Source organism: Bacillus silvicola (assembly GCF_050524305.1).
GTDB classification, from domain to species: Bacteria; Bacillota; Bacilli; order Bacillales; family Bacillaceae_G; genus Bacillus_A; species Bacillus_A cereus_AT.
The window spans coordinates 284,507-341,729 of record NZ_JBNGVC010000013.1 but is presented as its reverse complement, the minus strand read 5'-3'; the positions used below and the strand labels follow the sequence as shown (position 1 = coordinate 341,729).

Here is a 57,223-nt window from a genome sequence, read left to right as displayed (position 1 = left end):
TGATTGCGTATTTCTTTCTTCAATCTGTGAATCTATTTGGAAGTGGAGAGGAAACAACAACTTTTTTTGAAAGGGCTTCGTTTCAAGTTGTATTACTTGTAATGCTTGTGATGCCAGTTATTGCACTGTATGTTGCGAAGGAAGTTCGTAAATTACAGACGGAAGAATTTATTGATGCTGCCCGCATATTAGGCGGATCAAGAAGACACATAGTTATAAAACATATTTTTCCGCATCTCTATATGACGTTTATACTCGTATTTCTTCAACAATTTACTCAAACTCTTACAATTTTACTTCATTTAGGGCTACTTGAGGTGTTTTTTGGTGGGACGGTCCAGTTTGGTGGACCGATAGGGATAAAAGAAATAGATTCTTACACGCATGAATGGTCCGGTTTAATAGGAGTGTACTTTAGATCCTTAACAGTGCATCCATGGATTCCTCTTGTTCCAATTACATTTTTCGGACTTACCATTTTTTCAGGGAATATGATTGTGAAAAGTATAGAAGAAGCGATGATGAAAGTAAGGTTAGGTGGAGAGATCAAGAAGACAAATGTAGAAGAGGAACAATTTGCTGTGCAGTCAAAAGAAGAGTTGTTTACGTTTAAACATACGATGTGAAAATAGAAAAGAAGCAAGCATAATCAATGCTTGCTTCTTCTTTATTTTGTAGAAACTTCACCTTCAGTTTCTGTTTGCGGAATAAAGTATCCGACTATACCACCAATTATTGCTGGAACAATCCAACCAATACCTAATTCATAAAAAGGAATTGCGTGTACGATATTAGCGATAAAACGTGGTATCATTCCCACATTATCAAGTGCATGAATACAGCTAATAAGGAATGCCGCAATCATCGCTCCGATATAGACAGAAGGTTTACGTTTCGTATATTTATCAATAAAGGATACGAAAATTAAAATGATTGTAATTGGATATAAAATAATTAATACGGGTAATGTAATTTTGATTAATAAACTTAATCCTAAGTTTGAAATAACGAAGCTAAATAAACAAACATATAAAACAAGTTTTTTGTACGATACATTTGTTAGGACTGTTGTGAAATAGTTTGCGAATGCACTTACAACACCGATTGCTGTTGTTAAACAAGCAGCTATAATCGCGATGCTTAATAAAATGTTACCGCTTGTCCCAAAGAATTGATACATAACAGTAGCTAATAGCTGACCACCGTTTTCGAATTGTCCTAAGTTTCCGTTTGAAGCACCGATATAACCGAGTAAGAAGTAAACGATCGTTAAGAATAGGGCTGCAATGCTTCCGCAAATAATTGTATATTTCGCAATCGATTTTTTCTCTTGTATACCGTTTTGGCGAATTGCATTTACAACAATTGTTGATAATACGAGAGCTCCGATTGCATCTAATGTTAAAAAGCCTTCAAGAAATCCTTTGAAAAATGGAATTTCTTTATAGTCACCGATAGGTTCTGTGAATGATCCTGGTGAAAGAATTGCTTTTGTTGCCATAATTGCAATAATTCCAAGTAAAATTGGCGTTAATATTTTTCCGATATGATCTACTAATTTGGATGGATTTAATGATAAGAAGTAGACGACTGTAAAGAAAATAGCACTAAAGACTAACATAGAATACCATTGGTCCGGGAAGAGTGGTGCGATTCCAATTTCGTAAGATACAGTTCCAGTTCGTGGAATAACAAATAGTGGGCCGATTGAAAGATAAATAATGATAGCGAATACTGCTGCGAATTTTGGATGAACACGGCTTGCTAAAGTATTAAAACTACCACCGGCAAGGGCAACAGCGACGATAGCAAGTAAAGATAAACCGACGTCTGTAATAATAAATCCTGTAATGGAAATCCACATATTTTCTCCGGAAGAAAGACCAAGAAGGGGCGGGAAAATCATATTACCAGCACCGAAGAAAACTGCGAATAGTAATAAACTAATCGAAAGTATTTGCGCTGGTTTTAAAGTTGTACGCATATAAAGAAAATCCTCCTAATGAGTATTTTTGTCGAAAATTCAAATAATTTGTCGAGTAACTGTTATTATTTTAAAGGTCTGATGACTAGAAAGCAATAGGGAATTTTAAAAATATTAAAAAATAATGCATTAAATTGAATAAATATACTATTTATATGTTAATTAGGAAGGATTTAACTTATAACGTAAAAAAACACATATCGCTAGGATACGTGTATTAAAAATAAATCTTTCGATCGCGTTCTTCTTTTAAAATTTCAACGGCTTCGCGGAAACGTTGTGAATGGACAATTTCTCGTTCGCGTAAAAAGCGTAAGCTATCATTTATATCGGGATCGTCTGATAAATCAATTAGCCATTGATAAGTCGCTCGGGCTTTTTCTTCAGCTGCAATATCCTCATATAAATCTGCAATAGGGTCTCCTTTTGCTTGAATGTAAGTAGCAGTAAAGGGAACACCACCAGCATTATGATAAAACAACGCACTATCATGATTAGCATATTGTGCATCTAATCCAGCAGCTTTCATTTGTTCAGGTGTTGCATCTTTTGTTAATTTATAAATCATTGTAGCAATCATTTCTAAATGTGCGAACTCTTCTGTACCAATATCGGTTAGTAAGCCAACGACTTTGTCTGGAATTGTATAACGTTGATTTAAGTAACGAAGGGCAGCAGCTAGTTCGCCGTCCGCACCACCATATTGTTCAACTAATAATTTTGCAAGAGCTGGATTACAAGTACTCACTTTAACTGGATATTGTAATTTTTTTTCATAAATCCACATAGTTTCTCTCCTTTATCCCGCTATTTGCTGCCCGTAAACTCCACTTGATTAAAGTTTCATTTTATATTTGCCATGGCCACGGTCCTTGGCTCCATTGCCATGGAGCGTTAGAATAACTATTTCCGAACTGCTGAAGTGGCCCGTATTTTTCTTCAATTTTTTGTTGTAATACTCTTCGTTTATAGGAGAAATCGTTGAATTGATTTATAGCTGCAGTATCGTCGGGATGCGTATCTAAATAGAGGGTAAGTTCAACTAATACAAAGTCTAGTTCTTGTAGTTCTTCAATCCATTTGTAATATTCATCAGGCAATGTTTGTGTCACGTTTTTATTCACCGTCCTTTTTTGTAAGGATTTTCATAAAAATCATAAAAAGCAGGCCATAGAGTTCCTTTTCTTAAAGCTTCTTTTGGTGGGAATTGAGGTAAGTTAGGTGGTTGAAAGCCCATAAATAGGTGTGGGGGAGTTGAGTAATATTTCTTTTCAATTGGAGGGCAAGGATCGTTTGGGCCATGAAAAGGTATGTAGGATTTCATAAATTTATCCATGTTACACGCCTCCTTTATAAATGAAACATTCATCACTACGTATTGTATTCGTACATAATTACAAATTATGACTCATATAGAAAACTAAAAGGGGCAGGGGGAGTGCGGATGGAAAGTGTTACAACATGTATTGTATTAGAATCTAAAAACTTAAAGGAAACATTATATTTTTATGAAGGAATTCTAGGGTTTAAACCGAGCAAGGAGAGGCCACAAATACGTGTAACAGGTGTGTGGTATGATATTGGTTCCACGAGAATTTGTTTTGTTGTAAACAGGGGACTGGGAGAGTATCGAGAAACTGTTACATCATCAGTGAAGGAACTATTGTTAAAAACTACAAATATCGAGCGGTTAAAGAAAAAGTTAGCGTTTTATCAAATATCATTTATAGAAGAGCGCCGCGGTGAAGAAGTTAGAATAATATTTCATGATCCAGATGGTTATACACTCCAATTTATTTCAATAGAGAACATGGGAGAGAGACTTTTATAATGTAATAATCTGAATGGCGAATGAAAAAAATATTGACAAGCCTCTCCAAATATTTTAATGTGATTGTATAAAATTGTGTATATAAAGGGGAGTAACTTATTACAATAAAGTCGTCATTACAGGGAGAAACCCTCGGCTTTATTGGCAACGTTTCGTTGTTAGTGAGACCTTTACCAGCAATGGTAAAGGCCCCCTTCTGTCTTTTTAGGACCCTTACCATATTTGGTAGGGTCCTTTTTGTATACAAAGAGAGGAGATATAAAAATGAAAAAAATTATAAGTAGATTAAGAGTTGTATTTCATGTTCGCCGATTTGTTCCATTTTTATTTGACTTTTTCACTTCAAAAGAGGTTTCAATAAAGAAGAAAATCTTATCTATTGCTTTTTTAGTTGGTTACGTTGCTATGCCACTCGATTTAATTCCAGACTTCTTACCGTTTATCGGTATTTTAGATGATATTGGAATTGTTTTATTCATTTTGAACCGAATTGTAAAGATGGCGCCAGTACAATTGCAAGAAAAGCATAATGTAAATGTAGGATAGGAGCTAAAAGTATGGAGCAAATGATTTTAGATATAATCGAGTATTTAAAGCAGTTTTCTTATTTTGGAGTTGTGTTGGCTTTAACTTTTGAATTTATTCCAGCAGAGGTAGTTTTGCCTCTTGTTGGGTATTGGGTATACGAGGGTGATATGAATTTTTGGCTTGCTGTATTAGCTGGAACAATTGGAGGAACGACAGGACCATTAACGTTATATGCACTCGGTTATTACGGTGGTCGTCCTCTGTTAATAAAATACGGGAAATACTTCTTTATTAAGGAAGAACAAATTCAAAAAGCAGATGATTTCTTTGAGAAATATGGGCCGGTTGTAGCATTTTTAGGACGCTTCATCCCGGGAGTTCGAACACTTATTTCCGTTCCATGTGGTATGGCGAAAATGAATATATGGAAATTTAGCATATATACATTTGTAGCAATGTTCCCGTTAACGACTTTGTATATTTATTTTGGAATGAAATTAGGTCCGCATTGGGCAAAAGCAGGGGCTATTGTTGGGGAGTACATGTTACCTATATTAGTAGTTGTCCTTGTAATTGTGGCTTGTATCTTAATCTGTAAATATATGAAAAAGAGGGACAAAACGGAATCTATTTAAAGATAAAGGCGCATAATTTTTGGTGAATATAGATGAATAATACAGGCAAAGGACTCTTAAGGACATACACATATAAGGAATAAGTAAGAGAGAGGGGAAATTTCTATGGCTTGTGAATGCTCAGGGGCAGCGTTAACTTGTTGTCCAGATAAAAATTTTGTACAAGATAAAGTGTGTAGTCCATGGTCAGGAACTGTAGTTGCTACTGCAATTACAAATGTGCTGTATAACAACAATATTAATCAAAATATGATTGGAACAGGGTTTGTTAGGTATGACGTCGGGCCAGGTCCAATCACGCTGACAGTTTTGGATGCAACAGGAGCTACACTTGATACACAAACATTAAATCCTGGAACGAGTATAGCTTTTACGTACCGTCGTTTCCAGACAATTGAAGTAACTTTACCTGCTGGAACAGCTGGAACATATCAAGGAGAGTTTTGTATAACAACACGTTATCCACTTTCATAATAGAAAAGGAGAGGACTAAGATGTGCAATGCTAACTTATCATGCTGTTCCAGTAAAACACTTGTTCAAGATCAGGTGTGTATAGATTGGGCTGCTACTGGTGCGGTCACTGAAACGGTATATACGAATAATATTACGCAAGACTTGTACGCATCTGGATATGTAAAATATGATGTAGGTGTAAATCCAGTTACAGTAAACTTTCTAGTAGGAGCGACAGTAGTTAATACAATTACTGTACAACCACAAAGTAGTGGATCGTTTACAGTAAGGTATTTTACTACAATTCAAATTGTAACAACAGGGACGGCAACGAGCCAAGGGCAATTATGCCTTACAGTACGTTATCCGATTTCGTAAGGAAAAGCATACCGTAATGGTATGCTTTTTTGTATAGTTTGTAAGTTAGGGTGGTAAAGAATTTTATAAGCAAAATGAGAATTGGCAACAATATTTTCCCTCTATATATTGAGTTGGGTTATTTGGAATATTAATGATTGTAACGGACTGCAATGATTTCCCTGTGTACGACATCGTGTTGCCAGGATAAACAGTAAAGGTATTTGTAACTTGGCCGACAATTTGAACAGTGACTTCTCCTGTACTACTAGTACTATTATATATAGAAATCGTACCGGATATTTTAAGCACGCCATCATCTTCCCAAAGTGGTAATGTACGGAATGGATTTGGATTCTCTTTGGGAGGTAGTGGAATTTCATTGGTTATGAAAAAATTACCGGCAAATTCATTCATAACTAATTCACAGCCTGGTGGTTCTGGTGGATTAGGCGGATTATAGGGAGGACAGATGATAGATAAAGGGGCATAGCAGCCGATATTTTTTTTACAAGCCATTAATAGTTCCTCCCTTCATAGCTACTATTTATTACTATTAAATGTTGTAAAGCGATAGGTTGTGTTAATAAAGTGGCGAAAAATTTCACGAAACATGTTTAATAGGCTTACAGCTCGTAATAAGTTATGAGAGTCTGTAAGACAAAAGGTGGTTGTATAAGATAATACAAGTAATGTGGGATGTCACACAAAATTGACTGTATATTTACAAAAAATAAATAAATTTCATTCTTAGTTTAAACGAAGTTAATATGCGTTCGATACAATAACCATTGTAATTAATTCATTATATGAGGAGGATTCACGTGGAAAGAACTGCTTTACGAAAAGTAAAAGGCCTTATTGGATTATTGATGGTTTTTGTATTAGCTTTTGTATCATTGCCGTGGAATACACCAGTCAAAGCGGAAGAGAAAAAACAAGAAAAGGCACCAAGTGAGAAGAAAATTGTTTTCCCGGTGGTAAGTGATGTACATATTAAAGATAGTGGAACAGATGATACGTTCCGCTGGAAAAGAGCGATTGAACAATTTAATACGCTTGCACCAAAGCAAGACGCGTTTGTCATTGTAGGTGATTTTACTGATTCGGGTTCAGTAAAGCAATATGATCGTTTCATGCAAGTGTATAACGAAAATGCAAGTAAAGATGCGGTACGAATGAATTCTCTAGGTAATCATGATTATTGGAACGGCTTATCTGTAGAGGGAGCGCAGAAGCGTTTTTTAGAAAAGACAGGAATGGAATCAATTTATTATCATAATGTAGTAAAAGGGTATCACTTTATCGTAATGTCACCGGAAGATGGAACAACGCATGGCTATTATTCGGACAAGCAAATTAATTGGTTAAAAGAAGAAATGGCAAAGGCACAAAAAGATGATCCAGAAAAACCGATTTTCGTATTTTTACATCAACATATCAAAGATACAGTATACGGTAGTCAAGAGTGGGGAACGAAAGATAGTGCGAAAATTAATGAGGTATTAAAACAATACCCACAGGTTATTACGTTTTCAGGGCATTCGCATTATCCGTTAGATGATCCAAGATCGATTCACCAAAAAGACTTTACATCAGTTGGCACATCTTCAGTAAGTTATATGGAGGTTGAAGGTGGTAAAGTACAAGGAAATATCCCGCCAGGAGCTAGTACATTAAGCCAAGGTTTATTAGTAGAAGTAGATGATAAAGAAGTAACAATTAATCGCCGTGATTTCCATACAAATTCTTGGACAGGCGAGCCTTGGAAAATTAAATTACCAGCAAAGAAAGACACATTTACACATGTAGAAGATCGTGATAAAGAAAAGCCTTACTTTGCTAAGGATGCAAAGCTTGCTGTATCAAATGTAACAGAAAATGCGGCAACAGTAACATTCCCGCAAGCGTTGGACAACCTTCTTGTTCATTCTTATCGCTTGCAAGCAAAGGATAAACAAACAGGTGAGATTAAAAATAAGCTATTAGCGTTCTCTGAGTTTTATCGTGATCCAGTGCCGAAAGAGCTTACATTTACGCTTGCTGGATTAGATGGCGGGAAAACATATACACTTGAAGTAGTTGCAATTGATTCGTTTGGCAATGAAAGTGCGCAACCGTTAACTGCAGAAATCACAACGAAAAAAGATAATATTGATCCGAATGTGAAAGTACCAAAGGCAGACGTTTTTGATGTGAATTTTTTAGATGGTACATTTAAAGATAACTCACCGTTTGGAACGAAAGGTGATGTGAAAGGCGATGTATCTATTGAATATGATAAAGCTTTGAAAACAAATGCAATGAAATTAAATGGAAAAGCAAATACATTTGGGTACCTTCCATTCTCAGTAGCACAAAAAGAAAAAGTAGCAAATTCATTTACGTTAGAAACTGTATTTTCAATGAATGAAATTCGCGGACAAGGTATTTTGCAAAATACAGAGAGCGGTGGAATTGGTTTTGAGTCTACAGGAAGTGGATATGTAGAATTATGGGCTCATATTGGCGGAAGTTATAAACGTGTTGGCGTTCAATTAGAAGCGAACAAAACGTATCATTTAACAGGAACGTATAACGGAAGTGAAGTAGCAATTTATGTAGATGGTAAAAAAGTAAATAGCCAGCCAGCTCAAGGGAAAGTGTATCACCCGAACGTACCATTTGCATTTGGTGCTGATCCTGATAGCAATGGAAATGGTGGCATTCCGTTAAATGGACAAATTGCGTTAGCAAAATTATATAGTAAAGCATTAAGTTCTTCAGAAGTATTAGCAGCATATAACGAGTTTTCTAATCGTACAAAATTAGAGCAAGTAAATGCGTTATATGAAGAGAGTGGAAAAGTGAAAGAAGTGTTAGCTGGTACTTATGAATTTGGTGAAAAGCCAGGTCAGTATTCACAAGCAGCTTTTAACGAATTACAAAGAAGCTATGACAATGCAAAGAAAGTGTTTGAGAATATAGCAAGTACAGGAGAACAAATTGTTCAAACGTATAATGAATTAAAAACAGCAAACCAAACATTTGTCCAATCAAAGGTAGCAGAAGAACAGCCAAAAACACCGAAAGAAAAATTACAAGTGAATATTGAATCTGCAAAGGCTTTAGTAAAGAAAGCGCAAGATGGAAATGTAACAGACGGTTCTGTTAAATCATTAAGCCAAAAAATCACAGTTGCAGAATCTGTGTTAAAAGATAAAAATGTAAAAGATGAGTATGTGGAATCAATGAATCGTACATTAGAGCACGCTATTTCACTTGTTGAAAAAAGCATCAACAAATAAGGTATAAGAAAAAGAAGCTTATCATGATGGGCTTCTTTTTTGTTATACTAAAAGTAGTATAGAAAAGGGAGCGAATAATTTGGAAGAGAAAAAGCTAAAAAGAATTCTTGAATATGTATGGATCGCGGTTGTGCTCCTTGTAGGATATTATTTATTAAAAGATAAAAGTATTTGGGTTCTATTTTTAATGACTTTCTTATTAGCGGGTTTAGGCACGTTATTTATTAACTTTTTCTTTGATAGTGTAAACGCGTGGAGAAAGAAAAAGAAGGAGACGAAGTAAGGGGATAAGTATGCAAAGGTTGAAGCCTATGTGGGCAGCGGCATATTTTTCAATTTACAATCGTTAACGAAAAAACATAATAAAACATGAAAATAGCTCGCCGTTTTATCGGCGAGCTATTTTGTTATGCTTCTTTCGTCTCATCATTTGTTTTTTCATTAGCTAGATGACTATGTTTTCTAGAGTAGAAGAAATAGACGCATAAACCGATTATAAGCCAGACTGTAAAGCTGATCCATGTCGTTTTAGACAAATTAATCATTAAATATAAACAACAAAGAATAGCGACAACTGGTAGTACAGGTACGAGTGGTGCGCGGAATCCACGTTTTAAATCAGGATGAGTTTTCCGTAAAATAAGTACAGCAAAGCAAACGAAGGTGAAGGCTGTTAACGTACCGATGTTTACTAAATTAGCTAGTAAATGTAAGTCTAAAAGTCCTGCTAATAGAGCTGCAAATACTCCAGTAATCCATGTGTTTAATAAAGGGATTTTTACTTTTTTATTTACGCGTGATAAAGCTTTTGGGAGTAAGCCGTCTCGGCTCATTGCATAAGAAACACGAACTTGTCCATACATAACGACTAAAAGAACGGTTGTCATTCCTGTCATCGCACCAACTGCAAGTAGCCCCGCAATAGTATCTTCACCAACGAAATGTAGTGCAAATGCAACTGGATCAGAAACGTCTAATTGCGTGTAAGGAACCATGCCTGTTAAAACGAAAGATACGATCATGTATAAAACTGTACAAATAAGAAGGGAACCGATAATGCCAATTGGTAAGTCGCGCTGCGGTTTTTTCGTTTCTTCTGCCGCGGTTGCAATTGCATCAAAACCTAAAAAGGCGAAGAAGACAGTGGCAGCGCCAGTAATAATACCGTCGTACCCGAATGGAATGAACGGTGTCCAATTTTCAGGTTTTACATATTTTGCGCCTGCTACGATAAAGGCGATAATAACTGCTAATTTTATAAGGACCATAATATTATTAATGCGTGCGCTTTCGCGTATACCAAAACTTAAAAGACCAGTAATGAGAAGTAAAATACAAACAGCGGGTAAATCAATGAGACCACCTCTTCCTGTACCAGGGGCCGAGGAAATAATGGTGGGAAGGTGTATATTGAACCCTTGAAGCAATGATTGTAAGTATCCAGACCAGCCAACAGCTACCGCTGCAACAGCGAGTAAATATTCGAGCATTAAACACCAACCAACGATAAAGGCGACAACTTCTCCGACAGTCATGTATGCATAAGTGTAAACACTGCCTGAGACTGGTATAGAAGAAGCGAATTCGGCATAACAAAAGGCTACACAAGCACAAGTAAATGCAGCAATAAGGAATGATAGCATAATACCAGGGCCAGAATGTTTTGCCGCTACGATACCTGTTAATACAAAAATCCCTGTCCCAATTACGGCGCCGATTCCTAAAAACGTTAAATCGAGTGCCGTTAATGTTCGATCTAGCTGCCTTGGTGATTCAGTACTAAGTGCTTTTTTTCGTAATAATGACTTCACTTTGAACTCTCCTCCTTTAGTTTTCATCTCCATAACTGCGAATATAGTACGAGCCTATTGGAAAAGAGTATGTAAGTGAATGAAGATACAGTTATGGTATGTAGTTTTTTTAAAATTTCTGGATTAATCTTATTATAATTCAGAATATTTTGTCAAATAAAAATGTGACAAATAAAATGCGAATGAATAGGGGAAACTACTTGCAGAAATAGACGAGGGTTAACGGAGTGATAAAACCATTCATTAAAGTTTCACTTTATAAAGTAGGAGAAGATGCTATGTTATTTTATTTTGAACTTGTCGTCATTTTACTTTGTACGAAATTAGCTGGTGATATTAGTGTGAGACTCGGCCAGCCTTCTGTACTTGGTAAATTAATTGTTGGTATTATTATCGGTCCTGCTGTACTCGGTATTATTAATAGTTCAGAACTTATCGATGAGCTGAGTGAAATTGGTGTTTTACTACTTATGTTTATGGCAGGGCTTGAAACAGATTTAGAAGAGTTAAATCGGAATTTGAAATCTGCATTCGCAGTAGCGATGGGAGGAATTATTTTTCCATTCCTTGGTGGGTATTTAGCAGGACTTGCGTTTGGAATGTTACAGTCGCATGCTATCTTTTTAGGGTTATTACTTTGTGCCACTTCGGTTAGTATTTCTGTTCAAACACTAAGAGATTTAGGAAAAATGAATACGAGAGAAAGTACGACAATTTTAGGGGCAGCTGTATTTGATGATGTAATTGTTGTTATTTTATTAGCATTTGTGATGAGCTTTTTAGGTACACAAGATGTAAATGTAACGCTTGTCATTGCAAAGAAAATTATCTTTTTTGTAAGTATCGTTTTCATCTCTTGGAAAGTTGTTCCATGGATTATGAAAATGCTCGTACCACTTCGCGTAACAGAAGCATTAATTAGTGCAGCTCTTATTATTTGTTTCTCATTTTCGTATTACAGTGAAATGATGGGCATTGCAGGTATTATTGGAGCATTTGCAGCCGGAATTGCCATTTCTCAAACAGAGTATAAGCATGAAGTGGAACATAAAATTGAACCGATTGCTTATGCGATATTTGTACCGGTGTTCTTCGTAAGTATTGGAATGGAAATTACATTTCAAGGTATCGGAAGCCAGCTTTGGTTCATTATCATCATGACGCTTATTGCGATATTCACAAAGTTAATCGGATCAGGTTTAGGCGCAAGACTGACAGGATTCAATCTTCAATCTTCTATTAGTATTGGTGCGGGAATGGTTTCGCGCGGAGAAGTGGCGCTTATCATCGCAGCGAATGGACTTGCGGCGAATTTATTAGCGAAAGAAAATTTCACAGCGATTGTAATTGTTGTTATATTAACAACAATTATTACGCCGCCGCTTTTGAAGAAGTATTTTGTATAGAGAGGAAGGGCTTATCTGACGTAGGTAAGCTCTTTTTTTATTGCAAAAGGCAATGGTCATGTGGCATGAAAGGTTTGGAATTATGGTAAAATCTATGTATGTGATATGACAAGGAGGGGGAAGTGTGAAGATTACAAAGGGGAAAGTTATAGGTGTAATCATACTTATTGCACTATGTATACCATTTACTGCATGGAAAGAGTCAAAAGTGAAAGATTTTCCAGTTTCTATTTTTTCTTCCTATGTAGAAGACGAAAACTTGAAAGACTATAAGTACACTGCTTTTGTGCCTGACCTTGCAATTTGGATACATGGATGGGAAAAACAGCGATCTGAAGGTGAAATAACGTCATATAAAAAAGGGGATCGAACTGTAATCGTTCACCATCCACCTGGTAATGATGCTTTTTATCTATATGATACAAATGATATTAGAGAATATACGCAACCGTAAGAAGTGGAGGTTAAATAGTGAAAGCTTCAACATTACTATTTAAAATTGAAAGTAATATGGATCAATTTTCACCAGCTGAAAAGAAGGTTGCCATGTACATAATGGAGAATGCAGAGATTGTTCCGAACTTAACGACGAAAGAAGTGTCAACGAATGCAGGCGCAAGTGAGGCAAGTGTTGTTCGCTTTTGTAAGTCGATTGGGATTGGGAGCTTTAAAGCATTTAAAATCGCGCTCGTTCGTGAATTAACGATTGCTGATTATAATATTAATGATTTTTCAGTGATGAATACGGAAGATGGACCGTACGATTTGTTTAATAAAGTTACATATGTGAATAAAGCTGCAATTGAGGCGAGCGTTACTGCGATAGATAAAAAGGAACTTGAGAAAGCTGCAGATCGTATTGTAAATGCAGATAAAATTATATTTTACGGAGTAGGCGGATCAGCTACTCCGGCGATGGATGGGGCTTATAAATTTACAAGGCTCGGATTTACAGCGATGATGCTATCTGATTTTCATATGATGTTACCGCTTGTGACGAATTTAAAAGAAGGCGATATATTTGTTGCGATTTCAACTTCTGGGCGGACGAAAGATGTGCTCGAAATGGCACAATATGCGAAGAGACAAGGTGCAACTGTTATCGGAATTACGAAACTTGATCAATCATCACCTTTATATAAAGAAGCGGACATTCGCCTTTGTATGCCTGATGTAGAACAAGATCATCGTATTGCGAGTATTGCTTCGAGAATGACGCAATTGAATATGATTGATGCTTTATATGTGATTACTTTCAATCGAATTGGCAATAAAGTGCTGGATCAATTTATGGAGACAAGAGAAGAAGCAGTGCGATTACGGAAGTTAAAGTAGGAGAAAAGGTGAGGAGACTCATCTTTTTTTATCCCGCATTAACGGGCAGTAAGACCCCCCTCAAAATTCAGCGGAAGCAAAGAAAGTTAGGTGGGGGATCAACTGCCCGTAAACGCCCGATTGGTTCAGCTAATAATCAGTGGGGGATGAACAAAACCCCCACTGATTAAAGTTTCACTTTATTATCTTTGACACAAATATGTCATGTTGTGAAATTTTATTTCATGAAATAAGAAAGAGTTATTGATTTTTAGTTTCTTAAAGTTATAATAAAAGTGTGAAATATAATTTCAAAGAGGGTGGCAATATGTTAGAAAATTTATCGACAGAACACCGTAATGAGAAAACGACGAATCTAGATGAGATGAGTATAAAAGAAGTGTTACAAAGTATGAATGAAGAAGATCGAACGGTTGCGTTAGCAGTTGAAAAAGAGATAGAACAAATTGAAAAGGTAGTACAGACTGTTATTAAATCTTTTGAAAAAGAGGGCCGATTAATTTATATTGGGGCTGGTACGAGTGGCCGTTTAGGTATTTTAGATGCGGTTGAATGTCCACCGACATTTGGAACGGATGATAAAATGGTGCAAGGATTTATAGCAGGTGGATTGAAAGCGTTTACTAAGGCGGTAGAAGGTGCCGAAGATCGCGAAGAGTTAGCAGAAGAAGATTTGAAAAGTATTGGATTAAACGAGAAAGATACAGTGATTGGTATTGCCGCAAGTGGTAGAACCCCTTACGTAATTGGCGGATTGAAATACGCACATAGTGTGGGAGCTAGTACGGCGAGTATTTCTTGTAATAAAAATGCTGAAATAAGTAAATATGCAAAACTAAATGTGGAAGTAGAAACAGGCGCAGAAATTTTAACAGGCTCAACGCGTTTGAAGGCTGGAACAGCGCAAAAATTAGTACTTAATATGATTTCAACAGCGTCAATGATTGGTGTAGGAAAAGTATATAAAAACTTAATGGTAGATGTTCAATCTACGAATGAAAAGTTAGTAGAACGATCAAAACGAATTATTGTGGCAGCAACAGGAGTTAGTTATGAAGTAGCGGCAGAGTGTTATGAAAAAGCAGAACGTAATGTGAAAGCTGCGATTGTTATGGTGTTATTGCGGTGTGAGTATGGGGAAGCACTGGAGAAATTAAAAGAAGCGAAAGGGTTTGTGAAGAAGGCACTATAAAATAATAGGGAGGGGGATTCTATTATGAAGAAAGAAGAGAGAATGGCCAAAGAGATTTCAGAGCAACTTGGGGGAGTAAAAAATATTCGCGGTATTGCTCATTGTATGACGAGACTGCGATTAACGCTTCATGATGGAAGTAAAGTGAATATGGACCTTTTGAAAAAGGTTGAAGGGGTTATGGGCGTTATTGAAGATGAGACGCTTCAAGTTGTTGTTGGACCAGGGACAGTAAATAAAGTAGCAGCTGAAATGGAAGGGTTAACGGGACTGCGAATTGGTGAGGTGGCAGATCATCACCTTGAAGATCTTGGGCAAGAGATGAAGTCAGAAATTAAGAAGAAAAATAATACACCAGTGAAAAACTTTTTAAGAAAAATAGGAAGTATTTTCATTCCATTAATTCCGGGTCTTGTTGCGTCAGGAATTATAAACGGAGTTGCTAACTTTGCGAAAAATGCCGGTGCTGATCCGAATGCTACATGGCTACAAATGTTACTACTCATTGGCGGCGGTATCTTTACATTTTTAGGGATTTTAGTCGGCTGGAATACAGCGAAAGAATTTGGCGGGACACCAGTTCTTGGGGCAATTGCAGGTATTTTAATTTTCAACCCAGCGATGGCGAATGTGAAATTATTTGGTGAAGCAATGGTACCTGGCCGGGGCGGATTGTTTGCAGTTATTTTTGCAGCATGGCTTATGGTTGTAGTGGAAAGACAAGTTCGAAAAGCAGTGCCAAATGCAGTGGATATTATCGTAACACCACTTATTACTGTATTAGTTGTAAGCATAGTAACGATGTTAGCAATTCAGCCAGTTGCTGGTTTCTTATCTGAAGGAATTACAAGCGGAATTAATGCGATTTTAAATATTGGCGGAGCGTTTGCTGGAGCTGTGCTTGCCGGAACATTTTTACCTCTCGTTATGGTCGGATTGCATCACGGTTTAACACCGATTCATATGGAATTTATTAATCAAACGCACGTAACGCCTTTATTACCAGTATTGGCAATGGCGGGTGCTGGGCAAGTAGGAGCAGCGATTGCGATTTTTGTGAAAACAAAAAACAAACGACTTCGTAATGTAATTAAAGGTGCATTACCAGTTGGTTTTTTAGGAATTGGCGAACCATTATTATACGGGGTTACATTACCACTTGGGAAACCGTTTCTTACTGCTTGTCTAGGAGCCGCTGTTGGTGGTGCATTCCAAGCAGTCATGAAAACAGCAGCACTCGGAATCGGTGTATCAGGATTATCATTAATTCCGTTAATTGCTGATAATAAATATTTATTATATTTCCTTGGATTAGTAGTTGCATATACTTTCGGTTTCATCTTTACGTACTTCTTCGGCTTTAAAGAAGAAATGGCAGAAAATATATAGAAAAAGAGAAAGGGGATTCCTTTCTCTTTTTCTATTAATAGAGAGGGAGATTTATATGATAGGAGTTTCAATTTATCTTTCAAAAGAGAGAGTAGAGAAACAAGAAGAGTGGTTGAAAGTAGCGAAGGAAAACGGATTTTCATCTATTTTCACATCACTTCATATTCCAGAAGATGATCCAAATACGTATAAAGAGTTAATTCAAATACTTGGGAAACAAGCTCTCGAAAATGAAATGGAGTTAATGGTTGATGTCTCTCCGAAATCGTTACATCATTTAGGAATATCGTATGAAAATGTGGAAGAGTTAGTAGAGTGGGGTATTACTGGTTTACGAATGGATTATGGCATCACGCCGAAAGAAATTGCACGCGTATCCCATAAGATGAAAGTAGCTTTAAATGCGAGTACGATTACAGAATCATTTTGGAAAGAGTTACTTACGGAAAATATACGAGTAGATCGTGTAGAAGCGTGGCATAATTTTTATCCGCGTCCAGAAACAGGACTAGCAAAGTCATTTTTACAAAAACAAAATAAGTATTTACATGAGTGCGGAATAAAAACGATGGCATTTATTCCGGGAGATGGTGAAAAACGTGGTCCGTTATATGAAGGGTTACCGACGTTAGAAAAACACCGCTATATGCGGCCGCTTGAAGCGTATTTAGAACTTGTGCAAGAGTGTGACGTCGATAAAGTGCTAATTGGGGATATAAGCGGGAGCATAGAAAGTGTACAAGAAATCGCAATTGCGAGTAATGGGATTATTCCAGTGCGATATCAATCATTTATAAATGATAGCGACACTATACAACTGTTAGAACGAGTGCATACGAACCGGCTTGATCCAGCTCGTGATGTCATTCGCTCTGTAGAATCGCGTGAAGAAAATAAAGTTGTATTACAACCGATGAATACAATGTCAAGAAAGAAAGGCAGCATTACAATTGATAATGAATTGTACGATAGATATGCTGGAGAAATGCAAATTGTTATAAGTGGTTTGCCTGAAGATGGGAAAGTGAATGTTGTTGGAATGGTTGTAGAAGAGGACGTGTCTTTATTGCCGTATATTGATGCTGGAAAAAAGTTTCAATTTTTTCTGTATGATAGAGTAAAAGCTTGAATTAGCGCTATTTTGTAAAAGACATTATTCGTAAAACGGATAATGTTTTTTGTTTTCTTTAAAAAAAGCATTTGACGAATGAAAAGAAATACCGTATTGTTTTGTCTTGTGAATAAATGTTCACCATAACAAAACAAAAAGGAGAGTTCAAAATGAATCAACATATTGGGAATTTAATTATTCGTATCGTGTTAGGAGTTACGTTCTTTGCACACGGTTTAGCAAAGTTTCAATCAGGTATAGATAACGTAGCAGGATGGTTTACAAGCATCGGTTTACCAGGTGGTCTTGCGTATGGCGTAGCAACTGTTGAATTAGTCGGTGGTATATTATTAATTATCGGTTTAGGTGTACGATATGTAGGATTGTTATTCGCTCTTATTTTAGCTGGAGCTATCGTAAAGGTAAATGGAGCAGCAGGATTATTAGGAGATGGAAAGAATCCAGGGTATGAATTAGATCTTGCGTTATTATCAATGGGTGCGTACTTATTCGTTGTAAAAGCAGAAGGATATGTAGATCGTTTCTTAAAAGAGAAAGTAATGAAAACGAAGTAAATTTTATTTATAAATTGTTGACTTAAAGAGTTATTGTAACTATAATAGTTACAATAATTGGATTAAGAATAAAATAATTTGAATATTTTTTTACACAAGATGTAACTAATCCAGTTACATCTTGTGTAAAAAATAAATAAACGAGGGAGGAAGTACTATGCTTAAATCAAATTTAGAAATTATTCAAGGCACGTATGAAGGATCAGCTTCTTCGAATGCAAAACATTTAGCAGAAGCCCTCTCTGAAAAAGTAGAATGGACAGAGGCAAAAGGTTTCCCGTACGGCGGAACGTATATAGGTACAGAGGCTATAATGGAAAATGTATTTAGTCGTTTAGGATCAGAATGGGATGATTATAAAGCGAGTGTAAATACGTATCATGAAGTAAACGGAAAAGATGTAATTATTGCTGAAGGTGTTTATTCAGGAGTTTATAAAGAAACGGGAAAATTGTTTGAAGCAGAATTTGTTCATATATGGCAGCTTGAAAATGGAAAAATCATAAAATTTAAGCAATATGTGGATAGTTATATTGTGCGAGAAGCGATGAAGGTTTAAAATGGAATAAGGAAACAAATGGAATCGGCTGTGCGCAGGCGATTCCATTTGTTTATGTGATTATTAGGGGAATGGGGAATACATAATATGAAAAAATGGATTATAGGGACAATTACAATGATTGTAATTGCGATAGGAGCTGTATTCGGTGTTACGAAACTTCTTAATTATATAGAAAAAGAGGAGAAGAGTCTGAAAGCACAAAATGTAACGGGGCAACAAGGGAAGAAAGAAAAGGAAGAGAAGCAACAAGCTAGTGAAGATGAAATTATTTCTACCATGCATAGGATGGTACATCAAAAAGTGAAATCCTCTGAAAAATGGGGATTTATTGAAATGACAAATAAGGAAATTCGTAGTGCGAAGGAAGCAGTAGAAAGCAGTACAAATTTTAAAAATAAATCAAAGTTACTTGCTACTTTGGAGCGCTGGGAGAAAGGGGATTTTTCACAAACGGTTGAGGAGCATAACTTTTTGTGGGAAATTCAAGGTGGTGATACTGGAAAGGCAACAGAACGTTTATCGCCAGAAGAAGAAAAGAAGTATGTGAAAGAAATGAAAGGTAAATAAAAACATCGCCACTTTGGTGGCGATGTTTTTCATTAAGAATGCTTTCGCACTAAAGCTCCAGTTGGCTGCGAAGCAACGGTTTTAAAATGAGAAAATAAATAACATCCTGTCACGACGATAATTGTCCCGAAAATTTGAATCCATGTTAGTTTTTCTCCAAGGAAAATAAATGCTAAAATAGCTGTAAAAATTGGATTGAAATTTAGAAAAATGCCCGATGCAGTAGCTCCTAATTTCTGTACACCAATGTTCCAAAATACCATACAAAGGACCGTTGAAATCAATCCTGTATATAAAAGTGATGTTATGAAGGAAGAATTAATATTGGAAACAGTGAAGCTACCTATGTTAAATGGAAGCAATAAAATGACGCCAAAAATGCCAGAATATAACGTCGCCATTAGTGGTGTAACTGTTTTTGTCGCCCATTTACTACAAACAGAATAAATGCCCCAAATACAAACTGCTGCAATCATCCATAAATCGCCGCTATTAAAATGTAGTGAAAATAAAAGAGCGAAATTTCCTTTCAAAAGAACAAGGATGACCCCGGAAAATGAAAGAATCATAGAAAGAATTTGAAGTGTATTTACTTTTTCTTTTAGAAATAACACAGAAAATAATGCAATCGAAATAGCGTTCAATGTAGAAATAAGACCTACATTCGTTGCGGATGTTTTTTCTAGTGCTAAAAATTGAAAAATGTTAAAAAGAACGACTCCTGAAATTCCCATAAGTATTAACGGAAGTATTGCAGAGCGTGGTGGAATGATTTTCTTCTCTTTAAACCATACCATTGGTAATAAACAAATGATCGCAATTATCCATCTTAAACTTGTCAGTGTCATTGGAGACGCATGATCGACGAGTGATTTCCCAACGACGAAATTCCCTCCCCATAATAAGCTTGTTAATAATAGTAAAAAGACATAAAAATAAGGCACACTAAAAACCCCTTTGTTGAAATAAGAATGAACTGTAAATAATTTTAGCATTTTTCTTTATTATCTAATATATTCTTTTGTATAATGATAAAAACTCGATAAAATGTTTCGTTAGAAATCTTATTTACAGAAAAACATTCAGTTTTATATAAGTTATGAGATGTTTCTTCGAATAATCGTCGGTAAGAAAAAAGGGGGAATTTTGATGGAGTCATCTGTTATTAAGGTGTTAGATGATTTGGATATACAAATTTTAGATATACTGCAAAAGGAGTCGCAAGTAAGTAATGCGGAACTTGCACGCCGCGTTAATTTATCACCAGCTGCGATGCATGCACGAATAAAAAGATTAGATGGGGAAGGATTTATTGATAAGCAAGTCGCAATTTTAAACCAAGAAAAGCTAGGTTTTGATTTACTTTGCTTTATTTTTATGAGCACGAATATTCATCAGTATGAAAAGCTTGAAGTGTTAGAACGAGAATTAGAATCTATGCCTGAAGTGTTAGAATGTCACTGTTTAACAGGAGAGTATGATTATTTATTAAAAGTTGCGAATCGTGATCGTAAGGAACTGGAGCATTTTATTAGAAAGCTGAATAAGCTTGGTATTACACGGATACAGACGAGTTTAGCACTTCGCGAAATTAAATATTCGACGGTATTACCGATACGAAATGAAGAACCAAGCACGAAATAGAGTGCTTGGTTCTTGTTTGTGTAAAATTCAGAAAAATAATTGACGAGGAGAAAAGAGGATTGTATTATTATATAAAATTACGAATTAATATTCATTTGTTTTTATAAATATTAATGTGCTGGGTAAGGGGATATAATATGAAAATTTGTAATGCAGTTACAAGTGATGTGAAAGAGATTTATAACTTAATTGAAGTGTACGCGAAAGAGGGAGTTGTTTTGCCACGTTCTCTCTTGTCTCTTTATCAATATTTACAATGTTTATATGTCATGAAAGAAGAAGAGAATGTTATTGGAGTTGCTGGTTTACACGTATTAGGAGAGGATCTTGCAGAAGTACGATCGTTAGTAGTTTCGCATACATATGCAGGAAAAGGGATAGGACGTAAGTTAGTGAATCATGTAATGAATGAGGCGGCAAAGATAAAAGTGAACAGGGTAATCTCTTTAACATATGAAACGGAATTTTTTCAAAAGTGCGGGTTTGATTTTGTGAATAGAGAAGCATTACCAGAAAAAGTGTGGATTGATTGTAGACATTGTCCAAAAGTTGATTATTGTGATGAGGTGGCGATGATACGGTATGTTGGGTGAAATTTTTAGAGAGAAAAAAGGCCCACTATTATTTAAGAAATAGTGGGTATCTATATTTTAGTAAGGAAAGAGATGTTGTTAAGAATTTGAATTCGTTTGTCTCACTGCAAAATTAAAAATGGGATTTTTAAGCTCATAGTTATAAGTAGAACCATCGACAAGTCCTACAACTTTATCGCTATCATAAAGGTCGAGCATAAATTGTGCCATTTGTTTTGCAGTGTGGAATTTTGGTACAACATTATCGTATTGGAATTCATCAATATCAAATGAGCGTTTTGCGAACTCTGTTTCAGTTGCAGCAGGAGCTAAAACTTTTGCTTTTAATTTTGCACCTTGTTCTTTCAGTTCGTGAGATAATCCTTCTGTAAATGCACTTACATAGAATTTTGTAGCGCAATACGTAACAGCATCAGCCACAATCGTATATCCACCGCCCGATGAAACGTTAATAAGCTGTGTTCCATCAACCATTGAATAATCTCGAACGAAAAGGGAAGAGAGTATTGTTAGTGCTTCTATATTTACATGCAACATCGTTTCTATTTTATTTAAATTTTGTTCGGCAATTGAGGCGAAATTTCCAAAACCTGCGTTGTTAATCCACGTTTCAATTTGAAAAGTTTGTAGGCTTTCATAAAGTTTATAAACATTTTCAGTGACGGATAAATCAGTTCTTCGAATGACAACATCCAAATCTGGATGCATTTCGTTAATTTTTAATTTTAATCCGTCTAATTCTTCTTGTCTTCGAGCTACAAGTATTACATTTTTTCCGCGAGATGCAAAGGCTAAAGCTGCTTCATAGCCAATTCCGGAACTAGCACCAGTAATAACAGTATATTTCATATAAAATCCCCCTAAGTTCAAATTAATTTAGTATGGTTAGATTGTATTTGTTAGAGTATACTCTAAGTCAAATGTTTTTTATAAAGCAGTCAAATATATGATGGTAAATGGCAAGTGGAGGGAGTATGAGTATGTACACAATTAGTGAGGTAGCTAAATTATTAGGAGTGAGCACACATACATTACGTTATTATGAAAAAGAGAACATATTAATTGCAAATCGCGATACAAATGGGAATCGAATGTATGAAGAATCACATATAAAGTGGTTGCAGTTTGTAATGAAGTTAAAACAAACGCAAATGCCGATAGCGAAAATAAGGGAATACGCTAGATTATATACAGAAGGAGAGCACACAACGGAAGCTCGTTTACAACTTTTAGAAGATCATAAAAAATCTATTCAAACTCAAAGAGAAAACTTAGTAATTACAGAGAAGATGCTTGAAAATAAAATTATCGCATACAAGGACTCGTTAGAAAGTAAATAGCGTACAAAATATTTCGTTCTTTGTTGCATGTTGAAAAGGGAGTACAGGTCTTTGTTTTGGAGTTTATCTATGAGTATTTTATTATAATGTGCCGATAAATTAAAAAAGAGCAGTTAGCTAAAAGCAACTGCTCGATTCAAAGGGATCTCCAAGGGGGAATGGAGAAAATATTTTGTTACTACCATTATTAACAGATTATTGAGAAATATACATATGGATTTAAGAAATTTAAAATATTATTTGGTTAATAGAATCCGGGTGTTGACACTTTATCAATTGGTCATGTAGAATATTTATGAATGACATTCAGTCATTTCTATGTGAAAGGGTGTAGATAAGCAACTTTTATATGCAGTTAGCTTAATAACGGAACAAATATAAGGATAAATGAGGATGATATTGTTTTTTTAAATAGTAGTTAGCGTGAGATTATATTTTTTAACTAAAAATGACTGACGGTCAGTCAGTAGATAATAGAAGGTGAGAGATATGAAAAATAAAGCTTGGTTATATGTCATATTAACATGTATCTTTGAAATATTTTGGGTGTTCGGTTTTAATACAGCTCATACTTGGTGGCATTGGGTCATTATTGTAGGAGTTATCGCTGTTGATTTTCACTTCCTTTCTAAAGCGTGTGAACATCTTGCGACAGGGACAGTATATGCGGTGTTTGCTGGGGCTGGTACTGTAGGTACTTTCCTAATGGATGTATTCCTTTTCGGCGGCAGTTTCAGTGTAGGAAAACTATTCTTTATCGTGATGGTCGTAGCGGGCGTGATCGGTTTAAAACTGGCTGATAATAAAGAGGAAACTGTGGAAGAAACTATGGAAGGAGCTGCTTAAAAATGGGTTGGTTTTTCGTGTTTTGTGCTGCAATTAGTGAAATAGTCGGTGTGATAGGCCTTAAAATGTATAGTAAAGATAAGACGTTGACAAATGGAGCGATTTATATAGGTGGATTTGCAACTTCCTTCGCATTCTTATATACGTCTTTCTTGTTCTTACAAGTAAGTGTGGCTTATGCGGTTTGGATTGGTATTGGAACAGCAGGCGCAGTTTTATTAAATATGTTTCTGTTTGGTGAATCGAAAAGTAAGGCACGTTTGATTAGTGTAGCTCTTATCGTATGTGGAGTTACGGGATTAAAGGCTCTTTCATAAGAAATTGATATTAAAGTTGAATCTCCTAACGATTTGTTGGGAGATTTTTATTATGAAAAGTGCACTATGATTGACAGTACAGCTAGTTATTTTATAAAATGAGTGACAGTCATTCAATACGCGTGTGAAAGGGTTTAGATGATGAATAAAAAAGAAAAAATTGTCTATGCAGCTATTGAAGTGTTTCAGGAAAAGGGCGTTGAAAAAACGAAGATTTCTGATATCGTGAAATTGGCTGGCATTGCACAAGGAACTTTCTATTTATATTTTCCTTCTAAGTTATCTGTTATGCCTGCAATAGCAGAAGTGATGGTTGAGAAGATGATACTTGCAGTGAAAGAAAAAGTACAGAACGATGCACCTTTTTCAAGTAAAGTTGAGCAAGTGATAGATGCGGTATTTAACTTTATAGCTGAATATCGTGAAATACAAGCATTAATGTATGCGGGTCTTGCATCTACTGAACATATAAAAGAATGGGAAGCTGTATATGAGCCTCTTTATATATGGCTAAGCGAATTTTTAAGCGAGGCAAAAGAAGCTGGTGAAATTCGTGATTCGGTTCACGCAGAGCGAACAGCGAAGTTATTTATCGCTCTTGTTGAATCAGCAGCGGAACAAGTTTATTTATATGATCATAAAGATGATGAGCAAGTCGAGCTACAAAAGGCAGAAGTACTAGATTTTTTAACACATGCACTACATATAAAGAAATAGTGAGATGAACCTGTCTGAAAAGGTAGGTTCATTTTTGAGGAAAACTGAATGATAGTCATTCACCTAATGCGTATGTGTGTGTGGAAGGATACAGTGAAATTCTAACGAGTAGGGGGCATCTCTACTCATGATTAGCCCACAAATAGAAGGATAAAGAAAAAGCTTTTTGGGTATTATTTTTTGATAGGAATTTACGGGAAGAGGTGTTAAAAAGTGAAGAAACCGATAAAAGAACAAAAGATGGTATTGGTCATTCTTTTGAGTAATATATTTATCGCTTTTTTAGGGATTGGATTAATCATTCCGGTTATGCCATCCTTTATGAATGATATGGGTTTAACAGGGAAGACGATGGGTTATCTCGTTGCAGTTTTTGCAATGGCTCAGCTTATTACTTCACCTATTACGGGGCGCTGGGTCGACCTTTACGGTAGGAAGAAAATGATAATCATTGGATTATTTATTTTTGGTGTTTCAGAGCTTCTTTTCGGATTAGGAACAGATGTATGGATGCTCTATGCAGCGAGGGTGTTAGGCGGAATTAGTGCTGCGTTTATTATGCCTGGTGTTACGGCATATGTTGCGGATATTACATCTATTCAGGAACGTCCAAAGGCGATGGGGTACTTATCTGCTGCAATCAGCACTGGATTTATTATAGGGCCTGGAATCGGCGGGTTTATTGCAGAATACGGTATACGTGTACCTTTCTTTGTGGCGGCAGTGATTGCTTTTGTCGCATGCGTGATTTCTATATTTATTTTGAAAGAGCCGTTAACGAAAGAAGAACTTGCAGAGATTTCTGCTAATACGAAAGAATCCAGTTTTATTGGAGATTTAAAGAAATCATTAAATCCAATGTATGCAATCGCATTTATTATCGTATTTGTACTCGCATTTGGATTATCGGCATATGAAACGGTATTTAGTCTGTTTTCTGATCATAAGTTTGGTTTCGCGCCGAAAGATATTGCTGCAATTATTACAATTAGCTCAATTTTTGGGGTAGTTGTGCAAGTATTTATGTTTGGCAAATTGGTTGACATGTTCGGTGAGAAAGTATTAATTCAAATATGTTTAATTGTAGGTGCAGTTTTAGCGTTCGTTTCAACTGTAGTCTTTAATTATTGGATTGTACTTCTCGTTACTTGCTTTATTTTCTTAGCATTTGATTTACTTCGTCCAGCTTTAACGACGTTTTTATCAAAAGCAGCTGGAAAAGAGCAAGGATTCGTTGCTGGTATGAACTCAACGTATACGAGTTTAGGAAATATCGCAGGACCAGCGATGGGTGGAATATTATTTGATATAAATATTCATTATCCATATGCTTTCTCAGGAGTTGTTTTAATAGTTGGTCTCGGCATTACATTTATGTGGAGAGAGAAACAGCTAGCTGAAAGTTTTGCGAAGTAATAAAACCCCTTACGACGGTAAGGGGTTTTTGTTTTATAAACTTAATCCAAACCGCTTTAATTCAATAAAAATTCCCTCTAATTGCTTTCCTTTATCCGTTAAAGTGTACTCTACACGAGGCGGAACTTCTGGATATACTTTTCTCGTTATAATCCCTTGTGCCTCCAATTCTTTTAGTCGAAGTGATAATGTTTTCGGACTAATACCGTCCATTGATTTTTGTAAATCGCTAAAGCGTAATGTTCCTTCGATAAGAAGGTCGCGAATAATTAAAAACGTCCATTTTGTACTAATTACGTCAAGCGTTTTAGCGATAGGACAAGGTATGCCTGGTAAACCTTTCGTTAATACAACTGGATCTATATTGGTCATGAAAATAGCCTCCATAAAAAAATCGAATGAATTTGCTTTATAGTATCACAAAACTATACTTTTGGTAACTATATGAAAAAAATATCACTACTTCCATAAAGGAAGTTAATGCATATACAATAGCAATACGAAATACAAAGGGTTTGTATGAGGAGGTGGTGATTTCCATGAGTATAAAAAAGTTGTTTGGGTTCTTTAGTTTTTTTGTCATTTGTATTGTGCTTGTAGCATGTAGCGTGGAACAAAAAACTGAAATCCAGTTATTAAAAGAAATGCCGAAGCCAAAAGCAATGACAATTGATCCTTCACTAAATAAAAAGGAAGCGACAGAAATTGTGCATGCAGCGCAGCGTTTTTATGCATTTTGGGATACAGGTAAAGAGGAACTTATTCCGCAGACTGTTACTGAAAATTTTTTCGATAACACACTGCCGAAAGGGCGACCACAAGGCACTGAAGGATTAAAATTTGCGGCGCAAAATTTTCGTAAAGTCGTTCCCGATATACATTGTGAGATTGAAGATTTATTAGTTGCTGGTGATAAAGTCACAGCTCGTCTTTCTTTTACAGGAACTCATAATGATAAGAAAATCAATTTTTTTGCAATTGATATTTTACATGTGAAAGACGGCAAGATAACGGAAGATTGGCATTTAGAAGATAATCTTACGCTGAAACAACAACTTGGGTTAATAGCTGAAGAGTAAATTATATAGGGGAGAGAAAAGTGATGAAAAATATATTTATTATAAATGGACATGAAAAATACGGTACGAAAGAAGGACGATTAAATAGAACGTTAGTTGATTATATGGTAACGGTATTAAGTGAGAATCATCATGTGAAAACAACAACGATTCAAGATGGCTACAATATTAAAGAAGAACAAGATAAGTTTTTATGGGCCGATGTTGTGATTTATCAAACACCGATTTATTGGTTTAGTGTACCGGGCTTATTTAAAACGTATATGGATGAAGTATATGAATACGGTTTGTTCTTTAAAGGTGCAGATGAATACGGAACAGGTGGTTTACTAAAAGAGAAGCAGTATATGTTTTCTACAACTTGGAACGCACCTGAAAAAGCATTCGGAGATAAGACGAAGTTCTTTGAAGGAGAAAGTTTAGAATCAGCACTTAGTCATTTACATCGCGTGCAGAAGTTTCTTGGTATGAGTCCGTTAAAGAGTTTTGCTTGTTATGATGTGGTGAAGAATCCGGATATTGAGCAATATTTATTGAACTTGAAAGATCACTTAGATGGAGTAATTAAATAATAGTTTGTATCTGTATGTGGAGAAGGTACTACTAAGGATGTAGTACCTTCTCTTTCATGAAATACGTTGAAAATCTTTACTTATACAGGACTGTTTTAGTTTTTTTGATTTTATCAAATATTTAATATCAGAGATGTTATCATATGAAAGCTGAATATGATAATAGTTAATATACTCAAATAATGCAAAAACATAAACAAATAGTGCGAATGATAGCCCAGCTAAAGGTAATTGCGGAGACCAAATTGCAAAATCAATAGTAAACATAATAAGTCCTGCGATAATCAATCCGATATTTATTCTTTTTAGTACTTTTAAATATTGAATCATCCTAATAGGCGTAACAGATGTTTTCTCTTTTTTTAGTCGTTTCCACTTTACGTACCAGTACATTGTTCCTTGTAATAAGATAAATTCTAAAAGAAGAAGTGAGACCCAAAAAGAATATAGGGAATATAAATGTAACGTAGGATAAGCATAATTAAGTAAGTAACTTGTGAAAATAAAAGTAATGACTGAAAATAACTCACCTGTGTATAGATAGGAAAGTCTTTTTTCTAGGGTGCGTTTCATTGTTCGTCTCCTTTTATAAAAACTCAAACTTTAATACGTGGACGGCTGTATCCATAACTTCGCAAAATTTGCCCAACCGAATGAATCAATTGTTACATTTTTTAAAGAAGAAGGGTATGTTTTTCTTTTTAAAACGTGATAGTTAAATAAAATGATGTGTTCTGCTTGTAAAAATTCTTCGATCTCATACACCAGCTTATAGCGCTTCTCTTTATTTTCTTCTAATAAAAAAGTATCTAGCAAACAATTAATTTGTTTTTCATAGTGAGGGTCCATGAACCGATTTATGAAGCAACTTTTATTTTTAAATACATTTAAGAATGCAATTTCATGATCGGCAGCAAATACTTCTCCCATTAAAATAATATCGGCATATTTATTAATAGAACGATCCATATAATCTGAAACGAGAAATGGGTGAAGTTCTACTTGTATACCTAAACTTTTGCAACGTTCTTTTAGGAAGTTTGCATCATTTGCACTATCTTTAAATGCGAAGAAATAAATATGAACGGTTTCTCCATTATATGTACTCTGTTTTAAATACTCTTTCGCTTTTTCTAAGGAATAGGATCTTTTAGGAACTTGTCGGCTTCTCTCAGGGAAGAAGCTTGATGCAGCAATTGTTCGTCTGCCTTCTATGTTACGAAGTATCGTTTCAACGTCATATATTTCTCGCCAAGCTTTACGAAAGTAAATGTCGTGATGAGGACCAGGTTTTGTAAAGTTGAAGCTAGCATAAATACAACCTATTTCTTCTATTTGTATATCATGCCTTTCATCTTCTTCTTCATTTGGTAGTTCATAATCAGCATCTATTTGCACATGATCAGGAATACCCCAAAATTCAATACGGTCTAATAACGCGCGCTCTTTAAAATAATGGGTGAACGCTTCGAGTACGATATTGTCTTCAGAGTAATGAGCAAGTTTGAAAGGTCCAGTACCTATATAATGATGATTTTGAATACTCGCATCACGCGGCAAAATTGCTAGTTGCATGGAACTTACATAATGTAAGAAAAATAAATTTGGTTTTGCTAAATGGAATCGAATTTGCAGTGGTGATGGTGTTTCAATTTGAACAATTTCTTCTGTTAACCATTCGAAAGGGGATTGAACTTGCTTTAGTCTTTCAAATGAAAATTGTACATCTTTAGAAGTTAAAATAGTTTCGTTATGAAAATGTATATCTTTTCGTAAATAGAACGTCCACGTAAGCCCGTCTTCACTTAATTCCCACGTATGCGCAATATGTGGTTCCATTTTTCCCTTAACATTGTTATAAACGACTAATGTATCAAAAATTTGACTCGTAAGATGGCTCTCTGTAGTTACAGCTACAAAAGCGGGATCTAATGGGAATATCTTTCTTGATATAGGAATCTTTAATATGTCATACATATCATTTGAAGGCTCATAACCAAAATGCTGATGAAGTTTACCTTCAATGTTCTTGTGAAGTGCAGGAGGCAGGGGTTCTTTTAAAAGAAGAAAAACATCCTTTAATTTTTCTTGCGCTAACAGTTCATCTGTATAGGATTCAAGCGCTTCTACGAAACTATGTACAAATATAATTTCCGTTTTATTTCCGCGACCTCGCCCTGGTGTCCACTTAATTAATTGCTCCTCATTCATTTTCTTTAATAAAATCTTCACGTTTTTCGTACTGCAATATAAAACATCTGCTAATTCTTGTAAGCTATTTTGGATATGTTGTTGATCTTGTGCGTGTAGTCTTAGTCTAATGTAATAGTCCATAATTTTCATATGTATACACTTCCTTCTATGATAAAAGGGGAAACTCTTTAGAATATTCTAACCTTTTTCTTCCTCTTTTTCAAAGTAAAATGAATAAGCATAAGGGGGGGGGAAACAATGGGATTTTGGAGTATGCATCGAAATATAAAAATTAGAATTATAACTTCGTTTTTAACACGTACTGTGTCCACGATGATTTTTCCATTTATGGCGATTTATTTTTCAATAAAGTTAGGTAGTGCAATTGCTGGTGCGTTACTACTTATTAATGTCATAGCTTCATTAGTAATTGGTTTATACGGTGGATATGTTGGGGACCGACTTGGACGTAAAAAGGTAATGATTATCGGTCAAAGTATACAAGTCATTTCCATTGCTTGTATGGGAGTTGCGAATTCAGATTATGTAGATTCACCGTGGTTAACATTTATCTTTATGTTAGTGAATAGTTTAGGGTCTGGACTTATGAATCCTGCGACAGAGGCGATGTTAATTGATGTGAGTACACCTGAAAATCGAAAAGTGATGTACAGCATAAACTACTGGGCGATTAACTTATCCATTGCAATTGGAGCGATATTTGGTGGATTACTATTTGAAAACTATAGATTACAACTGTTTATCGTATTAACAGTGGTTGCGGTTATTACTTTATATGTGATGGCTGTATATATAGAAGAAGTGTATGTAGCACGAAAAACAGCAGAAAAGAAAAATATATTAAAAGATATGGCAGAAAGTTATAAAGTTGTGATGAAAGATAGAGCGTTTTTAATTTTTTGTGCAGCAAGTATATGTACATTATCTTTAGAGTTTCAAATTAATAATTATTTAGGAGTACGTTTGCAGAAGGAATTTGAAACGGTACACTTTTTCTTCGGTAATGGTGTTACGTTTGATTTAACAGGTATTCGCATGCTGAGCTGGATTTCAGCAGAGAATACAATTTTAGTTGTGTTATGTTCAGCTCTTCTTATTAAAATGCTGAAACGCTTCAACGATTTGAAAATTTTATATGTAGGTTTATTCATTTATACAATTGGATTTACAATACTCGGAACGAGCAATAGCTTATGGATTTTATTAATTGCAGGGCTTTTCCAAACGGTAGGCGAGATGATGTATGTGCCGGTTCGTCAATCTATAATGGCGGACATGGTACCAAATGAGGCAAGAGGTTCATATATGGCAATCAATGGAATGGTCTTTCAATTGGCGAAAATGAACGGTGCATTAGGAGTTATGTTAGGTTCGTTTATTGCATCTTGGGGCATGAGTGCTCTGTACTTTATCGTTGGTATGAGCAGTATTTTATTATTTATGAAGGCGATAGGGAAAGAAAAGTATGAGGATGAAAGGGAGGTTTCTCAGATTGGATGAAACTATATAAAAAGCGAGCCAGTTATACTGGGACTCGCTTTTTATATAATTTTAAAAATCGATCAACTTCAGCTAAATCTAGGTCGGCATTAGGGTTTGTTAATAAATTGTTCAGTTCACCTACTTCTGAGAAAGCGATACAGAGTAAAAACATCTTACTCAAAAAATATTTTGAATAAGATGTTTTTAACTATTTAAGCAGATATTTTACTAAAAGGGATTAATATACTACCTACAAACATTTCATATGTAATTTTCGTTCATGTGTTTTTGCTATTTAATTCTTATTTACAGCTAGCTGATTTGCAGTGTTTTTTTGAATTTTTGTTACAGAATAAATAGCAGAAATAAGGGCTAAAACAACCATAATACCACCAATCCATGTATTGGTAGTAACAGGATAATGATTTACTAGTATTCCCCCTAGTCCAGAACCTAAGGCAACTCCCAGATGTAGGAATGAGGTGTTTAATCCTAATTGAATATCAGAGGAATCAGGAGCAGCTTGTACGAGATAACTTTGTACAGACGGACTAAGCATCCATACTAACGCCCCCCAGAACAATACATCAATAAATAAACTAATTAATGAATTTGTAGCAAGTGGAAGTAAAAATATAGAGATTGCTAATAAAACAAGAGCTATTGGAATTGTTTTCGCTCCTCCAAATTTATCAGATGTCCATCCTCCGATCCAACCACCTGTTATACTAGCTATACCAAATATGAGTAATACTAGACTAATCATATTTACAGACAATCCCATTGTGGCTTGTAAAAACGGAGTGAAATATGTATAGACTGTAAAATGACCTGTTAACTCCAAAACTGATATAAGCTGTATCATTATAATTTTGGGGCTTTTTAGTGTTGCTAATTGCTCAAGTAAAGGGACAGGCGGCTGAGGTTGCACTGTCGGTAAAAATTTGATAATACCTAAAGTAGCTATAATACTAAGGAGTGCAACTAATACAAATGTCATTCTCCATCCAAAATTCTCTCCTATTAAAGTTCCTAGAGGTACTCCAAAAACCAAAGAAGCACTTAGACCCATGAAAATAAGACCTATAGCACGACCTCTTAAATTAGGTGAAACAGTACTTGCTGCCAGTGTAATAGATAAAACAACAACAATTGAACAGCTTGCGGCAAGAATTATTCTTGCTACTAATAACATTGCAAAGTTGGTGCTTAATATGGATAAAACATTACCTAAAAAGAAAATAGACATGGAAATAATTAATAGTTTCCGTCGTTCTATTTTGGCGGTCAATGCAATTAAAATGGGAGAGCCAAAAGCGAAAACTAAAGAAAAAATAGAAATTAACTGACCAACCGCCCCTACTGAAACATGTAGATCTTGAGCAATCATATCTAATATACCTGCAATGACTAACTCCACTGTCCCAGCTACAAATGTAGCTAGAGCTAAAATGAAAATTCCTTTGTTCATCATGAATTCCTCCTAATATATAAATGAATTACAATGGAATAGTAACACTTATAGTTCACTCTAATGCAAATAGTATTTTGAAAATACTATCTGCGTAATTGCAGCGTCTAAATAGGAGCGCATGATTTGAAAGTAGCATTTGGCTACGTTCAGAATGGAAGTGAAATTCCTAATATATTAATATAATTTTAAAGAAAGTTTTACTATTTGTTTAAAAATTTGACTGAACCAATCGAAATAGGAACAAGATAACTTATGAAGGAATTTATGAATCTTTGGAGACAAAGGATTTCTATAAGCCTATAGAGGTAGAAAGGTTTTAACTAACTATAAAAACAGTGGAAATAGTCCATTCAATAGTAGTTAATACGGATTTATTATTTTTATAAAAGTGGAATCATGATATAATTTCCATATGGAAAAATATGAAAAAAAACTATCGATTCAAAGCATCTCTTCAATTACTGGTCTTAGTTCTTATACACTTCGTTATTATGAAAAGATTGGTCTTTTATGCACTGTGAATAGAGATGAAAATGGATATCGGTGTTACACAGAAACTGATATTTCATGTATTGATTTTCTGGTGAAGTTACGTAAAACTAAGATGTCTATCGATGATATGAAAAAGTTTGTAGAACTAAGAAGACAAGGTGAATCTACAATAAGTGAACGAAGAGAGCTATTAGAGGCTCATCAAAAAAAAGTGCTTCAGCAAATTAAAGAGCTTGAGATTGATTTCACAAAGATTAATGAAAAAGTTGACTACTATAAAAAAATGGAGGGTGAAAAATAAATTTAAAAAAGATCCTCTTGTATGAGACCTAATATAAGAAGGTCTTTTTTTTTGCATAATAATTTCTTATTACATGGTTTATAACTATAAATTATTTCCTTATTGCCTTAGAGGGTACTCTAATCGGTATACTTTTACTGTATATGATATATGGAGGAGGATGACGTATGAAATATAGAACAATTGGATCTTTACGTGTTTCAGCTCTGGGGCTAGGTTGTATGGGAATGTCAGAATACTATGGTTATCAAAATGAAGAGAAATCAATTGAAACTCTTAATCATGCTTTAAATCTTGGCGTGAATTTTTTTGATTCAGCAGATCAATATGGGTTAGGAAAAAATGAAGAATTAATAGGGCGCGTTTTGAAAGAGTCGAGGCAGAATATTCATATCGCTACTAAATTCGGTTTTGTCAGAAATGAATCTGGGGCAGTACTGGGGATAAACGGAAGTCCTGAATATGTAAAAAAAGCTTGTGAATCCAGCTTGAAACGTTTGGGAACAGACTATATTGATCTTTATTATTTGCATCGAGTAGATCCTAGTGTTCCCATCGAAGAGACTGTTGGTGCTATGAAGCGATTAGTAGATGAGGGGAAAGTTCGGCATATTGGGCTTTCAGAGGCTTCCGCTCAAACAATTATGCGTGCGCAAAAAGTGCATCCTATAGCAGCGCTACAAACAGAATACTCACTATGGAGTAGGGATATAGAAGAAGGAATTTTACCACTTTGCCGTGAGCTAAATATTGCGATAGTCCCTTATAGTCCTTTAGGACGTGGATTTTTATCTGGGAAAATTAAATCTATTAATACTCTAGTAGAAAATGATTATAGAAGGAATACACCGCGTTTCCAAGATGAGAATTTTAATCATAATCGTTCGCTGGTAAATAAATTAGAAGATTTAGCCCACCAATTAAATGTTAGTACTTCGCAACTTGCTTTAGCATGGTTATTAGCTAATGGAGAAGATATTATTCCAATACCTGGAACGAAGAAAGCTCAATATTTAGAAGAGAATATGGCCGCAATAGATATTGAATTGACTAAGGATATCAAAGATTTTATAGAGAAAGTCATCCCAAGGGATGTAGTGATAGGAGAGCGCTATCCTATAAGTTCTATGAAATTATTAGACGAGTGAAAGAAGTGAAGAAAGTCGGAAATTCGGAAAAATATGTATGTTTTAAGCGTTACACAATTTTTAGTCATGTCTGCATTTAGCTATTTATGAAGGCAATAAGTCAAGAGAAGTACGACGAAGAAGAAGATATTCCTCATAGCGGATAAAAACTATATGAAAAGCGAACCAGCTATACTGGGACTCACTTTTCATATGGCCTCTAAAACGGATCAACTTCAGCTAAGTCAGGATTGGCATTCGGGCTTGTTAAAAGATTTTTTAGTTCACCTACTTCTGAGAGAGCGACGAGGATATAACCACTAATAAGGACGATGAGTCCGATGACACGTAATGTTTGCAATTTAATGTCGCGGCTATTTTCTTCTGAGTTGTTTTGGGGCGTTGAAGGTGGATTGTTATTCATAATATGGCTCCCATCTTTTTTATTTATCCCGCTATTTGCGGGCAGTAAGACTCCCACCACAAATTTCGGCGAATGCGAGGAAATTAGGTGGGAGATAATTGCCCGTAAATGCCTTCACTTTATATGTGCGAAATCAATATTTAACGTATGGATAGGAATTATATAGTCATTTTCACTATATGAGAACTGCCTATGAAGAGTGAATAGAAATTTTAGGACAAAAAAAGAGGCTGTGATGTGCAGCCTCTTTTCTCGTTAAAATGAAGAAATCCGTTTCTTCGTTTTTGGTACAATAATAAATTTGATCCAGAGTAACCCGATAATCAGAATGATAAGGCTATGTAAAAATTGTACGGTAGCAATGAGTATAACACTTGAAAATACAATGAGTTGAATGCTTAGTAATATAAAGATTAAGCGAAGAAATTGATTCATTCGTTTTTCAGTATCAATTGGATATAATGCTACAATAATATTTCCCGAAAAATATTTCCACAGGGAACGTAGCTGCATAGAAATCATATATAGGACGATATATGCGATGGCGCCTTTTACGTATATGTTTGGTATAAAATATAAGGCGAAGGCACCAATCAATCCTAAGAGCCTGTTTATAGTCTTATAAATATGTTAGGATGTATGCAAAAACAGGAGATGAGTGTATGTCTTATCCAAGTGATATCAGCCGTGAAAAATTCGAGATCATTCGTGAGGAACTAGAAACGTTTAGCAAACGCACAAGTCCGCGAAAGTATGACCTTTATGATGTGTTCAATGCACTACTCTATGTTCTGAGTACAGGCTGCCAGTGGCGTGCTTTACCAAAAGATTATCCCAAATGGCAAAATGTTTACCGCTACTATGCAAAATGGAGTAAATCCAATGCCGAAGGTAGTAGTCTATTAGAGACCTTATTAAAAAAATTGTTGGGCAAATAAGGGAAGCAGTGAATCGCCCCAAAAGCTCTAGCTTTAATATTGTCGATGCCCAAAGTGTTAAGAATGCAGATACGGCTGAACAAAAAGGTTATGATGGTGATAAGAAAGTTTCTGGTATTAAACGACATATCAGTGTAGATATTCTTGGATTTCCCCATGCAATCCATGTTACCACTGCCAATGTCACAGATCGAAAAGGCGCACTCGAAATGTACGAGCAATATCCTGAATTGAAAGAAACCATAGAAGCCATCCTCACGGATGGTGGGTACACAGGAGAAAAGTTTCAAAAAGAAATTCAAAAGCTATTGAATGCTGAAGTACAAGTTGCCAAGCGGTCCGAATTGCATCAATTTCAAGTGATCCCTAAAAGATGGATCGTAGAGCGCTCATTTGCTTGGTTAGAAAAATACAGACGATTGTTCAAAAATGTAGAGAGAAAACTAGAAACAAGTAAACAAATGGTTGTCCTAGGATTTCTCGCTATTTTAATAAAAAGATAAGACTATAAACAGGCTCTAAGCGAATATATATACCGAAATAATCATTCCCACGTAAAAACGCTAGTGTATGTAAATAGAAGAAAGTTGCTCGTTTTTTATGTAATAAAGGTTCAATCCAATTTGTAAGCCATTTTCTTTTATTTACTTGCTTATTCAGTTGCGGAACATCGGTGAAAATGCTAGCAAATTGATAAAAACGAACGTCCATTTTTTCTTCTTGCTCGATTATGTAATCCCACGGTATTCGTTTTGTAGGCTGTTTTTTCGTATATAGAAGCAGGAAAGCAAGTAGTAAGAGTAATCCGCCCAATATGAGAACATTTGCTGAGTAAAACAGCATGTAAATGATTAGGGCGTTACAAGTAATACGAATAATGAACCATATGTTTCTTTCATAACTATCACGCCACATCCAATGTATGTACATATTCCAAGCTTTCGTAATCATTAAAACGATAAAGATTGTACATAAGAAAGATACCGTTACTTGTAATGATTGCAGGGCAAGTGGAACGAGAATCAGGAACGTAAATAATAATGGAAAAAGCTGAATGATGTAATTATATAGAAGAGATTTTTTAAAATAAGATGTTAATTTCTCTTCTAATGCAAGCAAATAGACAGCATCAGGTTTTTGAATAAATGTACGGATCGGGCATCTTGTTATAATGAATGTCAGTACAATGGTGATGAGTAGTAAAGATATTCCTTTAGAAGGAGATGTTTTTAGAAACTGAGCATAGTAGTATGCGCCAACGCATGAAATAAAGATAAAGCTATATAGTAAACCGTTAATCATACGTGCAAAGTATGTAATGATATTTTGCATATGTTGTTGGAAGCGACTGCTCCATAGTGATTCGATTGACATGTTTTTCACCTCTTTGTTCTATTATATATGTTTTATAAAAGAAAAAACGAGCAAATTGCGTTATGCAACTTGCTCGTTTTTCTTTTCGTTATTTTTTTTCTGATCACGATTCATTAATGGATAGAAAGCAAATCCGATTACGAACAAACCAATTCCGAGAAGGAATGTTTTTATATCGGATGCGCCGGTTTTAATAACCCATAGTGCGTAGCAAAGTGCGATCACTGCGACTATACCATCTGTAATTCTTGCCCGCATTTCATTTTTATATGTTTCACCAGTTGCGACTAGTTTTAACTGGAAGATTGGTGAAACGAGATATGGAATGAGGTAGGCCAGTGTTGATACGGTAATAACGAATGTATAAGCTTCCGCAATTGTTCCTGATAGTGTTGAGAATAAGAACACTTGCGACATAATGTTTGTTAGTCGTAATGAGTAAATTGGGCTTCCTTTTTTATTTGTTTTTGTGAAGAAGGAAGGGAAGAAACCTTCTTTTGCTGCTTGATAAGGTACTTCTGAGCTTAATAAAATCCAGCCTAATATTGAACCGAATAGGGAAGTAAGAGCAAGTAATGCCATAAGTTTCCCACCACCGTGACCCATTGCAGCGTTTAATGCATCTGCTAATGGACGTTCAGAAGCTTGTAATTTATCAACGTGAAGTACACCCATTGTTAAAATTGTAATTCCTAAATAAATTGCAACTGTTATTAATAAACCGGCAACAGTCGCACGTTTTACCGTTTTGGGAGAAGTAGCTCGGTTTGATAAAAGAACGGCGGATTCAATCCCAATAAATGCCCAAAGCGTTGTAAGAGCCGCTAAATTCACTTGTGAAAGGAGACCGTGTGATACGCCTTCTTTATCGATCATCGGTGTGTACCATTGTCCAAACTTTGAAGCTTCGAACGCAAATAACGTAACGACAATGAATAGAAGGAATCCAGTTACTTTCGTTGTTGTTGCTAAGAAGTTTAGTTTCCCAGCTCCGCTTACACCGTTTGTTAATATTAAATGAGTTCCCCAAAGTAAGACGGAACAAATAGTAAATGTAATGAGCTTTCCAACTTCTATATCGAACGAGCCGATTGAAAACAATAGTCGCGTATCTTTCATAATCGGGAAGAAGAGTGATAAATATCCCGCGAAAGATGTAATGATGGCAACGTTACTTGCCCAGTTTGCAACCCAATATCCCCATACCATGCTGAAACCAGCCATTTTCTTTCTTTTTGGTGTTGAGAATAAAGCATATGCATGACTTTGTGGTCCTGTCGTTAAATCAGGACGACGAATTGCTAAATTACCGAAAACAAGAGCTAGCATTAAAACACCAAACCCTGTTGTTAACCAAGCTAAAGTGACACCGAGAGGGCTAGCTGTTTGTGCTAACGTACTTGGCACCATGAAAATACCAGCGCCAACCATGTTACCGACAACGAAAGCTGTTAGTACCCAAAAGCCCCATTTTTTTTGTTGCATAGAAAATACCTCCAAAGTTAGTATAACCAAGTCAAGCGAGGAGATATGTATGTCTTCCTGATAAGGAAGAGAAGGTCCAAACAAAACAAAAAAAGCACGTAATTTGCCGCTACATGCTTTCTATCTTATAAGAAACCCACGACATACCTCTCGATAGCTCTCCACAAACGAAACGTTTGTGACAGTTCTGCACTTATTAAATGCAGACCCAGCAAGCGTGCATGGTGGACACGACTTACTTCGGCAATCATTCCTTTCTCATTCCTTCATCAATGCCACTACATCTCCTGAAATGATACTCTTAATGACTGCAACCTCTACCTCACCGAGATACGAATGAGGATTTAAATATTAAATTAACGTATTTAAGAGTAACAAATGTATTTTTATACGTCAATGGATATGGTAATAATCAGATTATAGAGAAGAGTTCGTTATTGAGGGATTGGAGGGTTTGAGACGGATTCATTGAATAAATTCCAATAGGGAATTTACTTTTAATGGGAATGGGGATTATTTAAATGATACGTGCTTATAGTAGCAAAAAGGATAGAATCGGTATGTTAAATTTAATAAAAAGTCTGGGGACAGAAGAAGAGATAGGTTCTTTAGATGATATTGTATCGAATTCCACGCATTTTCTTTTATATAACCAAAATGGGATTGAAGGATTCGCGTATTCATCCTTTTATACAAATAGTAATGGAGAGTCTATTGGTCAAATAAGTGTATATGTGGAACCTGGTTCTCGTTTGAAAGGTATTGGTTCTGCCTTATATGAGGAAATAGAGGAATGTATTTCTGAAATGAAACCGAATTTTGTGTGTACCTATATGAAAGTTGAATCAGAAAATTGTATTTGTTTTGCTAAGAAAATGGGATTTGAAAGATGGTGGGGATCGCTTGAATTGATATATAAGGGAGGGAGTTTTCCTGAAACCGATCTCAAATTTATTAAGTATGAAGATAAATTTTTTAACCAGTTTGTAACAATGGTACAGGAATGTTATTACGAATTGCATGAAAGGAATGATATGAAGCCTTATCTTGCTCCAGAAGATAGTATAAAAAAATACAAATTGAACAATGAAAGTAATGTGTATGTGGTTTTTAAAAATGAACAGTTGGTTGCATCAGTTACAGTAGGGGAAGGGACAATAGAGAATTTAATGGTTGCACAAAGTCAGCAAGGAAATGGATATGGACGTAACGCCTTGCAATTTGGGATGAACAAGTTGTTAGAAGTTGGGTACGAAGATATTAGACTCTGTTATATAGAAGGAAATGAAAGTGCTGAGAGGTTATACAAATCTGTAGGGTTTAAGCCGCTTCATAATACGCAGGTGTATCAGAAATTTAAAAAGCAGCTGACCTAAATATTAGATCAGCTGCTGAATATAAGATTAAACTAAGTTTAATACAGTTACTTTTTCACGTGTCATAGACTCAAGGCTCTTACGAATACCTTGTGCGCCCATGCCTGAACCTTTTACACCGATGAATGGGAAGTGGTCAGGTCCGCGCTCTGTGCGTCCGTTAATTTGAACAGAACCAGTTTCGATTTTGTTAGCAATTGCAAATGCTTTGTTAATGTCTTTTGTGAAGACACTTGCTTGCAAGCCGAACTCTGATTTGTTAGCAATTTCAATTGCTTGCTCATCTGAAGAAACACGGATGATTGGAAGGATTGGGCCAAATGGCTCTTCCCAAGCAACTTTCATTTCTTCTGTTACGTGGTCGATTAATGTTGGGTAAATTAGGTTACGCTCACGTTTGTTACCGATAACGATTGTAGCACCTTTTTTAACAGCGTCGTCAACTAAACCTTGAACGAAGTCAGCAGATTTATCGTCGATTAATGGAACGATTGTGCTGTCTTGTTCTGGAGATCCAACTGATAGTTCAGCTACTTGCGCTTTTACTAAGTCAACAAGCTCGTCCGCTACGTTTTCGTGTACAAGTACACGTTTAATAGCTGTACAACGTTGACCAGAGTAAGAGAATGCACCGCTTACGATATGGTTTGCAGCATCTTGTAAGTCAGCATCTTCACGAACGATACCAGGGTCTTTACCACCAAGTTCTAGTACAAGTGGAATCATTGCAGCTTTTTTCGCTAAATGTTTACCTGTGTTTGTACCACCTGTGAACGATACCATATTGATACCTTCGTGTTCTACTAAGTAGTCACCAATTACAGAACCGCGTCCTGTAGCTACATTTACAAGACCTTTTGGAAGGCCAGCTTTATGAAGTGCTTCAACCATTTTAATACCGCTAATTGCACCTTGAGTTGCTGGTTTGAAAATAACAGCGTTACCCATAATTAATGCTGGTGCAAGTTTTGCAGCAGATAAGTTTACTGGGTAGTTAAATGGTGCGATTGCTAATACAACACCAAGTGGTGCGCGTTGGATGATCGCAAGTTTAGATTTCGTTCCACCAGGGAAGCTATCACCCATCATGCTTTCTCCGTGTATATGTAAAGCTTCTTCGATAGTATAACGAATGAAGTCAGCTGTACGAACAACTTCTTTCTTCGCATCTTTATATCCTTTACCGACTTCTTTCATAATGATATCGGCAATTTCATCTTGCATATTTACGAGCTCATCAGCCCATTTATATAAATATTTTGCGCGATCTTGTAGAGAAGCTTCAGCCCATGATTTTTGAGCTTCTTTTGCAGACGCAATTGCTTCATCTACTTCTCCGCGAGTAATTGCTTGTACTTGACCAATTACTTCGTGTAAGTATGGAGATGGAATTTCGATTGTTTGACCTGAAGAGCTTTCTCTCCATTCTCCGTTTAAATAAAATTTGTACGTATTGCTAGTTGTCATGATTAGTCCTCCTAAAATAGCAACTTGTAAGAGTGAGTATAAGGTGATTGTAGGGGGTTTGATAACATTTTTCAAATGAAATGTTTGTGAAAACGATTTCTTATTCTTTTTTTATTTTGTATGCCCTTTCTTACAGAAGATTCTCTTATTTCAAACTGAATTATAAAGTAGAATGCATCACTTTCATTTTTTGTGATAAAAGATTATTTTATTCTAAAGCGAAAAAACAATTGACAGAATACTCAATAAAGTTGTAAGATTATAAATGGAAAATAAATGAAGGGGGTGTGCGTAATGATTGTAATCGTAAATGTAATGGGCTTAGCTGTATTAAACGGCGGAAAACATTCATATTATTACGCAACCCGTGCGGATATATAGGACTTTTTTGTCTTATGAGAAGCGTACGTTGCGCATATCGTAACGTACGCTTCTATGCATTTTTGTGCATATCGTCAAGCGACGGTATGCTTTTTTTTGTCCAATTTGCTTGTTTCCATACTTTGTATGGTTACTATAAAACTGAAATTTGGAAGGTGGAAAAATGTGATGAGATTGTATGGGTTACGAAATGTAAATGTGATGGGTTTGGATAGCGGATAAAGAAATGAGGGTTAAACGAAAACGAGAAGGGAGAGGTTACATTGTTTTCAGTATTACTAAAGTTAAGATGGTTTTTTAAAGAGCATTGGAAGAGATATAGCATCGCGATTGGTGCGCTTTTAATTGTAAATATAGTTGAAGTCATTCCCCCAAAAGTACTAGGGGTTACGATTGATAATATAAAAACAGGAACGTTAACGAATGCAGCAATTATGGAGTCTATTCTTATTTTAATAGGAGTTACGATAGTTGGATATGCTCTTACTTTTGTTTGGCAACATCAATTGTTTGGAGGTGCGTTTGTACTTGAGAAGACGATGCGCTCGAAATTTATGGGGCATTTGCTCAAGATGACACCGACGTTTTATCAAAAAAATCGTACTGGCGATTTAATGGCGAGAGCAACAAACGATTTAAAAGCAATCGCTATGACAGCTGGTTTCGGTATATTAACGCTTGTAGATTCTAGTTTATATATGCTTACAATCGTTTTTATGATGGGATTTACAATAAGTTGGGAGCTTACATTAGCGGCCCTTATACCGCTTCCGATTATGGCATATGCGATGAATATATATGGAAAGAAATTGCATGAAAGATTTACAGTTGCGCAAGATGCGTTCGGTGATATGAACGATAAAGTACTTGAATCAATTGCTGGTGTGCGCGTGATTCGTGCATACGTACAAGAGAACGCAGATCAGGAAAGATTTCATCATTTAGGAGATGACGTCTACGAAAAAAATATGAAAGTAGCAAGAATCGATGCGTTATTCCAACCAACTGTGAAAATGCTTGTTGGCCTTAGTTATTTAATTGGTTTAGTTTACGGTGCATACCTCGTATTTCAATCAAAGGTAACACTTGGTGAGCTCGTTTCTTTTAACGTGTATTTAGGGATGATGATTTGGCCGATGTTTGCAATTGGTGAATTAATTAATGTTATGCAAAGAGGAAATGCGTCGCTCGACCGTGTGAATGAAACGTTAGCGTATGAACCAGATGTAAAGAATCCGAAAAATCCAAAGCTTGTACAAGAGCCTGATTACATTCAATTTGATAACGTTACTTTTTCATATCCTTCATCAAATGAAACGAATTTGAAAAATGTTTCGTTTACATTAAAACAAGGGGAGACGCTTGGGATTGTTGGGAAAACAGGAAGCGGAAAAACGACGCTCGTACGTCAACTTCTTCGTCAATATCCACTTGGAGATGGGGATATTGCAGTCTCTGATGTGACGTTAGATAACATAACGAATGAAAATGTACTCGGGTGGATTGGGTATGTACCTCAGGAACATATTTTGTTCTCGAAAACAGCGAGGGAAAATATTTTATTCGGAAACCGAGAAGCGACGGAAGAAGAACTCGAGAAAGCGATTGAAATCGCAGCGTTTACAAAGGATTTAGAGTTTTTACCAGAAGGGTTAGAAACGCTCGTTGGAGAGAAGGGTGTTTCTTTATCAGGAGGGCAAAAACAAAGGATTTCAATTGCGCGAGCTGTAATTCAAAATCCAGAAATTTTAATTTTGGACGATTCTTTATCAGCTGTTGATGCTCGTACGGAAGCAGCGATTATTGAAAATATAAGAACAGAAAGAAGCGGAAAAACGACGATTATTACGACGCACCGTTTATCAGCCGTACAACATGCGGATTGGATTCTCGTTATGGATGAAGGTGAAGTAATGGAAGAGGGTACGCATAATCAGCTTATTAAAAGTGGAGGCTGGTATGCAGAGCAGTTCGAAAGACAACAAGGTGAAAATGAAAGTGCGGATAGTGGGGTGAAAATATGAGTGTTTCAAAACGATTGTTTCAATACGCGATGAAAGTAAAAGGGCCGATTTTTGCAGCAATGGCGATGCTATTTGTTTTCGTTATCGCAGAACTCGCGGGTCCTTTCGTCGCAAAAACGATGATTGATGAGCATATCGTTGGAATAGAGAGACCTTGGTATGAAACAGAAAAGAGTGAGGATGCTGTTTCATATAATGGCGCCTTGTATAAGCGAAGTGATCGCTTTGAGGAAGGTGAGAAAAAAGGGAAAGAGGTTCGGGTTATTCAAGTTGGTTTTCAGTACTATTTTGTACCAAATAAAATAACGCTTGAAGGAACTCGTTCTGTTAAGGGTGATGTGCTTACAGTACAAAGTGGTAAGGCAGTGCAGGTTTATAAAGCGAAAGCCTTAACGAAAGAGGAAGTATTTGCGTTTTATAAACCAGAAATAAATCGATTATTACTACTCGGCGGTGGATATTTCGCTTTATTAGTAGTTGTATCATTATTTGCATACGGAAAGCAGTTTTTCTTACAGAAGGCAGCAAACAAAATTATTCAAATTATGAGGGAAGATGTCTTTTCCCATATTCAAACGTTGCCGATTCGTTATTTCGATCATTTACCAGCAGGGAAAATTGTATCGCGTGTCACGAATGATACGGAAGCGATTCGTGATTTATATGTAACGGTGCTTGCGACATTCGTCTCTAGTATCATTTATATTATCGGGATATTCGCTGCGCTATTTTTACTCGATGTAAAATTGGCGACGTTATGTTTACTTATCATCCCAATTTTAATCGTTTGGGCAATTCTTTATAGAAAGTATGCGTCTGTATACAATCATAAAATGCGTTCACGTTTATCTGATATTAACGGAACAGTGAATGAATCGATTCAAGGGATGCCAATTATTCAAGCGTTCCGTCAAGAGCGTGAAACGAAAAAAGAGTTTGAAGAATTAAATGGCGATTATTTTAAGTATCAAAATAAAATTTTAAATTTAAATGCAGCAACTTCGCATAACTTAGTGTCTGTATTAAGAAATATCGCTTTTACAGGTGTGATTTGGTATTTCGGTGGTGCTTCATTAAGTGCTTCAGGCGTCATTTCGCTGGGGATACTGTATGCGTTCGTGGATTATTTAACACGATTGTTCTCACCAATTACAAATATGGTTAATCAGCTTGCTAATTTAGAACAATCGCGCGTTGCATCAGAGCGTGTTTTTGAATTGTTAGAGGAAAAAGGGGAAGCGGTAGAAGAAGAACGTATGCCTCGCTTACAAGGAAATGTGAAGTTTGATAATGTGTCGTTTTCTTATAATGGAAAAGATGAAGTGTTAAAAAATATTTCTTTTGAAGCGAAACAAGGCGAGACAGTAGCGCTTGTCGGTCATACTGGATCAGGAAAAAGTTCCATTATGAATGTACTTTTCCAGTTTTATGAATTTCAAAAAGGAAAGCTTACAATTGATGGTCACGATGTAACAGAGATGCCGAAACAAGCAACTCGTGAACATATGGGAATCGTACTGCAAGATCCGTTTTTATTTAGCGGGACAGTGGCATCTAATGTTAGCTTAGAGAATGAAAACATTTCAAAGGATCGCATCGTAAAAGCATTGCGTGATGTTGGTGCTGAAAGATTTGCGAACAATATAAATGAAGAAATCACAGAAAAGGGAAGCACGCTTTCCACTGGAGAACGTCAGCTTATTTCGTTTGCTAGGGCACTCGCTTTTGATCCGGCGATTTTAATTTTAGACGAAGCAACATCTAGTATCGATACAGAGACAGAAGCGATGATTCAACAAGCGCTAGAAGTTGTGAAAAAAGGAAGAACGACATTTATTATTGCTCATCGCCTTTCAACAATTAAAAGTGCAGATCAAATTATTGTACTTGATAGAGGAACGATTTTGGAAAAAGGATCTCATGATGAATTAATGAAAAAGCGCGGGCGTTATTACGATATGTACAAAACGCAAATGGAAGGAAACCAGAGCGCTTAATATGTAGAGGGGAGAACTTGCGATTTTCGCAAGTTCTTTTTTTAGTGAATCAGGGCAGTTAAATAAGAAGTATTGTTTTACCTTTTTCTATATAAATGCTATATTTAAAAATGTTACTTATTTTTTGTATGTAGCGTTATTTTTCCATTTTGTTTGATTATGAAGAAAAAGGATAAACTAAATAAGAACATTTTCATTGAAAAATTGCTCAAGATTGCATACAATCAATATAGTTTTTAAATTCCTATCAGAATACTTGGAGGATTACTATCATGAAGAAATTATTTTCAGTGCTTGCAGTAACTACATTAGCGATCGGGATTGTAGCCGGCTGCGGTAAAGAAGAGAAAAAAGATACAGCTAGTCAAGACGCATTACAAAAGATTAAACAAAGCGGTGAACTTGTAATTGGTACAGAAGGTACATATCCACCATTTACGTTCCACGATTCAAGCAATAAATTAACTGGATTTGACGTTGAACTATCGGAAGAAGTTGCAAAACGTTTAGGTGTAAAACCTGTATTTAAAGAAACACAATGGGATAGCTTACTTGCTGGCCTAGACGCAAAACGTTTCGATATGGTTGCAAACGAAGTTGGTATTCGTGAAGATCGTCAAAAGAAATACGATTTCTCTAAACCATACATTTCATCTTCAGCGGCATTAGTTATCGCAAAAGATAAAGATAAGCCTGCTACATTTGCTGATGTAAAAGGGTTAAAAGGAGCACAATCTTTAACAAGTAACTATGCAGATATTGCTAAGAAAAACGGTGCAGAAATCGAAGGTGTAGAAGGATTTAGCCAAGCGGCAGAATTATTAGCTTCAGGACGCGTTGATTTTACAATTAATGATAAGTTATCAGTATTAAATTATTTAGAAACGAAAAAAGATGCAAAAATTAAAATTGTAGATACAGAAAAAGAAGCTTCACAAAGTGGATTCTTATTCCGTAAAGGTAGCGATAAGCTTGTACAAGAAGTAGATAAAGCGTTAGAAGATATGAAAAAAGACGGTACGTATGACAAAATAACGAAAAAATGGTTCGGTGAAAATGTTTCTAAGTAGTGTAGTGGTCTCAGATCGACTGTCTACTTGGATAGATATTATGCAGTCTTCCTTCATGCCTATGCTGAAGGAAGCTGTATTTACGACAATTCCATTAACGCTTATTACATTTATTATCGGTATTATACTTGCGACGCTAACAGCGCTCGCTCGTATTTCAGGTAGTCGTATTTTACAATGGATTGCTCGTATCTATGTATCTATCATTCGCGGAACGCCACTTCTTGTACAGTTATTTATTATTTTCTATGGTCTTCCAACTCTTAATATTGAGGTTGAGCCATATACAGCAGCAATTATTGGTTTTTCATTAAATGTTGGTGCATATGCATCTGAAATTATTCGTGCTTCTATTCTTTCTATTCCGAAAGGACAGTGGGAAGCAGCTTACACAATTGGGATGACATATCCACAAGCATTAAAACGTGTTATTTTACCGCAAGCAACGCGTGTATCTATTCCGCCGCTTTCGAATACATTTATTAGTTTAGTGAAGGATACGTCATTAGCGTCGTTAATTTTAGTAACAGAAATGTTCCGAAAAGCGCAGGAAATTGCGGCAATGAACTATGAGTTTTTAATTGTTTATTTCGAAGCAGGTCTAATTTATTGGGTAATTTGCTTCTTATTATCTATCGTGCAACAAATATTAGAAAAACGTTCAGAACGTTATACTCTAAAATAACCCTTTCATAAAAGGAGTTTTTGTTTTTATGATTTCAATTCAACATTTACAAAAAAGTTTCGGAGATAATACCGTACTAAAGCATATAGATTTATCAGTTGAGAAGGGCGAAGTGGTTGTTATTATCGGGCCATCTGGATCTGGTAAAACAACGTTCTTACGTTGCCTCAACGTGTTAGAAACGCCGAACGCTGGTAGCATTCGTATCGGCAATAAAGAGCTTGATTTCGCTCAAAAAGTATCGAAGAAAGATATTGTAAATCTTCGTACGCAAACAGGTATGGTATTCCAGCACCATAATCTATTTCCTCATTTAACGGCACTTCAAAATGTAATGGAAGGGCTCGTTACAGTGAAAAAGATGGAGAAAGAAGAAGCGAAGAAAAAAGCAAACTATTTCCTTGAAAAAGTTGGTCTTGCGGATAAAGTAGACTTATATCCGTTCCAATTATCAGGTGGACAACAACAGCGCGTTGGAATCGCTCGTGCGCTTGCGATGGAGCCGGAAGTTTTACTATTTGATGAACCAACGTCAGCACTTGATCCTGAGCTAGTTCAAGAAGTTTTAAAGGTTATGAAAGAACTTGCTAAAGAAGGAATGACGATGGTCATTGTAACGCATGAAATGCGCTTTGCTCATCAAATTGCGAACCGTGTTATTTTCATGGATGGCGGTGTCGTTGTCGAACAAGGTACACCGGAAGATGTATTTACAAATCCAAAAGAAGAACGAACGAAGAAGTTTTTACAAATGTTGCAATAAATTAAGGAAGGTCTCAAGGCATATGCCTTGAGACCTTTTTGCCATATATATTTATTTTTGGAATCCGCCAAGGCTTTGCTCAGCCATTGCAACTAGACGTTTTGTAATTTCTCCACCAACAGAACCGTTAGCGCGAGCCGTAGAATCTGCTCCTAATTGTACACCAAATTCTTGAGCGATTTCGTACTTCATTTGATCGATTGCAGCTGTTGCTCCTGGTACTACTAATTGATTGTAAGAACTTTGGTTTGCCATAGGAATATATCCTCCTTAGAGTTATAAAAATTTTTTTGGTTGGACTAGCTGGATTTGAACCAGATTATCGCCCCGTTTGGCGCTAATCCATCGGTAATTAAGTTTGTACTCATAGTATGGATGTTACCTAGAAAGATATACAAAATAATAATTTGTAAATTTTGTAAAAAAATCTTCGCTATTTTGTAAATTATGAAATAAGAGTAATCGTTGTATTTTTAAGAAAGAAGGCTAAACTAAGAGCGAAATCATCTACGTTTAAATTCTATATATAATCAGCTGTGCTTACAGCTTAGTAAAATAAAAATTAAATTGGTATTAACTTCATAGTTCTGTTTTAATCCGGGATGGGGCAGGAAAAGGTACTGACTGACCGCTCTTATGCACGGCTAGAATCTAAAAAGGATAACATATGGAGGAATCACGATGGGAATTTGCCCGCTTTGCAATGCATTAGAATCACAAACATATTCTTGTCAAAATTGCCAAGGAATACTCCAAGATTATGGGAAAACTGTGGATTACATAGATGATTACAGTGCATATATGGATCAGGAATTATTAAGTGCGGTAGATGGTTTAACACATAATAATTCAAATGAATATTGCAATCATATTTTTTATTGCGGAGTATGTAATGTGGAAACGGAAGTTGTAGTGAAGTTTGTATAAAGTGAAACTTTAATCAGTGGGGGTTTTGTTCATCCCCACTAATTATTAGCCCGTAACAATCGGGCGTTTACGGGCAGCCTGACTCCAGCCGAATTTTGAGGTGGGAGTTTTACTGCCCACAAATAGCGGGATAAATAGAAAACTTCCACCTTATGAGTGAGGTGGAAGTTTTTGTTTTTTTATTTGTGAGTTAATCATAGGGGACGGGATATTTTCAGTGTTAGGTGCAGGATTTGATTGTATTTGAGATATTTTTTCTTTCGAATCGCGCAAAGAGTGTTCAGTTAAATAGATGGCATATTCATAAAATAATTGACGCGTAAGCTCGCTTTGTTCTTTTAACTTTTCATCTTGGAATACAGTTCGCCCCGGTTTAGAATTTGCTTCAAATAACCACGGATTTTCCGCTGTATCTAAACCGATATCGAAACCAATCTCTCCAATGTTCCCGGTTACTTGTTGATCAAGTGCGTAACTGATTTGTAAGGCTGTTTGTTTTAGTTTATTTTCAATTTGAACTTGCTTTGTTGAATCAGGAAATAGTTCCTGAAGTAATTTCGTATCACCGCCGCTATTTACATGAGTTGTTAAGCTACCTTTGCCGGCGATTTTTGCGACGATTGCACTGACTACCCAATTACCAAAATGGTTTTTATTTGTATGAATGCGAAAATCGACGGGTTGCCCTTCGAAGCGGAGCAGTGAGATACCTTGTTGTACGATAAACTTTTTTAAATCATGTCCTTTTAACACATGGTTCAGAAGAGCTTCTAATGATTGATACTTTCTTAGTTTATTTTGGTCATTTTCACGATAACGACAATAGTAGCAATTCTCCGTTTGGGAATAGAGTATTTGATGAATATTTCTTCCGAAGCTACCATGTATCGGCTTCATATAAATGTACTTATACGTACCGAGAAGTCGTTCTACTTGTTCAAAATGTTGAAATGCTTCTGTTTTTGGTAAGAATGGTTGAATCGAATCTTCTTTTATTAGAAGTTGATGAACTTCCCATTTGTTGAAAAAACCTGGATTAAACCATGGAATCGCATAGTCACTTTCTAATCGTTTTTTTGCTCTTATGATAGGTTTGTAATTTTCTGCTTGGCGATTGGGTAAACGGTCGTAAATGACATTTGGTAAAGGGACTTTGTTCTTTACCCATTTGCTATCTTGAAAGAAGTACCCTTCAATTGTTTCCTCTTCCCAGTTTATATGTTGAAGGCCAAAGACAAATACAAATGGCTGTAATGTGAATGGTGGTGTTAATAACTCACTGAGAGAGATGGAACGACTTCCTAAAGGAGAATTAGAATCATCGTTAAAGCCAGTTGTGAAAATCCCGATTAATGGGCCGAAAACAATGGTTTGATTGTGTAAGAAGGCATGAATTGTTGCTGAATGCGGTAGTAAAAGATCGGCTGCAATCTGTTCGCCAATAATAATTTCTCGCGTGAATGAATAATGAATTTTAATATTCTCACATGCAATATAACGTAAGCCAAAGGAAAGGGATGTAATTGGCGGTGTAATAGAAAAAACGTAAGGTAAAGTAATACTATTTGGATGCTCATCTGAAATACTTAATGTATATATGTGCTCTTTCAACGGGTGTCTCCTCCTTTCGTTATGGTGTAAATCGGCTAAACTTTAATGGACCATGAAAAATTTGTTCGGCTAATTGGTCGTTGTACTTGGTGTAAATTTCGTATGACGGCATTGTATTGACGTACATAAGCCAAATGGCACCTTTGTGATCCATAATGGTAGAAAGCTCTAATTCAAATAATGAAGAATAGGACTGATCAAGTGTTTTAAAAACTTCAGTTACAACGTCATGTAAAGCATCTTTCAATAATTGAACGCCAGTTGAAGAAAGTAAATATTTAATTTTAGGAAATGGATGTAACATAGAACGTTCTGTTGCTGAAAGTAAAAATTGTGTAGGGAAGGTATCCTTTTGTATAAATTGACCGAGTACTTCCCAATTCTGTTCTTTATTTTTTTGCATAATGGTTCGAATATGAATTGGATATGATAGTTGATTTGGAGGTTGTAACATTGGATGAATCATATAACGGGATGCGTGTATGTGAAATTTGCACCATGATATAAATTCATCTGTCCGTTTGAATTGAGTAGAAGTATGATGCTGTTCATTTATTGTATCGACATGAAATGTTTTATTTTTGTAAGTGGCCCGATATAAATTTTCATTGGAATGTATATTGATTGGTCTTATAATGATATCTCTTGTTTCTAGTAGTAATTTAAAAATTCCTTGTACTGTCCCTTTTTTTATTTTTGGTACGTAAGGAGAAAGACGTTTATTAGTAAGAAAAAGATTGTGCAAATCGTTTGGATTAATAAGAGTGTTGTTTAAAAAAGTAGTGGAAGAACGTTTGTGTAATGAATGAATAATCGCATTTGCTTGTTGGAATTCCTCATCCTCTTTGAAATGACAACGATCATATATATATGAAGGAATGGGAAAGGTTTGATTTATCCAATTTCCTGTATCTGTATCGTAAATAAGACCGGAAATAAGATCTGTCTTTGAATCAATGCTAAACGGTGTGAATTGAGCAACGACGTTATGATAAAGACGAGCACGCTTAGCGATTTCGGTGTAATACGTTTGCTCGTGATGGAGCCCGGAAGTTAAAAGACCAAGAACCAACGAAATCACTCCTTTATTAACAAGATGTTTGCATAATAGGCGAAGTTATATATTGCAAATACGTTTTTATACTATTATACTTTTGTCCGTATGATGATATGCTATAGTTTTGGAGAAGTGAAAGGTTGATTGTGATGAATATATGGTTGAATATGTTAACAACGACAGGACTCGGGGCAATTATTGGAGGGTACACAAATCATTTAGCAATAAAAATGTTATTTCGTCCTCATCGTCCTATATATATTGGGAAGTTTCAAGTTCCATTTACGCCAGGGTTAATTCCGAAGCGCCGTGATGAGCTTGCTGTTCAATTAGGAAAAATGGTTGTAGAGCATTTGTTAACACCAGAAGGAATCGGAAAGAAGCTAACAAATGAAGAGTTTCAAGTCGGTTTAATCCGCTGGGCGCAAGTTGAAGTTGAGAAAGTAATTACGAATGAACAATCGTTACGGGATATGTTAGAAAAATGGAATTTAACACATGTCGAAGAAGAGGCGACTCAAAAAATCGAACATGTTATTACAGGAAAAATTCATGCATTTTTAGCAGAGTATTATACATATACATGGGAACAAGCATTGCCTCATTCTGTTCATGAAAAAGTAGAGCATGCGATTCCGAATATCTCGGCGTTTATTTTAGAGCGAGGAATTCGCTTTTTTGAAAGTGAAGAAGGAAAAGCACGTCTTTCAAAAATGATTGATGATTTCTTTGCTTCTAGAGGAACGCTACTTAACTTAGTCGGAATGTTTTTAGGGAATGTCAGTTTAGTGGATCGAGTACAGCCAGAAGTCATTAAGTTTTTAGGGCAAGATGGCACGAAGCAGATTTTAAGTGATGTACTGCAAAAAGAGTGGGAAAAGTTAAAAGGAAGAGATGTAAAAGAATTAGAAACGTTTGTAGAAAAAGAAATGATTGTGAAATCCATATTGTCAGCAGTTAAAGTTGAGGAAACAGTGAGTAAATTTTTAAATCAATCTGTTCAGCAAGTATGTGAGCCAGTTCGAGAAACAATCATGGAAAAGGTAGTCCCAAGTGCAGTAACGAAAGGATTGAAGTGGGGGACAGAAAACGTAGAAAGTATATTAAACAATCTACACCTTGCGGAAATTGTACAGCAAGAAGTGTCTACATTTTCAACAGAGAGACTAGAGGATCTAGTCTTATCTATAACAAAAAATGAATTGAAAATGATTACGTATTTAGGGGCATTATTAGGAGGAATGATCGGACTCGTGCAAGGATTGTTACTGTTGTTCCTTAGGTAATAGAAGCGAATACATAGAAATAAAAGTGAAATTTCTTCACATCTCTTGCATAGTTTGATATGGTAAGAAGAGGTGCGTATGTAAATGCACTTAAAAGGCAGTGCGAGCGAAAAGCGCTAGCCTTCTAAAGGAGGAAAAATAAAATGACAAAAAACATTCATGATGTTGCATATGAATTACAAAAAACAATCGCTGAAAACGAAGATTTCCAAACATTAAAAGCAAGCTACGCAGCAGTACAAGGAGATGCAGTTTCAAAGAACTTATTCGATGAGTTCCGCATGATGCAACTTGGCCTACAACAAAAAATGATGCAAGGTCAAGAAATCACTGAAGAAGATAACCAAAAAGCACAAGAAGTTGTAGCTCGTATTCAACAAGATGCTAAAATCACAAAGTTAATGGAAACTGAGCAACGTTTAAACATCGTTATCACTGACGTTAACAAAATTATCATGAAGCCACTTGAAGAATTATATAACGCGCAACAACAAGCGTAATGATGAAGATGCTCCTAGTATAGGGGCGTCTTTTTTGTTTATGAAATAGATGAATTGCATTTTGATAGTCCATCCACAAAAAAAAGCCCATTCAAAATAGTCTTTTTTAGTGACTATTTTGAATGGGCTTATGATAGATTCAACAATTTTTGAATATTTCATCACTTGTTGAAATACTCAGTTTCAATATTCTTTTCCTTCAAAAACTTTTCAATCTCTTTTTGCTTTCTACCATTAACTTTCTCAAAGCGCTTTGTAAAAGAAAAATCGGCCTTGAATAAGTTACCATCTTGAGCGATTTTTTCTATTTCTTGATCTAGCTCTATTGAAAGTGCGGTAGACGATGAAATAAATTCATAGATTTCTTTTGAAGGCTTTTTGTAATCATTAGGTATAGTGTTGTTACTAATAAAATCATGGAAATTTGCATCATTTTGTTTTGCTAAATCTATTAGTTTTTTTAATTTCTCTCGGTCGGATTCAGTGACATTCTCGTCAGACAGGGCTGATGAAAGGGGAACGGTGTTTTCAAATAACTCTCCGCTATAATCTAAATAATTTTTTATATTTTGTTTCATTTCGTCTTCATTAATATTTTCGTCCTTTTTTTGAGAGTTAAATATATTTTCTGGAATTTTAATAGTAACATCTTTAATAGATTGTACATCGTCTAATTTATCGGATTGTGTATTGTTCATATCATTAGATTGTGCACTGTGTGAACAAGCTGATATAAATAAAAGAGCAAGCAGTATGAGTGGATATAAAGTGTATTTCTTCATTTTAATCTCCTTTTTCATTCATTAATATCTTTGTAAAATGGAAAAATTCCACTTTAAATACTTTACTAAAATTGAGTATACATGTTTTATCATTTGGTAAGATATCACAGAAATTAGTAAACCGATGCAAAAAGCTATGAACACACTATATACATCTGAATAACTGATTTGATGAAATCCTTTAAAAAATCCTAATCCTAGTAATAAAATAGGTGAAATGATTAACAATGGTGTGGCAATGATAAGGGCTAGAAGAATCGGTAATAAAAAGAGTAGTACGAAAAAGGCGATAATGATAAAGGCAAAGTTTAAAACACTTAAGCTCATAACAGAAAATAGTGCGGTTATCATATTTTTGAAGCTTCGTTTATTGTCCGCGTTTTGTATTGCATAGGAAACATTAAGTTCTTTAGCAATAGTTTTAGGGTCTCCTAGTTTTCTAGAAATTTCTTCTTCAGATTTCCCATCCTGTTTAGCACTGATAAAATGAGTTTCATACTCTGAAATAATATCTTTCTTTTCTGCATTAGGCATATTCCGCAGGGAAGAACTAAGTTGTTCCAAAAATTCACTTTTGTTCATAACAATCACTTTCCTTTATAAAATGATGAATTACAGCTAAGAATCCTATCTTTTGAAAAGGGGGATAAGAATTATAAGGAGTGTTCCAATTATTGGGTATTCCAATATTTACAAATATATCATTTAGTAGTATTCTTTGCAAGGTACTATAATCTTATTAATACTGTGATTAGATGGAATTTTTTCGTGCATTTTTAGAGGAGATATAAAAATATTATTTTAGGATAAACAAAGGGTTGTAAGCGTATTCCTTAGAGGTTGTCAAAAAACTGTCAAATTCATATCGTTGGAAAAATAATGCATTTGTAATATAATGATAAACGATACTTCACCACATTAATTAACTAGGTGAAATTAAAAATCTTTATTACACACATTATGAAATAAAGGGATGATTAGTTTGAGTACAGGTGTAAAAGCAAACGACGTGAAAACAAAAACAAGAGGAGCAGATCTTGTTGTTGATTGTTTAATTAAACAAGGTGTTACACATGTTTTCGGTATTCCAGGAGCGAAGATTGACTCTGTATTTGATGTACTGCAAGAAAGAGGACCAGAGTTAATTGTTTGTCGTCATGAACAAAACGCAGCATTTATGGCAGCTGCTATTGGTAGATTAACAGGGAAACCGGGTGTGTGTCTTGTAACTTCAGGACCAGGGACATCGAATTTAGCGACAGGTCTTGTTACTGCGAATGCGGAGAGTGATCCCGTTGTTGCTTTAGCTGGTGCGGTTCCACGTACGGATCGATTAAAACGTACGCACCAATCTATGGATAATGCTGCACTATTCGAACCAATCACAAAATATAGCGTAGAAGTAGAGCATCCTGATAATGTGCCAGAAGCGCTATCAAATGCATTCCGAAGTGCGACTTCCACAAATCCAGGAGCTACTTTAGTAAGTCTTCCGCAAGACGTTATGACTGCGGAAACGACTGTAGAGTCTATCGGTGCGCTTTCTAAGCCACAGCTTGGAATCGCTCCCACACATGAAATTACATATGTAGTAGAAAAAATAAAATCAGCGAAATTACCAGTTATTTTACTCGGTATGAGAGCGAGCACGAATGCAGTAACGAAAGCGGTTCGTGAATTAATTGCTGATACAGAACTTCCTGTCGTTGAAACATATCAAGCAGCTGGTGCGATTTCACGTGAGTTAGAAGATCATTTCTTCGGCCGCGTTGGATTATTCCGTAACCAACCAGGTGATATTTTACTAGAAGAAGCGGATCTTGTTATTTCTATCGGTTATGACCCAATTGAGTACGATCCGAAATTCTGGAATAAACTTGGAGACAGAACGATTATTCATCTTGATGACCATCAAGCAGATATCGACCATGATTACCAACCAGAGCGTGAATTAATTGGCGATATCGCTTTAACTGTAAATAGCATTGCAGAGAAATTACCGAAGCTTGTATTAAATACGAAATCAGAAGCAGTTTTAGAACGATTACGCTCGAAATTATCAGAGCAAGCAGAAGTTCCAAACCGTGCTTCAGAAGGTGTTACGCATCCACTTCAAGTCATTCGTACACTTCGTTCTTTAATTAGTGACGATACAACCGTTACATGCGACATCGGTTCACATTCTATTTGGATGGCAAGATGTTTCCGTTCTTATGAACCACGTAGACTATTATTTAGTAACGGTATGCAAACGTTAGGTGTTGCACTTCCTTGGGCAATTGCCGCTACTTTAGTTGAACCGGGCAAGAAAGTTGTTTCCGTGTCAGGTGATGGTGGTTTCTTATTCTCTTCAATGGAATTAGAAACAGCGGTACGTTTAAATGCTCCGGTTGTCCATCTCGTATGGAGAGACGGTACGTACGATATGGTTGCGTTC

General features: G+C 35.7%; 60 protein-coding genes, 2 pseudogenes and 1 riboswitch (2 of these 63 cut by a window edge). Of the genes and pseudogenes, 40 read left to right on the top strand and 22 right to left on the bottom strand.

From position 1 onward, the window contains the following. On the top strand, window positions 1-626 hold the 3' portion of the coding sequence (locus ACP6L7_RS23910) for an ABC transporter permease (RefSeq protein ID WP_097831279.1). 385 nt of this gene lie to the left of the window's left edge; the window shows 626 of its 1,011 coding nt (coding positions 386-1,011); its start codon lies beyond the left edge, outside the window; the stop codon is at window positions 624-626. Between the two features lie 41 nt (window positions 627-667). Here ACP6L7_RS23910 and brnQ2 read toward each other — a convergent pair whose 3' ends face one another. The 4 genes from brnQ2 to ACP6L7_RS23890 all read right to left on the bottom strand — a co-directional run bounded on the left by brnQ2 (window position 668) and on the right by ACP6L7_RS23890 (window position 3,320). Continuing rightward, a complete protein-coding gene (gene brnQ2 / locus ACP6L7_RS23905) occupies window positions 668-1,984 on the bottom strand; it encodes a branched-chain amino acid transport system II carrier protein BrnQ2 (RefSeq protein WP_097831278.1) in 1,317 nt (438 codons plus the stop codon). A gap of 217 nt (window positions 1,985-2,201) precedes the next feature. Further along, window positions 2,202-2,771 (bottom strand): spore coat protein CotJC, encoded by a 570-nt coding sequence (gene cotJC, locus ACP6L7_RS23900; RefSeq protein ID WP_002170510.1) that lies wholly within the window; start codon window positions 2,769-2,771, stop codon window positions 2,202-2,204. Between the two features lie 61 nt (window positions 2,772-2,832). Beyond that, complete coding sequence (locus tag ACP6L7_RS23895; protein WP_000194953.1) at window positions 2,833-3,096, bottom strand: spore coat protein CotJB; 264 nt, start codon at window positions 3,094-3,096, stop codon at window positions 2,833-2,835. Window positions 3,097-3,104: 8 nt separating this feature from the next. Beyond that, on the bottom strand, window positions 3,105-3,320 hold the full coding sequence (locus ACP6L7_RS23890) for a spore coat associated protein CotJA (protein WP_097831277.1): 216 nt from the start codon (window positions 3,318-3,320) through the stop codon (window positions 3,105-3,107). Window positions 3,321-3,428: 108 nt separating this feature from the next. Here ACP6L7_RS23890 and ACP6L7_RS23885 point away from each other — a divergent pair, with 108 nt between their 5' ends. The 5 genes from ACP6L7_RS23885 (at window position 3,429) to ACP6L7_RS23865 (ending at window position 5,811) form a co-directional block, all read left to right on the top strand. Then, window positions 3,429-3,815 carry a VOC family protein gene (locus ACP6L7_RS23885; RefSeq protein ID WP_097831276.1) on the top strand — a complete coding sequence of 129 codons (387 nt, stop codon included), beginning with the start codon at window positions 3,429-3,431 and terminating at the stop codon, window positions 3,813-3,815. Between the two features lie 264 nt (window positions 3,816-4,079). Continuing rightward, window positions 4,080-4,361 (top strand): YkvA family protein, encoded by a 282-nt coding sequence (locus ACP6L7_RS23880; protein WP_277485447.1) that lies wholly within the window; start codon window positions 4,080-4,082, stop codon window positions 4,359-4,361. A gap of 11 nt (window positions 4,362-4,372) precedes the next feature. Beyond that, window positions 4,373-4,978: a DedA family protein gene (locus tag ACP6L7_RS23875; protein WP_097831275.1), complete on the top strand. Its 606-nt coding sequence runs from the start codon at window positions 4,373-4,375 to the stop codon at window positions 4,976-4,978. 105 nt (window positions 4,979-5,083) lie between these two features. Further along, window positions 5,084-5,452: a DUF3992 domain-containing protein gene (locus ACP6L7_RS23870; protein ID WP_016093264.1), complete on the top strand. Its 369-nt coding sequence runs from the start codon at window positions 5,084-5,086 to the stop codon at window positions 5,450-5,452. A gap of 20 nt (window positions 5,453-5,472) precedes the next feature. After that, window positions 5,473-5,811, top strand: a complete 339-nt coding sequence (locus tag ACP6L7_RS23865; protein WP_097831274.1) for a DUF3992 domain-containing protein — start codon at window positions 5,473-5,475, stop codon at window positions 5,809-5,811. A 63-nt stretch (window positions 5,812-5,874) separates the two neighbouring features. Here ACP6L7_RS23865 and ACP6L7_RS23860 read toward each other — a convergent pair whose 3' ends face one another. Beyond that, window positions 5,875-6,309: an S-Ena type endospore appendage gene (locus ACP6L7_RS23860; RefSeq protein ID WP_097831273.1), complete on the bottom strand. Its 435-nt coding sequence runs from the start codon at window positions 6,307-6,309 to the stop codon at window positions 5,875-5,877. 305 nt (window positions 6,310-6,614) lie between these two features. On the opposite strand from ACP6L7_RS23860, the gene ACP6L7_RS23855 reads away from it, so the two are divergent. Together ACP6L7_RS23855 and ACP6L7_RS23850 are read left to right on the top strand one after the other, a co-directional pair. Next, on the top strand, window positions 6,615-9,077 hold the full coding sequence (locus ACP6L7_RS23855; RefSeq protein ID WP_141533573.1) for a LamG-like jellyroll fold domain-containing protein: 2,463 nt from the start codon (window positions 6,615-6,617) through the stop codon (window positions 9,075-9,077). Window positions 9,078-9,156: 79 nt separating this feature from the next. Next, window positions 9,157-9,360, top strand: coding sequence for a hypothetical protein (locus ACP6L7_RS23850; RefSeq protein WP_000391508.1), 204 nt, complete (start codon window positions 9,157-9,159; stop codon window positions 9,358-9,360). Between the two features lie 124 nt (window positions 9,361-9,484). Here the strand turns inward: ACP6L7_RS23850 and bcaP are convergent, their stop codons facing one another. Continuing rightward, window positions 9,485-10,888, bottom strand: coding sequence for a branched-chain amino acid transporter BcaP (bcaP, locus tag ACP6L7_RS23845; RefSeq protein WP_097831271.1), 1,404 nt, complete (start codon window positions 10,886-10,888; stop codon window positions 9,485-9,487). Between the two features lie 278 nt (window positions 10,889-11,166). Between bcaP and ACP6L7_RS23840 the strand changes: the two genes are divergently transcribed. From ACP6L7_RS23840 to ACP6L7_RS23800, 9 genes are all read left to right on the top strand, one after another. Beyond that, window positions 11,167-12,294 carry a cation:proton antiporter gene (locus tag ACP6L7_RS23840; protein ID WP_000899803.1) on the top strand — a complete coding sequence of 376 codons (1,128 nt, stop codon included), beginning with the start codon at window positions 11,167-11,169 and terminating at the stop codon, window positions 12,292-12,294. Window positions 12,295-12,418: 124 nt separating this feature from the next. Continuing rightward, window positions 12,419-12,748: an outer surface protein gene (locus ACP6L7_RS23835; RefSeq protein ID WP_097831270.1), complete on the top strand. Its 330-nt coding sequence runs from the start codon at window positions 12,419-12,421 to the stop codon at window positions 12,746-12,748. Between the two features lie 17 nt (window positions 12,749-12,765). Further along, entirely contained in the window at window positions 12,766-13,629 is an 864-nt protein-coding gene (locus tag ACP6L7_RS23830) for a MurR/RpiR family transcriptional regulator (protein ID WP_097831269.1), read from the top strand. 307 nt (window positions 13,630-13,936) lie between these two features. Beyond that, complete coding sequence (murQ, locus tag ACP6L7_RS23825; RefSeq protein ID WP_097831268.1) at window positions 13,937-14,821, top strand: N-acetylmuramic acid 6-phosphate etherase; 885 nt, start codon at window positions 13,937-13,939, stop codon at window positions 14,819-14,821. 24 nt (window positions 14,822-14,845) lie between these two features. Then, the gene (locus ACP6L7_RS23820; protein ID WP_097831267.1) at window positions 14,846-16,210 is read left to right on the top strand and encodes a PTS transporter subunit EIIC; all 1,365 of its coding nucleotides are present in this window, start codon (window positions 14,846-14,848) and stop codon (window positions 16,208-16,210) included. A 55-nt stretch (window positions 16,211-16,265) separates the two neighbouring features. Continuing rightward, entirely contained in the window at window positions 16,266-17,339 is a 1,074-nt protein-coding gene (locus tag ACP6L7_RS23815) for a DUF871 domain-containing protein (protein WP_097831266.1), read from the top strand. A 152-nt stretch (window positions 17,340-17,491) separates the two neighbouring features. Next, window positions 17,492-17,896, top strand: a complete 405-nt coding sequence (locus tag ACP6L7_RS23810) for a DoxX family protein (protein WP_001071547.1) — start codon at window positions 17,492-17,494, stop codon at window positions 17,894-17,896. 157 nt (window positions 17,897-18,053) lie between these two features. After that, complete coding sequence (locus tag ACP6L7_RS23805; protein ID WP_097831265.1) at window positions 18,054-18,455, top strand: nuclear transport factor 2 family protein; 402 nt, start codon at window positions 18,054-18,056, stop codon at window positions 18,453-18,455. An 87-nt stretch (window positions 18,456-18,542) separates the two neighbouring features. After that, a complete protein-coding gene (locus ACP6L7_RS23800; protein ID WP_097831264.1) occupies window positions 18,543-19,025 on the top strand; it encodes a PRK06770 family protein in 483 nt (160 codons plus the stop codon). A gap of 32 nt (window positions 19,026-19,057) precedes the next feature. On the opposite strand, the gene ACP6L7_RS23795 is transcribed toward ACP6L7_RS23800, so the two are convergent. Continuing rightward, the gene (locus ACP6L7_RS23795) at window positions 19,058-19,969 is read right to left on the bottom strand and encodes a DMT family transporter (protein ID WP_097831263.1); all 912 of its coding nucleotides are present in this window, start codon (window positions 19,967-19,969) and stop codon (window positions 19,058-19,060) included. A gap of 205 nt (window positions 19,970-20,174) precedes the next feature. Here ACP6L7_RS23795 and ACP6L7_RS23790 point away from each other — a divergent pair, with 205 nt between their 5' ends. After that, window positions 20,175-20,669, top strand: coding sequence for an Lrp/AsnC family transcriptional regulator (locus ACP6L7_RS23790; RefSeq protein ID WP_002170527.1), 495 nt, complete (start codon window positions 20,175-20,177; stop codon window positions 20,667-20,669). A 137-nt stretch (window positions 20,670-20,806) separates the two neighbouring features. After that, window positions 20,807-21,262 carry an N-acetyltransferase gene (locus ACP6L7_RS23785; RefSeq protein WP_097831262.1) on the top strand — a complete coding sequence of 152 codons (456 nt, stop codon included), beginning with the start codon at window positions 20,807-20,809 and terminating at the stop codon, window positions 21,260-21,262. Between the two features lie 78 nt (window positions 21,263-21,340). On the opposite strand, the gene ACP6L7_RS23780 is transcribed toward ACP6L7_RS23785, so the two are convergent. Further along, on the bottom strand, window positions 21,341-22,111 hold the full coding sequence (locus ACP6L7_RS23780) for an SDR family NAD(P)-dependent oxidoreductase (protein ID WP_097831261.1): 771 nt from the start codon (window positions 22,109-22,111) through the stop codon (window positions 21,341-21,343). Window positions 22,112-22,242: 131 nt separating this feature from the next. Between ACP6L7_RS23780 and ACP6L7_RS23775 the strand changes: the two genes are divergently transcribed. From ACP6L7_RS23775 to ACP6L7_RS23755, 5 genes are all read left to right on the top strand, one after another. Next, a complete protein-coding gene (locus ACP6L7_RS23775; RefSeq protein ID WP_097831260.1) occupies window positions 22,243-22,602 on the top strand; it encodes a MerR family transcriptional regulator in 360 nt (119 codons plus the stop codon). 489 nt (window positions 22,603-23,091) lie between these two features. Then, window positions 23,092-23,448 carry a DMT family transporter gene (locus ACP6L7_RS23770; RefSeq protein ID WP_071747843.1) on the top strand — a complete coding sequence of 119 codons (357 nt, stop codon included), beginning with the start codon at window positions 23,092-23,094 and terminating at the stop codon, window positions 23,446-23,448. Window positions 23,449-23,450: 2 nt separating this feature from the next. Continuing rightward, window positions 23,451-23,765 carry a DMT family transporter gene (locus tag ACP6L7_RS23765; protein ID WP_097809534.1) on the top strand — a complete coding sequence of 105 codons (315 nt, stop codon included), beginning with the start codon at window positions 23,451-23,453 and terminating at the stop codon, window positions 23,763-23,765. A 138-nt stretch (window positions 23,766-23,903) separates the two neighbouring features. Beyond that, window positions 23,904-24,482, top strand: coding sequence for a TetR/AcrR family transcriptional regulator (locus tag ACP6L7_RS23760; protein WP_071747845.1), 579 nt, complete (start codon window positions 23,904-23,906; stop codon window positions 24,480-24,482). A gap of 213 nt (window positions 24,483-24,695) precedes the next feature. After that, window positions 24,696-25,898, top strand: coding sequence for an MFS transporter (locus ACP6L7_RS23755; RefSeq protein WP_097831259.1), 1,203 nt, complete (start codon window positions 24,696-24,698; stop codon window positions 25,896-25,898). Between the two features lie 33 nt (window positions 25,899-25,931). On the opposite strand, the gene ACP6L7_RS23750 is transcribed toward ACP6L7_RS23755, so the two are convergent. Then, window positions 25,932-26,270 carry a winged helix-turn-helix transcriptional regulator gene (locus ACP6L7_RS23750; RefSeq protein ID WP_000181684.1) on the bottom strand — a complete coding sequence of 113 codons (339 nt, stop codon included), beginning with the start codon at window positions 26,268-26,270 and terminating at the stop codon, window positions 25,932-25,934. Window positions 26,271-26,437: 167 nt separating this feature from the next. Between ACP6L7_RS23750 and ACP6L7_RS23745 the strand changes: the two genes are divergently transcribed. Together ACP6L7_RS23745 and ACP6L7_RS23740 are read left to right on the top strand one after the other, a co-directional pair. Continuing rightward, entirely contained in the window at window positions 26,438-26,977 is a 540-nt protein-coding gene (locus tag ACP6L7_RS23745) for an ester cyclase (protein ID WP_097831258.1), read from the top strand. 23 nt (window positions 26,978-27,000) lie between these two features. Further along, window positions 27,001-27,549, top strand: coding sequence for an NAD(P)H-dependent oxidoreductase (locus ACP6L7_RS23740; RefSeq protein WP_097831337.1), 549 nt, complete (start codon window positions 27,001-27,003; stop codon window positions 27,547-27,549). Window positions 27,550-27,603: 54 nt separating this feature from the next. On the opposite strand, the gene ACP6L7_RS23735 is transcribed toward ACP6L7_RS23740, so the two are convergent. Both ACP6L7_RS23735 and ACP6L7_RS23730 read right to left on the bottom strand, forming a co-directional pair. Further along, window positions 27,604-28,122, bottom strand: a complete 519-nt coding sequence (locus tag ACP6L7_RS23735) for a general stress protein (protein ID WP_097831257.1) — start codon at window positions 28,120-28,122, stop codon at window positions 27,604-27,606. A 30-nt stretch (window positions 28,123-28,152) separates the two neighbouring features. Further along, window positions 28,153-29,892 carry an SgrR family transcriptional regulator gene (locus tag ACP6L7_RS23730; protein WP_097831256.1) on the bottom strand — a complete coding sequence of 580 codons (1,740 nt, stop codon included), beginning with the start codon at window positions 29,890-29,892 and terminating at the stop codon, window positions 28,153-28,155. A gap of 108 nt (window positions 29,893-30,000) precedes the next feature. Here ACP6L7_RS23730 and ACP6L7_RS23725 point away from each other — a divergent pair, with 108 nt between their 5' ends. Beyond that, complete coding sequence (locus ACP6L7_RS23725; RefSeq protein WP_097831255.1) at window positions 30,001-31,263, top strand: MDR family MFS transporter; 1,263 nt, start codon at window positions 30,001-30,003, stop codon at window positions 31,261-31,263. Between the two features lie 277 nt (window positions 31,264-31,540). Here the strand turns inward: ACP6L7_RS23725 and ACP6L7_RS23720 are convergent, their stop codons facing one another. Continuing rightward, on the bottom strand, window positions 31,541-32,716 hold the full coding sequence (locus tag ACP6L7_RS23720; RefSeq protein WP_097831253.1) for an MFS transporter: 1,176 nt from the start codon (window positions 32,714-32,716) through the stop codon (window positions 31,541-31,543). Window positions 32,717-33,131: 415 nt separating this feature from the next. On the opposite strand from ACP6L7_RS23720, the gene ACP6L7_RS23715 reads away from it, so the two are divergent. Next, on the top strand, window positions 33,132-33,512 hold the full coding sequence (locus ACP6L7_RS23715) for a MerR family transcriptional regulator (RefSeq protein WP_097831252.1): 381 nt from the start codon (window positions 33,132-33,134) through the stop codon (window positions 33,510-33,512). 167 nt (window positions 33,513-33,679) lie between these two features. Next, on the top strand, window positions 33,680-34,660 hold the full coding sequence (locus ACP6L7_RS23710) for an aldo/keto reductase (RefSeq protein WP_097831251.1): 981 nt from the start codon (window positions 33,680-33,682) through the stop codon (window positions 34,658-34,660). A 199-nt stretch (window positions 34,661-34,859) separates the two neighbouring features. Here ACP6L7_RS23710 and ACP6L7_RS23705 read toward each other — a convergent pair whose 3' ends face one another. Both ACP6L7_RS23705 and ACP6L7_RS23700 read right to left on the bottom strand, forming a co-directional pair. Then, entirely contained in the window at window positions 34,860-35,063 is a 204-nt protein-coding gene (locus ACP6L7_RS23705) for a hypothetical protein (RefSeq protein WP_097831250.1), read from the bottom strand. 255 nt (window positions 35,064-35,318) lie between these two features. Next, window positions 35,319-35,666, bottom strand: a pseudogene (locus ACP6L7_RS23700) (ABC transporter permease); the annotation flags it as partial. 59 nt (window positions 35,667-35,725) lie between these two features. Here ACP6L7_RS23700 and ACP6L7_RS23695 point away from each other — a divergent pair. Continuing rightward, window positions 35,726-36,504, top strand: a protein-coding gene (locus tag ACP6L7_RS23695; RefSeq protein ID WP_430529148.1) for an IS5 family transposase whose coding sequence is annotated in 2 segments (ribosomal slippage) — window positions 35,726-35,987 and window positions 35,987-36,504 — 780 coding nt in all. Because the reading frame shifts where the segments join, the coding sequence is not laid out codon by codon here. A gap of 16 nt (window positions 36,505-36,520) precedes the next feature. Here the strand turns inward: ACP6L7_RS23695 and ACP6L7_RS23690 are convergent. After that, window positions 36,521-37,375, bottom strand: a pseudogene (locus tag ACP6L7_RS23690) (ABC transporter permease); the annotation flags it as partial. A 60-nt stretch (window positions 37,376-37,435) separates the two neighbouring features. Then, window positions 37,436-38,860 (bottom strand): amino acid permease, encoded by a 1,425-nt coding sequence (locus ACP6L7_RS23685; RefSeq protein ID WP_097831248.1) that lies wholly within the window; start codon window positions 38,858-38,860, stop codon window positions 37,436-37,438. Between the two features lie 146 nt (window positions 38,861-39,006). Next, window positions 39,007-39,188, bottom strand: a riboswitch (Lysine riboswitch). 193 nt (window positions 39,189-39,381) lie between these two features. Here ACP6L7_RS23685 and ACP6L7_RS23680 point away from each other — a divergent pair. Beyond that, entirely contained in the window at window positions 39,382-40,236 is an 855-nt protein-coding gene (locus tag ACP6L7_RS23680; protein ID WP_097831247.1) for a GNAT family N-acetyltransferase, read from the top strand. Window positions 40,237-40,263: 27 nt separating this feature from the next. On the opposite strand, the gene gapN is transcribed toward ACP6L7_RS23680, so the two are convergent. After that, window positions 40,264-41,703: an NADP-dependent glyceraldehyde-3-phosphate dehydrogenase gene (gapN, locus tag ACP6L7_RS23675; protein WP_098362014.1), complete on the bottom strand. Its 1,440-nt coding sequence runs from the start codon at window positions 41,701-41,703 to the stop codon at window positions 40,264-40,266. Between the two features lie 644 nt (window positions 41,704-42,347). Between gapN and ACP6L7_RS23670 the strand changes: the two genes are divergently transcribed. The 5 genes from ACP6L7_RS23670 to ACP6L7_RS23650 all read left to right on the top strand — a co-directional run bounded on the left by ACP6L7_RS23670 (window position 42,348) and on the right by ACP6L7_RS23650 (window position 48,623). Continuing rightward, window positions 42,348-44,108, top strand: a complete 1,761-nt coding sequence (locus tag ACP6L7_RS23670; protein WP_097831245.1) for an ABC transporter ATP-binding protein — start codon at window positions 42,348-42,350, stop codon at window positions 44,106-44,108. Further along, a complete protein-coding gene (locus ACP6L7_RS23665; protein ID WP_097831244.1) occupies window positions 44,105-46,105 on the top strand; it encodes an ABC transporter ATP-binding protein in 2,001 nt (666 codons plus the stop codon). The genes ACP6L7_RS23670 and ACP6L7_RS23665 overlap by 4 nt, the downstream gene beginning before the upstream one ends. Window positions 46,106-46,377: 272 nt before the next feature. Continuing rightward, entirely contained in the window at window positions 46,378-47,175 is a 798-nt protein-coding gene (locus ACP6L7_RS23660) for an amino acid ABC transporter substrate-binding protein (protein ID WP_016082716.1), read from the top strand. Beyond that, window positions 47,162-47,860: an amino acid ABC transporter permease gene (locus ACP6L7_RS23655; RefSeq protein WP_071747859.1), complete on the top strand. Its 699-nt coding sequence runs from the start codon at window positions 47,162-47,164 to the stop codon at window positions 47,858-47,860. The genes ACP6L7_RS23660 and ACP6L7_RS23655 overlap by 14 nt, the downstream gene beginning before the upstream one ends. 28 nt (window positions 47,861-47,888) lie before the next feature. Beyond that, window positions 47,889-48,623, top strand: a complete 735-nt coding sequence (locus tag ACP6L7_RS23650; RefSeq protein ID WP_097831243.1) for an amino acid ABC transporter ATP-binding protein — start codon at window positions 47,889-47,891, stop codon at window positions 48,621-48,623. Window positions 48,624-48,674: 51 nt separating this feature from the next. On the opposite strand, the gene sasP is transcribed toward ACP6L7_RS23650, so the two are convergent. Further along, window positions 48,675-48,878 carry a small acid-soluble spore protein, SasP family gene (gene sasP, locus ACP6L7_RS23645; RefSeq protein ID WP_000013349.1) on the bottom strand — a complete coding sequence of 68 codons (204 nt, stop codon included), beginning with the start codon at window positions 48,876-48,878 and terminating at the stop codon, window positions 48,675-48,677. Between the two features lie 426 nt (window positions 48,879-49,304). Between sasP and ACP6L7_RS23640 the strand changes: the two genes are divergently transcribed. Then, on the top strand, window positions 49,305-49,550 hold the full coding sequence (locus ACP6L7_RS23640; protein WP_088062099.1) for a hypothetical protein: 246 nt from the start codon (window positions 49,305-49,307) through the stop codon (window positions 49,548-49,550). Between the two features lie 150 nt (window positions 49,551-49,700). On the opposite strand, the gene ACP6L7_RS23635 is transcribed toward ACP6L7_RS23640, so the two are convergent. Both ACP6L7_RS23635 and ACP6L7_RS23630 read right to left on the bottom strand, forming a co-directional pair. Beyond that, window positions 49,701-51,161 carry a YheC/YheD family endospore coat-associated protein gene (locus tag ACP6L7_RS23635; RefSeq protein ID WP_097831242.1) on the bottom strand — a complete coding sequence of 487 codons (1,461 nt, stop codon included), beginning with the start codon at window positions 51,159-51,161 and terminating at the stop codon, window positions 49,701-49,703. Between the two features lie 19 nt (window positions 51,162-51,180). Next, window positions 51,181-52,233, bottom strand: coding sequence for a YheC/YheD family protein (locus ACP6L7_RS23630; RefSeq protein WP_141533571.1), 1,053 nt, complete (start codon window positions 52,231-52,233; stop codon window positions 51,181-51,183). Window positions 52,234-52,358: 125 nt separating this feature from the next. Between ACP6L7_RS23630 and ACP6L7_RS23625 the strand changes: the two genes are divergently transcribed. Both ACP6L7_RS23625 and ACP6L7_RS23620 read left to right on the top strand, forming a co-directional pair. Beyond that, on the top strand, window positions 52,359-53,504 hold the full coding sequence (locus ACP6L7_RS23625) for a DUF445 domain-containing protein (protein ID WP_097831240.1): 1,146 nt from the start codon (window positions 52,359-52,361) through the stop codon (window positions 53,502-53,504). Window positions 53,505-53,647: 143 nt separating this feature from the next. After that, complete coding sequence (locus ACP6L7_RS23620) at window positions 53,648-54,004, top strand: YlbF/YmcA family competence regulator (protein WP_097831239.1); 357 nt, start codon at window positions 53,648-53,650, stop codon at window positions 54,002-54,004. 161 nt (window positions 54,005-54,165) lie between these two features. Here ACP6L7_RS23620 and ACP6L7_RS23615 read toward each other — a convergent pair whose 3' ends face one another. Beyond that, window positions 54,166-54,786, bottom strand: coding sequence for an NDxxF motif lipoprotein (locus ACP6L7_RS23615; protein ID WP_097831238.1), 621 nt, complete (start codon window positions 54,784-54,786; stop codon window positions 54,166-54,168). Between the two features lie 21 nt (window positions 54,787-54,807). Continuing rightward, a complete protein-coding gene (locus ACP6L7_RS23610) occupies window positions 54,808-55,368 on the bottom strand; it encodes an HAAS signaling domain-containing protein (RefSeq protein WP_097831237.1) in 561 nt (186 codons plus the stop codon). A gap of 400 nt (window positions 55,369-55,768) precedes the next feature. Between ACP6L7_RS23610 and alsS the strand changes: the two genes are divergently transcribed. Next, window positions 55,769-57,223 carry the 5' portion of an acetolactate synthase AlsS gene (gene alsS / locus ACP6L7_RS23605; RefSeq protein ID WP_097831236.1) on the top strand. 234 nt of this gene lie beyond the right edge of the window, so the window shows 1,455 of its 1,689 coding nt (coding positions 1-1,455); it begins with the start codon at window positions 55,769-55,771; the stop codon falls past the right edge of the window.

Coding starts and splice junctions, on each gene's coding strand:
- ACP6L7_RS23875 (WP_097831275.1), top strand. CDS start 4,373: ATGGAGCAAATGATTTTAGATATAATCGAGTATTTAAAGCAGTTTTCT.
- ACP6L7_RS23815 (WP_097831266.1), top strand. CDS start 16,266: ATGATAGGAGTTTCAATTTATCTTTCAAAAGAGAGAGTAGAGAAACAA.
- ACP6L7_RS23735 (WP_097831257.1), bottom strand. CDS start 28,122: ATGAAACGCACCCTAGAAAAAAGACTTTCCTATCTATACACAGGTGAG.
- cotJC (WP_002170510.1), bottom strand. CDS start 2,771: ATGTGGATTTATGAAAAAAAATTACAATATCCAGTTAAAGTGAGTACT.
- ACP6L7_RS23725 (WP_097831255.1), top strand. CDS start 30,001: ATGGGATTTTGGAGTATGCATCGAAATATAAAAATTAGAATTATAACT.
- ACP6L7_RS23655 (WP_071747859.1), top strand. CDS start 47,162: ATGTTTCTAAGTAGTGTAGTGGTCTCAGATCGACTGTCTACTTGGATA.
- ACP6L7_RS23760 (WP_071747845.1), top strand. CDS start 23,904: ATGATGAATAAAAAAGAAAAAATTGTCTATGCAGCTATTGAAGTGTTT.
- ACP6L7_RS23650 (WP_097831243.1), top strand. CDS start 47,889: ATGATTTCAATTCAACATTTACAAAAAAGTTTCGGAGATAATACCGTA.
- ACP6L7_RS23775 (WP_097831260.1), top strand. CDS start 22,243: ATGTACACAATTAGTGAGGTAGCTAAATTATTAGGAGTGAGCACACAT.
- ACP6L7_RS23730 (WP_097831256.1), bottom strand. CDS start 29,892: ATGAAAATTATGGACTATTACATTAGACTAAGACTACACGCACAAGAT.
- ACP6L7_RS23620 (WP_097831239.1), top strand. CDS start 53,648: ATGACAAAAAACATTCATGATGTTGCATATGAATTACAAAAAACAATC.
- ACP6L7_RS23680 (WP_097831247.1), top strand. CDS start 39,382: ATGATACGTGCTTATAGTAGCAAAAAGGATAGAATCGGTATGTTAAAT.
- brnQ2 (WP_097831278.1), bottom strand. CDS start 1,984: ATGCGTACAACTTTAAAACCAGCGCAAATACTTTCGATTAGTTTATTA.
- ACP6L7_RS23765 (WP_097809534.1), top strand. CDS start 23,451: ATGGGTTGGTTTTTCGTGTTTTGTGCTGCAATTAGTGAAATAGTCGGT.
- ACP6L7_RS23865 (WP_097831274.1), top strand. CDS start 5,473: ATGTGCAATGCTAACTTATCATGCTGTTCCAGTAAAACACTTGTTCAA.
- ACP6L7_RS23615 (WP_097831238.1), bottom strand. CDS start 54,786: ATGAAGAAATACACTTTATATCCACTCATACTGCTTGCTCTTTTATTT.
- ACP6L7_RS23790 (WP_002170527.1), top strand. CDS start 20,175: ATGGAGTCATCTGTTATTAAGGTGTTAGATGATTTGGATATACAAATT.
- ACP6L7_RS23860 (WP_097831273.1), bottom strand. CDS start 6,309: ATGGCTTGTAAAAAAAATATCGGCTGCTATGCCCCTTTATCTATCATC.
- ACP6L7_RS23885 (WP_097831276.1), top strand. CDS start 3,429: ATGGAAAGTGTTACAACATGTATTGTATTAGAATCTAAAAACTTAAAG.
- ACP6L7_RS23705 (WP_097831250.1), bottom strand. CDS start 35,063: ATGAATAACAATCCACCTTCAACGCCCCAAAACAACTCAGAAGAAAAT.
- ACP6L7_RS23810 (WP_001071547.1), top strand. CDS start 17,492: ATGAATCAACATATTGGGAATTTAATTATTCGTATCGTGTTAGGAGTT.
- ACP6L7_RS23715 (WP_097831252.1), top strand. CDS start 33,132: ATGGAAAAATATGAAAAAAAACTATCGATTCAAAGCATCTCTTCAATT.
- ACP6L7_RS23640 (WP_088062099.1), top strand. CDS start 49,305: ATGGGAATTTGCCCGCTTTGCAATGCATTAGAATCACAAACATATTCT.
- ACP6L7_RS23870 (WP_016093264.1), top strand. CDS start 5,084: ATGGCTTGTGAATGCTCAGGGGCAGCGTTAACTTGTTGTCCAGATAAA.
- ACP6L7_RS23890 (WP_097831277.1), bottom strand. CDS start 3,320: ATGGATAAATTTATGAAATCCTACATACCTTTTCATGGCCCAAACGAT.
- ACP6L7_RS23710 (WP_097831251.1), top strand. CDS start 33,680: ATGAAATATAGAACAATTGGATCTTTACGTGTTTCAGCTCTGGGGCTA.
- ACP6L7_RS23665 (WP_097831244.1), top strand. CDS start 44,105: ATGAGTGTTTCAAAACGATTGTTTCAATACGCGATGAAAGTAAAAGGG.
- ACP6L7_RS23740 (WP_097831337.1), top strand. CDS start 27,001: ATGAAAAATATATTTATTATAAATGGACATGAAAAATACGGTACGAAA.
- ACP6L7_RS23785 (WP_097831262.1), top strand. CDS start 20,807: ATGAAAATTTGTAATGCAGTTACAAGTGATGTGAAAGAGATTTATAAC.
- ACP6L7_RS23780 (WP_097831261.1), bottom strand. CDS start 22,111: ATGAAATATACTGTTATTACTGGTGCTAGTTCCGGAATTGGCTATGAA.
- ACP6L7_RS23610 (WP_097831237.1), bottom strand. CDS start 55,368: ATGAACAAAAGTGAATTTTTGGAACAACTTAGTTCTTCCCTGCGGAAT.
- ACP6L7_RS23820 (WP_097831267.1), top strand. CDS start 14,846: ATGAAGAAAGAAGAGAGAATGGCCAAAGAGATTTCAGAGCAACTTGGG.
- ACP6L7_RS23660 (WP_016082716.1), top strand. CDS start 46,378: ATGAAGAAATTATTTTCAGTGCTTGCAGTAACTACATTAGCGATCGGG.
- sasP (WP_000013349.1), bottom strand. CDS start 48,878: ATGGCAAACCAAAGTTCTTACAATCAATTAGTAGTACCAGGAGCAACA.
- ACP6L7_RS23880 (WP_277485447.1), top strand. CDS start 4,080: ATGAAAAAAATTATAAGTAGATTAAGAGTTGTATTTCATGTTCGCCGA.
- gapN (WP_098362014.1), bottom strand. CDS start 41,703: ATGACAACTAGCAATACGTACAAATTTTATTTAAACGGAGAATGGAGA.
- ACP6L7_RS23720 (WP_097831253.1), bottom strand. CDS start 32,716: ATGAACAAAGGAATTTTCATTTTAGCTCTAGCTACATTTGTAGCTGGG.
- ACP6L7_RS23750 (WP_000181684.1), bottom strand. CDS start 26,270: ATGACCAATATAGATCCAGTTGTATTAACGAAAGGTTTACCAGGCATA.
- ACP6L7_RS23840 (WP_000899803.1), top strand. CDS start 11,167: ATGTTATTTTATTTTGAACTTGTCGTCATTTTACTTTGTACGAAATTA.
- ACP6L7_RS23770 (WP_071747843.1), top strand. CDS start 23,092: ATGAAAAATAAAGCTTGGTTATATGTCATATTAACATGTATCTTTGAA.
- ACP6L7_RS23800 (WP_097831264.1), top strand. CDS start 18,543: ATGAAAAAATGGATTATAGGGACAATTACAATGATTGTAATTGCGATA.
- murQ (WP_097831268.1), top strand. CDS start 13,937: ATGTTAGAAAATTTATCGACAGAACACCGTAATGAGAAAACGACGAAT.
- ACP6L7_RS23805 (WP_097831265.1), top strand. CDS start 18,054: ATGCTTAAATCAAATTTAGAAATTATTCAAGGCACGTATGAAGGATCA.
- ACP6L7_RS23745 (WP_097831258.1), top strand. CDS start 26,438: ATGAGTATAAAAAAGTTGTTTGGGTTCTTTAGTTTTTTTGTCATTTGT.
- ACP6L7_RS23685 (WP_097831248.1), bottom strand. CDS start 38,860: ATGCAACAAAAAAAATGGGGCTTTTGGGTACTAACAGCTTTCGTTGTC.